Annotated in this window: 49 protein-coding genes and 1 riboswitch; of the genes, 37 read left to right on the top strand and 12 right to left on the bottom strand. The window is 61.0% G+C overall.

The genetic code is table 11. The annotated features are described in order from the left end of the window. Positions 1-40: 40 nt before the first annotated feature. The 9 genes from tssI (at position 41) to U862_RS0109465 (ending at position 10,850) form a co-directional block, all read left to right on the top strand. Positions 41-2,062 (top strand): type VI secretion system tip protein TssI/VgrG, encoded by a 2,022-nt coding sequence (gene tssI, locus U862_RS0109505; protein ID WP_025110187.1) that lies wholly within the window; start codon positions 41-43, stop codon positions 2,060-2,062. Then, positions 2,059-2,892, top strand: a complete 834-nt coding sequence (locus tag U862_RS0109500; protein ID WP_025110186.1) for a DUF4123 domain-containing protein — start codon at positions 2,059-2,061, stop codon at positions 2,890-2,892. Before tssI ends, U862_RS0109500 begins: the two co-directional genes overlap by 4 nt. Beyond that, complete coding sequence (locus U862_RS31125) at positions 2,889-3,143, top strand: toxin VasX (RefSeq protein WP_256214649.1); 255 nt, start codon at positions 2,889-2,891, stop codon at positions 3,141-3,143. Before U862_RS0109500 ends, U862_RS31125 begins: the two co-directional genes overlap by 4 nt. Positions 3,144-3,224: 81 nt before the next feature. Next, a complete protein-coding gene (locus tag U862_RS31120; RefSeq protein WP_256214648.1) occupies positions 3,225-6,161 on the top strand; it encodes a hypothetical protein in 2,937 nt (978 codons plus the stop codon). Then, complete coding sequence (locus tag U862_RS0109485; protein WP_025110185.1) at positions 6,158-7,069, top strand: DUF6708 domain-containing protein; 912 nt, start codon at positions 6,158-6,160, stop codon at positions 7,067-7,069. Before U862_RS31120 ends, U862_RS0109485 begins: the two co-directional genes overlap by 4 nt. After that, a complete protein-coding gene (locus U862_RS0109480) occupies positions 7,066-8,004 on the top strand; it encodes a hypothetical protein (RefSeq protein WP_025110184.1) in 939 nt (312 codons plus the stop codon). The genes U862_RS0109485 and U862_RS0109480 overlap by 4 nt, the downstream gene beginning before the upstream one ends. Beyond that, on the top strand, positions 8,001-8,930 hold the full coding sequence (locus tag U862_RS0109475; RefSeq protein ID WP_025110183.1) for a hypothetical protein: 930 nt from the start codon (positions 8,001-8,003) through the stop codon (positions 8,928-8,930). The genes U862_RS0109480 and U862_RS0109475 overlap by 4 nt, the downstream gene beginning before the upstream one ends. Then, positions 8,927-9,898 (top strand): DUF6708 domain-containing protein, encoded by a 972-nt coding sequence (locus U862_RS0109470; RefSeq protein WP_025110182.1) that lies wholly within the window; start codon positions 8,927-8,929, stop codon positions 9,896-9,898. Before U862_RS0109475 ends, U862_RS0109470 begins: the two co-directional genes overlap by 4 nt. A 7-nt stretch (positions 9,899-9,905) precedes the next feature. Then, positions 9,906-10,850: a hypothetical protein gene (locus tag U862_RS0109465; RefSeq protein ID WP_157836069.1), complete on the top strand. Its 945-nt coding sequence runs from the start codon at positions 9,906-9,908 to the stop codon at positions 10,848-10,850. 46 nt (positions 10,851-10,896) lie between these two features. Here the strand turns inward: U862_RS0109465 and U862_RS0109460 are convergent, their stop codons facing one another. Beyond that, a complete protein-coding gene (locus U862_RS0109460) occupies positions 10,897-12,330 on the bottom strand; it encodes a TolC family outer membrane protein (RefSeq protein ID WP_025110180.1) in 1,434 nt (477 codons plus the stop codon). 206 nt (positions 12,331-12,536) lie between these two features. Then, a riboswitch (TPP riboswitch) is annotated at positions 12,537-12,642 on the top strand. A 146-nt stretch (positions 12,643-12,788) separates the two neighbouring features. Between U862_RS0109460 and thiC the strand changes: the two genes are divergently transcribed. Further along, the gene (thiC, locus tag U862_RS0109455) at positions 12,789-14,678 is read left to right on the top strand and encodes a phosphomethylpyrimidine synthase ThiC (RefSeq protein ID WP_025110179.1); all 1,890 of its coding nucleotides are present in this window, start codon (positions 12,789-12,791) and stop codon (positions 14,676-14,678) included. A 115-nt stretch (positions 14,679-14,793) separates the two neighbouring features. Next, positions 14,794-16,086: a putative hydroxymethylpyrimidine transporter CytX gene (cytX, locus tag U862_RS0109450; protein WP_025110178.1), complete on the top strand. Its 1,293-nt coding sequence runs from the start codon at positions 14,794-14,796 to the stop codon at positions 16,084-16,086. Here cytX and U862_RS0109445 read toward each other — a convergent pair. Next, positions 16,055-16,801, bottom strand: coding sequence for an RsiV family protein (locus U862_RS0109445; RefSeq protein ID WP_025110177.1), 747 nt, complete (start codon positions 16,799-16,801; stop codon positions 16,055-16,057). The genes cytX and U862_RS0109445 overlap by 32 nt on opposite strands. Before the next feature lie 227 nt (positions 16,802-17,028). Between U862_RS0109445 and U862_RS0109440 the strand changes: the two genes are divergently transcribed. The 9 genes from U862_RS0109440 to U862_RS0109400 all read left to right on the top strand — a co-directional run bounded on the left by U862_RS0109440 (position 17,029) and on the right by U862_RS0109400 (position 26,390). Further along, positions 17,029-17,646: an NUDIX domain-containing protein gene (locus U862_RS0109440; protein WP_025110176.1), complete on the top strand. Its 618-nt coding sequence runs from the start codon at positions 17,029-17,031 to the stop codon at positions 17,644-17,646. Next, positions 17,637-18,089, top strand: coding sequence for a DUF1249 domain-containing protein (locus tag U862_RS0109435; RefSeq protein ID WP_007967395.1), 453 nt, complete (start codon positions 17,637-17,639; stop codon positions 18,087-18,089). Before U862_RS0109440 ends, U862_RS0109435 begins: the two co-directional genes overlap by 10 nt. Before the next feature lie 98 nt (positions 18,090-18,187). Beyond that, complete coding sequence (gene cpdA / locus U862_RS0109430; protein ID WP_025110175.1) at positions 18,188-19,003, top strand: 3',5'-cyclic-AMP phosphodiesterase; 816 nt, start codon at positions 18,188-18,190, stop codon at positions 19,001-19,003. Between the two features lie 158 nt (positions 19,004-19,161). Next, positions 19,162-19,770, top strand: coding sequence for a YqiA/YcfP family alpha/beta fold hydrolase (locus tag U862_RS0109425; protein ID WP_025110174.1), 609 nt, complete (start codon positions 19,162-19,164; stop codon positions 19,768-19,770). A 42-nt stretch (positions 19,771-19,812) separates the two neighbouring features. Next, positions 19,813-21,720 carry a DNA topoisomerase IV subunit B gene (gene parE / locus U862_RS0109420; RefSeq protein WP_025110173.1) on the top strand — a complete coding sequence of 636 codons (1,908 nt, stop codon included), beginning with the start codon at positions 19,813-19,815 and terminating at the stop codon, positions 21,718-21,720. Next, the gene (locus U862_RS0109415; RefSeq protein ID WP_025110172.1) at positions 21,720-22,709 is read left to right on the top strand and encodes an esterase-like activity of phytase family protein; all 990 of its coding nucleotides are present in this window, start codon (positions 21,720-21,722) and stop codon (positions 22,707-22,709) included. The genes parE and U862_RS0109415 overlap by 1 nt, the downstream gene beginning before the upstream one ends. Beyond that, positions 22,706-23,230 carry a TIGR02281 family clan AA aspartic protease gene (locus U862_RS0109410; RefSeq protein ID WP_025110171.1) on the top strand — a complete coding sequence of 175 codons (525 nt, stop codon included), beginning with the start codon at positions 22,706-22,708 and terminating at the stop codon, positions 23,228-23,230. The genes U862_RS0109415 and U862_RS0109410 overlap by 4 nt, the downstream gene beginning before the upstream one ends. Before the next feature lie 7 nt (positions 23,231-23,237). Further along, the gene (parC, locus tag U862_RS0109405) at positions 23,238-25,502 is read left to right on the top strand and encodes a DNA topoisomerase IV subunit A (protein ID WP_025110170.1); all 2,265 of its coding nucleotides are present in this window, start codon (positions 23,238-23,240) and stop codon (positions 25,500-25,502) included. 177 nt (positions 25,503-25,679) lie between these two features. Then, entirely contained in the window at positions 25,680-26,390 is a 711-nt protein-coding gene (locus U862_RS0109400; protein ID WP_025110169.1) for a membrane integrity-associated transporter subunit PqiC, read from the top strand. A gap of 322 nt (positions 26,391-26,712) precedes the next feature. On the opposite strand, the gene U862_RS0109395 is transcribed toward U862_RS0109400, so the two are convergent. Then, entirely contained in the window at positions 26,713-28,227 is a 1,515-nt protein-coding gene (locus U862_RS0109395; protein ID WP_025110168.1) for an AhpA/YtjB family protein, read from the bottom strand. Positions 28,228-28,361: 134 nt separating this feature from the next. Here U862_RS0109395 and serB point away from each other — a divergent pair, with 134 nt between their 5' ends. Beyond that, positions 28,362-29,576 (top strand): phosphoserine phosphatase SerB, encoded by a 1,215-nt coding sequence (gene serB, locus U862_RS0109390; protein WP_025110167.1) that lies wholly within the window; start codon positions 28,362-28,364, stop codon positions 29,574-29,576. Positions 29,577-29,679: 103 nt separating this feature from the next. Here serB and U862_RS0109385 read toward each other — a convergent pair whose 3' ends face one another. The 4 genes from U862_RS0109385 to U862_RS0109370 all read right to left on the bottom strand — a co-directional run bounded on the left by U862_RS0109385 (position 29,680) and on the right by U862_RS0109370 (position 34,778). Then, entirely contained in the window at positions 29,680-31,434 is a 1,755-nt protein-coding gene (locus U862_RS0109385) for a hypothetical protein (RefSeq protein WP_025110166.1), read from the bottom strand. Positions 31,435-31,502: 68 nt separating this feature from the next. After that, entirely contained in the window at positions 31,503-32,363 is an 861-nt protein-coding gene (gene asd, locus U862_RS0109380; RefSeq protein ID WP_025110165.1) for an archaetidylserine decarboxylase, read from the bottom strand. A gap of 18 nt (positions 32,364-32,381) precedes the next feature. Further along, positions 32,382-33,197, bottom strand: coding sequence for a thiosulfate sulfurtransferase (gene rhdA / locus U862_RS0109375; protein WP_025110164.1), 816 nt, complete (start codon positions 33,195-33,197; stop codon positions 32,382-32,384). A 42-nt stretch (positions 33,198-33,239) separates the two neighbouring features. Beyond that, positions 33,240-34,778 (bottom strand): HDOD domain-containing protein, encoded by a 1,539-nt coding sequence (locus U862_RS0109370; RefSeq protein ID WP_025110163.1) that lies wholly within the window; start codon positions 34,776-34,778, stop codon positions 33,240-33,242. Positions 34,779-34,943: 165 nt separating this feature from the next. Between U862_RS0109370 and motA the strand changes: the two genes are divergently transcribed. Then, positions 34,944-35,795, top strand: coding sequence for a flagellar motor stator protein MotA (gene motA / locus U862_RS0109365; RefSeq protein ID WP_007952169.1), 852 nt, complete (start codon positions 34,944-34,946; stop codon positions 35,793-35,795). Positions 35,796-35,798: 3 nt separating this feature from the next. Continuing rightward, positions 35,799-36,875, top strand: a complete 1,077-nt coding sequence (motB, locus tag U862_RS0109360; protein ID WP_025110162.1) for a flagellar motor protein MotB — start codon at positions 35,799-35,801, stop codon at positions 36,873-36,875. A 52-nt stretch (positions 36,876-36,927) separates the two neighbouring features. Here motB and U862_RS0109355 read toward each other — a convergent pair whose 3' ends face one another. The 4 genes from U862_RS0109355 to rsgA all read right to left on the bottom strand — a co-directional run bounded on the left by U862_RS0109355 (position 36,928) and on the right by rsgA (position 40,026). Continuing rightward, positions 36,928-37,413 (bottom strand): toll/interleukin-1 receptor domain-containing protein, encoded by a 486-nt coding sequence (locus U862_RS0109355; protein ID WP_025110161.1) that lies wholly within the window; start codon positions 37,411-37,413, stop codon positions 36,928-36,930. Further along, the gene (locus tag U862_RS0109350; protein WP_025110160.1) at positions 37,413-38,372 is read right to left on the bottom strand and encodes a caspase family protein; all 960 of its coding nucleotides are present in this window, start codon (positions 38,370-38,372) and stop codon (positions 37,413-37,415) included. The genes U862_RS0109355 and U862_RS0109350 overlap by 1 nt, the downstream gene beginning before the upstream one ends. Before the next feature lie 2 nt (positions 38,373-38,374). Then, the gene (locus tag U862_RS0109345) at positions 38,375-38,782 is read right to left on the bottom strand and encodes a TIR domain-containing protein (protein ID WP_025110159.1); all 408 of its coding nucleotides are present in this window, start codon (positions 38,780-38,782) and stop codon (positions 38,375-38,377) included. Between the two features lie 212 nt (positions 38,783-38,994). Beyond that, positions 38,995-40,026, bottom strand: a complete 1,032-nt coding sequence (rsgA, locus tag U862_RS0109340; protein ID WP_025110158.1) for a small ribosomal subunit biogenesis GTPase RsgA — start codon at positions 40,024-40,026, stop codon at positions 38,995-38,997. 107 nt (positions 40,027-40,133) lie between these two features. Between rsgA and orn the strand changes: the two genes are divergently transcribed. Together orn and U862_RS0109330 are read left to right on the top strand one after the other, a co-directional pair. Beyond that, a complete protein-coding gene (gene orn, locus U862_RS0109335) occupies positions 40,134-40,676 on the top strand; it encodes an oligoribonuclease (RefSeq protein WP_025110157.1) in 543 nt (180 codons plus the stop codon). A gap of 205 nt (positions 40,677-40,881) precedes the next feature. Continuing rightward, entirely contained in the window at positions 40,882-41,493 is a 612-nt protein-coding gene (locus tag U862_RS0109330; protein WP_003221099.1) for a trimeric intracellular cation channel family protein, read from the top strand. Here the strand turns inward: U862_RS0109330 and queG are convergent. Further along, on the bottom strand, positions 41,475-42,554 hold the full coding sequence (queG, locus tag U862_RS0109325) for a tRNA epoxyqueuosine(34) reductase QueG (protein WP_025110156.1): 1,080 nt from the start codon (positions 42,552-42,554) through the stop codon (positions 41,475-41,477). The two genes, U862_RS0109330 and queG, sit on opposite strands and share 19 nt — an antisense overlap. A gap of 63 nt (positions 42,555-42,617) precedes the next feature. Here queG and U862_RS0109320 point away from each other — a divergent pair, with 63 nt between their 5' ends. The 12 genes from U862_RS0109320 to U862_RS0109265 all read left to right on the top strand — a co-directional run bounded on the left by U862_RS0109320 (position 42,618) and on the right by U862_RS0109265 (position 57,616). Beyond that, positions 42,618-44,117, top strand: a complete 1,500-nt coding sequence (locus tag U862_RS0109320; protein ID WP_025110155.1) for an NAD(P)H-hydrate dehydratase — start codon at positions 42,618-42,620, stop codon at positions 44,115-44,117. Further along, positions 44,105-44,575 (top strand): tRNA (adenosine(37)-N6)-threonylcarbamoyltransferase complex ATPase subunit type 1 TsaE, encoded by a 471-nt coding sequence (gene tsaE / locus U862_RS0109315; RefSeq protein WP_025110154.1) that lies wholly within the window; start codon positions 44,105-44,107, stop codon positions 44,573-44,575. Before U862_RS0109320 ends, tsaE begins: the two co-directional genes overlap by 13 nt. Before the next feature lie 51 nt (positions 44,576-44,626). Further along, the gene (locus tag U862_RS0109310; protein ID WP_371262569.1) at positions 44,627-46,006 is read left to right on the top strand and encodes an N-acetylmuramoyl-L-alanine amidase; all 1,380 of its coding nucleotides are present in this window, start codon (positions 44,627-44,629) and stop codon (positions 46,004-46,006) included. A gap of 5 nt (positions 46,007-46,011) precedes the next feature. Continuing rightward, positions 46,012-47,913 carry a DNA mismatch repair endonuclease MutL gene (mutL, locus tag U862_RS0109305; protein WP_177327327.1) on the top strand — a complete coding sequence of 634 codons (1,902 nt, stop codon included), beginning with the start codon at positions 46,012-46,014 and terminating at the stop codon, positions 47,911-47,913. After that, positions 47,913-48,884 (top strand): tRNA (adenosine(37)-N6)-dimethylallyltransferase MiaA, encoded by a 972-nt coding sequence (miaA, locus tag U862_RS0109300; protein ID WP_025110151.1) that lies wholly within the window; start codon positions 47,913-47,915, stop codon positions 48,882-48,884. Before mutL ends, miaA begins: the two co-directional genes overlap by 1 nt. Before the next feature lie 94 nt (positions 48,885-48,978). Further along, the gene (gene hfq / locus U862_RS0109295; protein WP_003221112.1) at positions 48,979-49,239 is read left to right on the top strand and encodes an RNA chaperone Hfq; all 261 of its coding nucleotides are present in this window, start codon (positions 48,979-48,981) and stop codon (positions 49,237-49,239) included. Positions 49,240-49,251: 12 nt separating this feature from the next. After that, entirely contained in the window at positions 49,252-50,553 is a 1,302-nt protein-coding gene (hflX, locus tag U862_RS0109290; protein ID WP_025110150.1) for a ribosome rescue GTPase HflX, read from the top strand. Positions 50,554-50,649: 96 nt separating this feature from the next. Beyond that, positions 50,650-51,828 (top strand): FtsH protease activity modulator HflK, encoded by a 1,179-nt coding sequence (hflK, locus tag U862_RS0109285; RefSeq protein WP_025110149.1) that lies wholly within the window; start codon positions 50,650-50,652, stop codon positions 51,826-51,828. Next, a complete protein-coding gene (gene hflC, locus U862_RS0109280) occupies positions 51,828-52,697 on the top strand; it encodes a protease modulator HflC (RefSeq protein WP_025110148.1) in 870 nt (289 codons plus the stop codon). Before hflK ends, hflC begins: the two co-directional genes overlap by 1 nt. A gap of 313 nt (positions 52,698-53,010) precedes the next feature. Next, positions 53,011-54,198: an ATP phosphoribosyltransferase regulatory subunit gene (locus U862_RS0109275; protein ID WP_025110147.1), complete on the top strand. Its 1,188-nt coding sequence runs from the start codon at positions 53,011-53,013 to the stop codon at positions 54,196-54,198. A gap of 54 nt (positions 54,199-54,252) precedes the next feature. Next, the gene (locus tag U862_RS0109270) at positions 54,253-55,542 is read left to right on the top strand and encodes an adenylosuccinate synthase (protein WP_025110146.1); all 1,290 of its coding nucleotides are present in this window, start codon (positions 54,253-54,255) and stop codon (positions 55,540-55,542) included. Positions 55,543-55,681: 139 nt separating this feature from the next. Beyond that, positions 55,682-57,616, top strand: a complete 1,935-nt coding sequence (locus tag U862_RS0109265) for a methyl-accepting chemotaxis protein (RefSeq protein ID WP_025110145.1) — start codon at positions 55,682-55,684, stop codon at positions 57,614-57,616. Positions 57,617-57,671: the final 55 nt, after the last annotated feature.

Raw genomic sequence — 57,671 nt, 5'->3', positions numbered from 1 at the left:
GGACATCGCGCTCTTTTCCTATTTGCTTAAGGATAAGCGTATGTTCCGGCCGGCCAATGCCGCGCATTTTGCGTTGCAGATTCCTGCAATCCGTCACGACTTTCAGGTGCTGGCCTTCAGTGGCACCGAAGCGATCAGTAACCTCTACGGCATCCGGGTCGAACTGGTCAGCGAGCACCCTGATTTCGATCTGGAGAGTGTGCTCGGCCAACCCGCGTTTCTGCAATTCGGCCATCGCGGCGAAGGCATTCACGGGCATATCGAAGACGTCTTGGTCGGTGAGGCCGGCAAGCGCCTGACCCGCTATCACCTGACGCTGGTGCCAGCGCTGTATTACTTGCAGTTCAGCCGCGATCAACGAATTTTTCAGCGTCTGACCGTGCCGCAGATCATCGCGCAGGTGCTCAAGGGCCATGGCCTTCAGGCCGATGCGTTCAGCTTTCATGTCAGCACCAGCGCTGTTCGCGAATACTGTACGCAGTACGCCGAAAGTGACTACGAGTTCATCCAGAGGCTATGCGCCGAGGACGGCATCGCCTGGCATCATCAGCACTCGGCGGACGATCATTTGCTGGTGTTCACCGACGATCAGGTGTTCCTGCCCACCCTCGGCGCCACGCCCTATCAACAGGACTCGGGTATGGTCGCTGAGCACCCGGTGGTCAGCCGCTTCAGCGTGCGCAAAAGCACGCGCACCAGCACCGTTACCCGCCGCGACTATGACCTCGAACGTCCGAGTCTACTGCTGGAAAGTAGATTCACCGCCGACTTCACCCCGGTGCTGGAGGACTACCGATACCCGCTGTTGATCGAAAACGAAAAGCGCGGCAAGCAACTGGCCCGGCAGGCACTTGAGCGCTGTCGCAGCGACTATGAACTGGGCGAGGGGCAGAGCGATCAGTCGAGCCTGCGCTGCGGCCACCTGTTCGAACTGACCGAGCACCCGCGCAAAAGCGGCAATGACCTGTGGCTGTTGCTCAGCGTTTCTCACACTGGCCGACAGCCCCAGGTGCTTGAGGAATCGATTACCAGCGACGCGAAAGACACCGACGGTTTCACTCAGGGCTATCGCAACAGCTTCAGCGCGATTCCCGCCGAGGTGGTGTTTCGCCCGCCATTGCCAGCGCCTCGCCGGCCGCTGGTCAGCCAGACCGCACGCGTCACCGGGCCTGCCAACGAAGAAATCTACTGCGACGAATATGGCCGCGTGAAATGCGAGCTGAACTGGGACCGTGCCGAACTCGACAGCGAACGCAGCAGTTGCTGGATTCGTGTTGCATCGAGTTGGGCCGGTGAAAATTTCGGTTCGGTGACCATCCCGCGCATCGGCATGGAAGTCGTGGTGACCTTTCTCGAGGGCGACCCGGACCAGCCGCTGATCACCGGTTGCGTGGCCAACAAGGTCAAGTCTCCGCCTTACGCCTTGCCCGAGCACAAGACTCGAACCGTGCTGCGCAGCCACAGTTCGCCGCACACCGGCGGCTACAACGAACTGATGATCGAAGACCGCGCCGGCCAGGAAAAAATCTACCTGCGCGCCGAACGTGATTTCGAACAACTGATCTTCAACGACAGCCGCAGCCTGGTCCGTCGCGACCGTTTCGAGCAGGTCGACAACCACAGCACCAGCCTGATCAAGGCTGATGAACGGCACACCACTGACGGTACGCGCCACACGGTGATCGGCACCGATGACGTGCTGAGCGTCAGCGGCAACAGCAGCACGACTGCCCACGGCACGATGGTGATTCAGGCCGGCCCGCATGCCCGCGTTACCGCCAGCCAGGTGGTGATCGATGCCGGCACGAGCCTGTCGCTGACGGCGGGTGGGCATCACCTCGTGATCAATGCGGCCGGGATCTTCAGCAGTGTGGCCATCGTCGAGGGCGGTGCGCCGGTGGCGGGGGTGGCGGCGCAGACGGCGTTGTCGGCGGTGCCCGAAGATCCGCAGGCGCTGCTCGCGCTGTCGGTCACCGCGCAAATGGCTGCGCTGACTCAGGCGGCAGCGCAAGCCTCCTCAGTCTGTGCCGTGTGCGAAAAACTGTCACAGGTGAGCGCATGAGCCGGGCGTATCTGTTGCTGGATCGAGTCCAGATCGAAAACCTTCCGGATCGCCTGTTCGAGCTGACGGGCGGCACGCCTGTTCACTCGCTTTATCAACGTACCGCCTACAGCGCTTTGGACAAGGCCGGCCCCGTGCTGATCGGTGTGACCCCCGATAGCCCGTTGGCATCGGTTTTTTGCCAGGAGTGGAGCGCAACGGCGGGCATCTGGCTGGAGTCTGAGGCCGACGAAGATCAAGTGCTGGCGCATGTGCGCAGCCTGATCCACGCGCGTGTCGACGGGGCTGCGACGGTTTTCTTCCGGTTCTACGACCCGCGAATTGCCGCGTTGTGGCTGAAGGATTTGCCCGCGCCTGAGCTTGATCGATTGATGGGGCCGGTACGGCTGATTCGTCTGCCGGATTTACAGATTCATCAGCAAACCGAGCACCCCGCGATCCCCTATGCGCATAAGCCCTGGCTGCTGCTGACAGCGGAACAACTCGATCAGCTGAACGCGGTCAAGCGCCAGTCTTTCTCCCGACAGTTGATCGCACACGGTCAACGCCATTTCGCCACATACCTCAACTCAATGGATTCGACTGCTTTGCAGCAATGGGCCGTGGACTGTCAGGCCAGTGCAGCCCGCAGTGGCTTCAGTGCCGTCGATGAAGTCCTGCTCTGGGCGCGCTTTTTCACGGTGCTGGGCACTGACTTTCCCGATGGGGCGGAGCACGGCGCCTACCGGCAATTGCTGGCCGAACCCCGGGTGTTGCCGCACCAGCGTCTGGACAACCTCAACTGTGCATTGACGCACCAATTGCTGACCGACAAGGACTTCGCCCGATGAGCGCCGAAAAACTGGCCATGGTCGACGAGGCCGCTCAGGCCGAACGCGAGGCCAAAGCCCAGCCACACGTAGATATCAACTGCACGGTGCATCCGTGTCCTGCCAGTCAGCCCGAACTGTTTGTGGTGCCGGTGCGCTATGCGCTGGCGCACGAAAAGGCTGAACACGCTTGTTGCGTTCCCGGTATTACGCCGCAGAGCCGCCCGATAGCAGCACGTCGTTTGCGGGCGGGGTTTGTGTACCTCTGGTAGCATCAGGGGCCGCTCAAGCGTTTTGCCGTTTCGCCGCAGGGGCTGCTGCAAGAGCAGGCGCTGGACGCGGCGGCCGCTCCGGTGCCCGACGCCACACTCACAGGCCTGTCACTGCAAAAAGTCCACGACGCCTGGATGCTTTACAGCGAGTTCCCGTTGAACGCCGAGCATTGCCGAGTCCTGAGCGAGAGCAGCGGCAAACGCAGCCAGCACATGCGCCAGATCGCCTTGCGCACGGTGGCCGACGAATTGCAGGCCCCGCACTGTCCGCCGCTGGAGAAGGCCGATGAGGTCATCGCCGAACTTCTCCCGGAGACCTATGCCCGGTCAATGAAAGTCGACCAGCAAAAAAACGCCGAGGACACCGAAGCCCTTGGCGCGACGCTGTTAGAGGTCCCGACGCCGACCAACATCAAGGCCTACACAGACGCCATGCATCGCAACCGCGAGCGCCACAAGGTTCTTGCGCAATATCCCGACGCCAGCGACGAGCCTCCGGGCGAGTGGAGCGCCGAGCCGTGGGACGGGCAGGGCACGCGCGATTGGCTGGAAAGCGCCAAAGCACAAACCGAGGGCCTGTTCGCCGTTTTCGCCTGCCTGGACGATGATCTGGGCGTGTTACGCGACATCAACCACGAACAGGAATGGCTGGAAGCCGGCCACGAAAAATGGTTGGGCGAAAACAATCTGCGCCTGAGCATCGGCGGTTTCGTGCGCAGTCTGATCAGCGAAGATGGCGCCGAACTGGCCGGCAATCTCAGCTACCGCTACAAGGATCGCGACATCAGCCTGACGCCCGAACAGGGCCAGATCATGCTCGACACCCAGGATCGGCTGAACGAGGAACTCAGGGTTGAAACCCGGGATCGCCAATACGGCGGTCGGCCGACCGAGGCCGAAGCTGCAGTCCGTGACGCGCGAATCGCGGCCATTGTCGGCCCGGTGCGGGCGTTTATTCCGGCCGATCTGTACTACGAAGCGGAGGAAGTGGTCCGGCAATACCGCGCGGAAAAACACGCCAACCTCAACAATCACGCATTCAGCGCCAAGGTCGGCAAGTACATCGACCTCGACGCCATGAACACATGGTTCACCGACACCGCCGCCGGCCACTTCCAACAACTCGAACAACGCCACACGGCGTTGTTCGCCGACCGTGGCGTGTACCTGAAACGCTCGGCCAGCGGCACCTGGTTTGTCGATTACGACGACCTCGAAACCCGCCAATGGCTGACCGAACTCGCCACCGGCTGCCTCACCGCCCAATGCATTCGCGCCCATGGCGCCGAGCAATACGCCGACTACGTGCGCACCGCCGACGGTAGCGCACTCCGGCAACTGTTCAGCGCCTGGGCGCCGTCGATTGAGGCGGCAGTCAACAACGCCTCGCGCCTTGGTGAGTTGATGGCCGCCCTGTCCGCCGACAACCTCAGCGCCACCCATCAGGCCTTGGCGCCGCTGAGCGTGGTGGTGCTGGACGACATCGCAACCATGGCCCGCGAGGCCGACAGCCAATGGAATGTATTGGTCAATCGGCTGGGCGCAGCGTTGCTGTTGCTCAAGGGAGACAAGGGTTTCAGTGCGTCGTGGATGAGTATTTTTATCGCTGCGAGGTTGGGCGGGGAGAGCCGCTTGCAGTTCGCAATCGAAGCCGGGCGACCCGTGTGGAAATTGCTGGGGCAACGGGCCGAGGCGTTGAGTGAATGGGTGAACAAGACGGGGAAAGCCATTGGGGGCGGGCGGGTGGAGCGGATTGTCAATTCGCCAGTGGTGGTCAACAGCGGGGGAGTGGTGCCGTTGGCGGCGTTGTTGGTCAACGTGGTGAATGTGCAGAACTATTTGAGCGAGGCCGGGGTGCTGGAGGGGATGGATGCCCGGCGGGTGAATGACACGGTGTCGGCGAGTTTGTATGGGGCGGCGGCGTTGGTGGCGGTTGTTGATAGTCAGGTGCGGATGGGGTTGGGGATTAAAGAGTTTGGTAGGGGCCGGTCAATCGCTCCGACTTTAACCTTGTTTGGTGGGGTGATTGGTGGGTTGTCGGCCTATGCAGCCTTGCAAGAGTTCAAATCCTTGAAACAACAGCTAGAGGATGCCCAAAAACGAGTCGATCCATGGCTGCAACTGCGTCAGTTCGCGGTTGGAGGGCAAGTTGCGACCTTCGGCGCCCAAGCGATATTAGGGTTTGGCTACACCGCCCGTGCCTTAGCAGGGTCAATCACAGCGGATGTCGCAATCTTGCGTTACACGCTGTACATGGGGCCGTTGAACTGGATCATTTTGGGGTTCGGCGCACTGTACCTGACAGCCTGGCTCTTCGAAAAAACACCGCTGCAAAACTTCCTGAACAACTGCTGCTGGTCTAAAGCGCGGGCTAACGATTTGGAGCCTATCGCGCCGAAAGCCCAACAGGACGAACTCGACCGGTTGTACCTCATCCTGTACACGCCACGAGTCACCATGGAAAGCAGTTCGGAGCAGGCGCGTGATGATGGCCGTTCCGGCCTGACTTTCGTCAGTGCCATCAATTCGTTGACCATCGACTTGCCGGGTGCGGAACCCGGCAGTGCATACCTGGAGCTGAGTATGATCGGTGACCCGGTAGATACCCTAGGCTTCCGGCATCTGATCAAGAACAGCCCGACCAATAGCTACAAGGCACCGAGGCCTTGGCGCGATATGACCCCGTACTGGTTGGCCAGCAGTCGTTGTGAGTGGATACCGTTCAAGGAAGGTCAGGGTTTACGTCTGAGTGGACCGTTCAACGAACTGCTGAATGTTTTGGGCACGCCTCCGAGCACGATTTCACTAAGGTTGCGTTATCACACGCCATTGACCGGGATACTCGGCGCTAGAAATTTTATCGGCGGGGAGCGAGGTTTGGCTTTTACGTTGAACAATACCTCGGGCGTCATAGTGCTTAGAAACGACCCAACACCCGAACTTGATCGTGTACCGAATTACCCGCTCGGCGAGGATCACCCCGGCGCCATTTACCTGCAACCAAAGGACAAGCGATGAGTACGCCACCGGCAGGCACAACGGAAAAAAGGATGTTTTCGCGCAATGACTATCTGGCGCCATTGCCAATTCCTACGGGTGAAAAGCCTTGCGATGTGCTCAACACCATCTGGCGCAAGAACGAGGTGGTTCTCGATATCGGTAACTACAGCATCGGCTCGGCTGTGATGGTGATGTGGCCCGGAGTGATGCTGTTTTTGGGGCTGGCATACGTCTTCGATGACGCTGATGCGTTGATATTGGGAGCTTGCATCATGGCTCTCCCTATTTTTTGGTTGATTCAGGGCCTCTTCCGCGAGGTCCCCTTACCCATACGCTTCAATCGCCAACGCCGCGAAGTCTGCGTTCCCCGCGACAACGGCGAATATTGGATCGTCCCTTGGGAGACCGTGACAGCCGCCGCCACTCAACAGTCATCAGTCAGTCAGGCCGGCAAAGCCACAATGGGCCTTCTGGTCATTGGTTTCGAAAACCCCGACCCGCACGCCACGGAAGACAACAAGCATTTTTCGCTGGGCTTCAACTGTGGCGGCGGCACTACAGCGATGGCGTTATGGGAATGCACGCGCAGTTACATGGAAATTGGACCTGAGGCTGTCCCCGAAAGTCGGGTGGGTATCGCACCTTACGAAGAAACCCAAATCGGATCGCTAATCGTCGACCTGCGCAAAGGGGAAATATTAAGCGTCCTGTGGGGAGTTTTCTGCATAACGTTTCTTGGCACTTATCTGGCGGAAAAGTTGCAGGACTGGAAGCTTTCCCATCCACCGGAATTGCCCTATCCCGATATCACCGAATGGTCGAAACCAATCCCTCCCGAAGAGTGGGCCAAACGCTCCCCGGAGTTGGAGGAAGCTATAGCCCAACGCGAAGCCGAATTGGCCGGACGAGTTGAGGCGCAGTCATGAGTACGCCACCGGCAGGCACAACGGAAAAAAGGATGTTTTCGCGCAATGACTATCTGGCGCCATTACCTATTCCCACCGGTAGAAAACCTTCTGATGTGCTCAACATCATCTGGCGCAAGAACGAGGTTTTTCTCGATATTGGTAACTACAGCATCGGCTCGGCGGTGATGGTGATGTGGCCATCGCTGATGGTGGTTCTAGCGATGTCATTCTTCACTCGAAATCTCGAACCTGAATTCAGCCGTGAGATTCTGATCCTTGGGGCAATTATTTTAGGCGTTCCTACGCTGATTATGATCCAAGGCCTCGTCCGCGAAGTCCCCTTCCCCATACGGTTCAACCGCCAACGCCGCGAAGTCTGCGTCCCTCGTGACAACGGCGAGTACTGGATTGTCCCTTGGGAAACGGTGACAGCCGCCGCCACTCAGCAGTCATCAGTCAGTCAGGCCGGCAAAGCCACAATGGGTCTACTGGTCATCGGTTTCGAAAACCCCGACCCGCACGCCACGGAAGACAACAAGCATTTTTCGCTGGGCTTCAACTGTGGCGGCGGCACTACAGCGATGGCTCTGTGGGAATGCATGCGCAGTTATATGGAAATCGGTCCAGAGGCGGCACCGGATGCCGCAGCGCTTAATTCAGGGGCCAACCTGCGTTACTACATCGATTACATGAAGGATAAAGCCAAAGAACGTGGCTGGTTTTTGACCCTGTTGTGGGAAGGTGTCTTTGGCGTATTCATCTTCAATGCTCCTCTCGCCACCTACCTGCAGAGGAAGAAGCTTTACCCGCCACCCGATCTGCTCTACCCCGACATCATCGAATGGTCGAAACCAATCCCGCCTGAACAATGGGCCAAACGCTCTCCAGAACTAGAAGCAGCCATCGTCAAACGCGAAACCGAATTGGCCGGACGAGTTGAGGCGCAGTCATGAGTACGCCACCGGCAGGCACAACGGAAAAAAGGATGTTTTCGCGTAATGACTATCTCGCACCATTACCTATCCCCACCGGCAGAAAACCTTCTGATGTGCTCAACATCATCTGGCGCAAGAACGAGGTTTTTCTTGATATCGGTAACTACAGCATCGGTTCGACGGTCATGGTGATGTGGCCGTCGCTGATGGTATTTGTATTTATGGGCTTCATCACTCCAGCCCCCGGGCTGATCTGGATTGCGGCGTTATTGATCATAGGCATTCCTTCAATATTTGTGATTCAAGGCCTCTTCCGCGAAGTCCCTTTACCCATACGCTTCAATCGCCAACGCCGCGAAGTCTGCGTCCCCCGCAATAACGACGAGTACTGGATCGTCCCTTGGGAAACCGTGACAGCCGCCGCCACTCAGCAGTCATCAGTCAGTCAGGCTGGCAAAGCCACAATGGGCCTACTGGTCATCGGTTTCGAAAACCCCGACCCGCACGCTTCGGACAACAACAAGCACTTTTCGCTGGGCTTCAACTGTGGCGGTGGCACCACGGCGATGGCTCTGTGGGAATGCATGCGCAGTTATATGGAGATCGGGCCAGAGGCTGTTGAGGATCAAACCGCGCGTTTCGACAGGTCAAAAGGAATCTGGGCGACTTATCTGGACGATCTGATCAAAGCCGCGAAGTTGAGAGGCTGGTTCGTAACCGTTCTCTGGGAGGGGTTCTGCGGAATATTCATATTCAACACGCTGCTGATCGATGTGCTGGAGCGTTGGAAGTTGAACCCTCCGCCCGACTTGCCCTATCCCGACATCATCGAATGGTCAAAACCGCTCCCGCCTGAACAATGGGCCAAACGCTCTCCAGAACTAGAAGCAGCCATCGTCAAACGCGAAACCGAATTGGCCGGACGAGTTGAGGCGCAGTCATGAGTACGCCACCGGCAGGAACAACGGAAAAAAGGATGTTTTCGCGAAATGACTATCTGGCTCCATTACCTGTTCCTACGAGTGAAAAGCCGTGTGATGTACTCAGCATCATCTGGCGCAAGAACGAGGTTTTTCTCGATATCGGTAACTACAGCATTGGATCTGCGGTGATGGTGCTTTGGCCAGGAGTGATGTTGTTTTTAGCTATGGCTTATGGGTTTAGGAACATTGCGCCAGACCTAAGTGCTTTTGCACTCATCGGTGGAGGAATAATCACGGGTGTTCCAGCACTGTTTCTGATCCAAGGCCTCTTCCGCGAAGTCCCCTTACCCATACGCTTCAATCGCCAACGCCGCGAAGTCTGCGTCCCCCGTGACAACGGCGAGTACTGGATTGTCCCTTGGGAAACCGTGACAGCCGCCGCCACCCAGCAGTCATCAGTCAGTCAGGCCGGCAAAGCCACAATGGGTCTACTGGTCGTCGGTTTCGAAAACCCCGACCCGCACGCCTCGGAAGACAACAAGCATTTTTCGCTGGGCTTCAACTGCGGTGGCGGCACGACGGCGATGGCGTTATGGGAGTGCATGCGCAGTTACATGGAAGTCGGGCCGCAAGTTCTGCCAGAGACGAACGACTTCGAGGGCGGTCGAGAAAAGCTGCGAGGCCGAAGCGTCTTCTGGGGGATTTGTTGTGAATATGTGGATGGCATCAGACACCACTTGGTTGCGCAAGAGGTCGGCAAGGCAGCGTGGTTGGTCATTGGTGCTGTGCTTTTCGGCGCGCCACTGGCAATGATGTTGCAAACGTGGAAGTTGTCGCCTCCCCCCGACTTGCCCCATCCCGACATCCTCGAATGGTCAAAACCAATCCCGCCGGAACACTGGGCCAAACGGTCGCCAGAACTGGAACTCGCCATCGCCCGGCGTGAGGCCGAACTTGCCGGGCAATCCTTGATCATGAATCGGTCCTGAGCCCGTTATGTCTCAACTTCCCGCTCTGCCCGTCCCAGGTCACGGCGATATGCCGGACTACGAGGTGTGTCTGCCGATGCATCTGCGTGCCGACGCAAATCGGTTGATCCGCTATCTGCACCGGTTGCCGAGTCGGCGCTTGAGGTTTTGCCCATGGTGCAGCAACACCAATCTGACCTGCCGGGCTGGTTTGGCCCGCCGGCTGCCGCATTACTACTGCGCTTCATGTCGCAGGAGCTGCAACAGTCTGAGCGATACGCCGTTCGCAAAACTGCACCGTATGGAGCTGTGGTCTACGTTTGCCCTGTACCTGCTGGCCGGTTGGTCCAGTGTCCAGATAGCGTCTCGTCTGGGAGTGAACCACAAGGTCTATTTCAGTTGGGGCAAGGCGATCCGCAAGGTGATGGCTGAAGAGTGTCCTGAGCTGCATCAGTGGTGGGCGGCAAGGCATTACCGGGAAAACCTGCAAGCGCCGGAGCATATTGCTGTGCAGCAGCAAGCGGTCATGGTCTGGATCGAAACGATGCTCAATGCTCCACACGCGATATGCCCCACGTGTAGAGGCAATCGAACCTATCGAATCAAAGGGATTCGCCCCAAGTTCAAATGTGACCCCTGTGTGACCTGCTTTTCCATTCTGTCCGGGACGCCATTGGAAGGGATGATCCGGCCTGACCTCTGGCTCGACTTCGTGAAAGGCGTGATGGATGGACAAAGCATCCCGGATCTCAAACGCAGTTCCGGGCTGGGCATGGGGGCCAGTACACGCTGGCGGGGGCAGTTTTTGTTATTGATCGAAGCTTTGGGGCACGCTGAGTTACTGGGATGGATCACCTGGATGCGTAGTCGGCGAAATAATGAAGCAGTCAGTTTCGTGCGCCGCGGTGGTTATCTGGACAAGGCGCAGCGCTCCATCTATCCGCAAGGGAAGCGCAAGGGCGGATTTGTTTGACAAAGAACAGTCAAATAAAAACCCGCAGCTCTGCGGGTTTATTGAGTCAGGGCCGCGCCTTGAGCTGCGCTTCCGCTGCCTGGGCCAGGTCCGGCGGCAGGAAGTCCTTGTCCGGGTTGTAGTCGGCTTTCAGATAACGCGTCAGGTCCTGCAAGTCGCCCGGGTTCAACGTTCCCGCTGCCTGCTTCAGACGCAGGTTGTCGAGGATGTAGTCGTAGCGGGTGTTGTTGTAGTTGCGCACGGAGGTGTACAGCTGGCGCTGGGCGTCGAGCACATCGACGATGTTGCGCGTACCGACCTGATAGCCGATTTCCGTGGCTTCCACCGCGCTTTGGTTGGAGATGATCGACTGGCGGCGCGCCTGCACCTGCTCGACATCGGTGTTGACCGCGCGGTGCAGATTGCGGGTGTTTTCCACCACTTGCCGGCGCAGGGATTCGCGCTGTTGCTCGCTCTGATCCAGTTGCGCATACGACTGACGCACTTGCGAACTGGTCAGTCCGCCGCTGTAGATCGGAATACTCAGTTGCAGGGCCAGCGTGCGTTGTTCGACGTTGCCACCGTACGGGGTACCGAATGCATTCGGGTTGGCGAAGCCGAGGGCATCGTTGTCACCCTTTTCGTATTTGGCCACGGCGTCGAGGGTCGGCAAGTGGCCGGCCTTGCGCTGCTTGAGGGTCTGTTCGGCGGAGCTGACCGCATAGTTGCTCGCCAGCAGATTGAGGTTCTGTTTCGCGGCGGTATCGACCCAGGCCTTGGCATCATTCGGCGTTGGCGGCAGGATCGGCAGAGTGTGCACGATGCCCTGAATGGAGTTGTACTGACGGTTGGTCAGGGTGATCAGCGCTTCGAAGGCATCGTCGACCTGACGCTGGGCAACGATCCGGTTGGCGCGTGCGGTGTCATAACTGGCTTGCGATTGCAGCACGTCGGTCTTGTCCGACAGGCCCACATCGAAGCGTTCGTTGGATTGGTCGAGCTGACGTTTGAATGCAGCCTCTTCGGCCTTGGTCGACGCGAGGTTGTCCTGGCTGCGCAGCACGTTGAAGTAGTCTTGCGCCGATTGCAGGATCAGGTTCTGTTCGGTGGCCGACAGTTGCAGCGCGGCTTGTTCGTTGACGTCCTTGGCGGCCTGGTACTGGAACCAGCGATCAGCACGGAACAATGGCTGGGCCAGGGTCGCCTGATAGGAATGCGCGCTGCGATTGGCAATGGCTGAAGGCTGGTCGATCGAGGTGCGCACATCCGCGACTTCAGCGCCGCCGGAGAGGTTGGGCAGCAGCCCGGCACGGGCCTGTGGCACGACCTCTTTCTGTGCACCGTACTGGGCGCGGGCGGCGGCCAGATCGGCGTTGTTGTCGACGGCTTCCTGATAGACGCTGACCAGATCGGTCTTGGTCGACAAGGGCGCTTCTGCTGCCCAGGCCATTGCGGTGGACGCACAAGACACGGCAACAGCCAGTGAAAGTTTGCGCAGCATGAGGCGATCCCTAGCATTAATATTATGAAAATAATCTGCGCGCCAAGGCTACGGCGCGTCCCGTTTAGCGTCAAGGCGTTACAGGGCAAAGCGAGTGTAGTTGCGCATTCGCACCGCAACAATCCACCCGACCTGTGTATTTGCGCCATTCATCATGGTGTTTGCTGCGGTGTTGGCGTTCTTTGCCGGTTGTGTCTAGACTGGCCGGGTTCTTGTCGGGGTGCCTTGCTATGAGGCTGAGATCGAATAATTTCGGATCCCGTTGAACCTGATCAGGTTAGCGCCTGCGTAGGGAACAAGATTTCTCGTCACCCGGCGAGTCCTCTTGTGCTTCGTCCGGGATATTGTTCGACAATCGAACGCTCGACGACGATGCACAGCACCAGTCCTGGTGCGTCCGTGCCTTTCAGGTTCTGCTCCGACAATCCACTGCCTGGATGCTGTCTGGAGAGCCCGTGATGACGACAAAATCAAAAAACGCGATCAACCTGAGTGACTCGGCCAAGGTCGACGAGCAATCGGTCAAGCCGTTCACCCGTTCGCAAAAAGTCTACGTTCAGGGCTCGCGCCCGGACATCCGCGTGCCGATGCGCGAAATCACCCTGGATGTGACCCCGACCGACTTCGGCGGCGAAATCAACGCGCCGGTCACCGTCTACGATACCTCCGGCCCGTACACCGATCCGAACGTGGTCATCGATGTGCGCAAAGGGCTGGGCGATGTGCGTTCGGCGTGGATCGACGACCGTGGCGACACCGAGCGTCTGCCAGGCCTGAGTTCGAACTTCGGCCAGGAACGCCTGGCCGATCCGGAACTGACCAAGCTGCGTTTCGCCCACGTCAACAACCCGCGCCGCGCCAAGGCCGGGGCCAACGTCAGCCAGATGCACTACGCGCGCCAAGGCATCATTACTGCCGAGATGGAATACGTCGCCATCCGCGAAAACATGAAGCTGCAAGAGGCCCGCGCTGCCGGCCTGTTGAACCAGCAACACGCCGGCCACAGTTTTGGCGCAAGCATCCCGAAAGAAATCACCGCTGAATTCGTCCGCGAAGAAATCGCCCGCGGCCGCGCGATCATCCCGGCCAACATCAACCACGTCGAACTGGAACCGATGATCATCGGCCGTAACTTCCTGGTGAAGATCAACGGCAACATCGGCAACAGCGCCCTGGGTTCTTCGATCGAAGAAGAAGTGGCAAAACTGACCTGGGGCATTCGCTGGGGTTCGGACACCGTGATGGACTTGTCCACCGGCAAACACATTCACGAAACCCGCGAGTGGATCATCCGCAACTCGCCGGTGCCGATCGGTACTGTGCCGATCTATCAGGCGCTGGAGAAGGTCAACGGCGTGGCTGAAGACCTGACCTGGGAGCTGTTCCGCGACACGCTGATCGAGCAGGCCGAGCAGGGCGTCGACTACTTCACCATCCACGCCGGCGTCCTGCTGCGTTACGTGCCACTGACCGCCAAACGCGTGACCGGCATCGTCTCCCGTGGCGGCTCGATCATGGCCAAGTGGTGCCTGGCGCACCACAAAGAGAACTTCCTCTACACCCACTTCGATGAAATCTGCGAAATCATGAAGGCCTACGACGTCAGCTTCTCGCTGGGCGATGGCCTGCGTCCGGGCTCGATTGCCGACGCCAACGACGAAGCGCAGTTCGGCGAACTGGAAACCCTCGGCGAGCTGACCAAGATCGCCTGGAAGCACGACGTGCAGTGCATGATCGAAGGCCCGGGCCACGTGCCGATGCAGTTGATCAAAGAGAACATGGACAAGCAACTGGAGTGCTGCGACGAGGCGCCGTTCTACACCCTCGGCCCGCTGACCACCGACATTGCGCCGGGCTATGACCACATCACCTCGGGTATCGGTGCGGCGATGATCGGTTGGTTCGGTTGCGCGATGCTTTGCTACGTGACGCCGAAGGAACACTTGGGCCTGCCGAACAAGGATGACGTGAAGACCGGGATCATCACTTACAAGATCGCTGCGCACGCTGCTGACCTTGCCAAGGGCCATCCGGGTGCGCAGATTCGCGACAACGCCTTGAGCAAGGCGCGGTTCGAATTCCGTTGGGAAGACCAGTTCAACCTTGGTCTGGACCCGGACACTGCGCGTTCGTATCACGATGAAACCCTGCCGAAGGACTCGGCCAAGGTCGCGCACTTCTGTTCGATGTGCGGGCCGAAATTCTGCTCGATGAAGATCACTCAGGAAGTCCGCGAATACGCGGCCAACCAGCGGATCGACGCGGTCGACGTGGACGTCGCCCAGGGCCTGGCGGAACAGGCCGAGCGGTTCAAGAAGGAAGGCAGTCAGCTGTACAAGAAGGTTTGATCTGACCTGAAGTCTGCGGTGTCTGTGCTGGCCTCTTCGTCGGATCGCCGCCCGAAGGCGGCAGAACAGGCGCCAAAGATCTCAATGACAAAAATATTCCTCCGAGATAACACCCTTGAGCATTCAACCCGGCACCTATTCCCCCGACCTCGCCGTACCCGCCGACAAGCGTGTGTTCGGCGGTCGCGATCTGTTTTCCCTGTGGTTTTCCCTTGGCATCGGCCTGATGGTTCTGCAGACCGGTGCGTTGCTCGCCCCCGGTCTTGGTCTGTCCGGTTCGTTGCTGGCGATTTTTCTCGGCACGCTGGTGGGCGTTCTGCTGTTGGCCGCCGTTGGCGTGATTGGCAGCGATACCGGCCTGTCATCGATGGCGGCCCTTAAGTTGAGCCTGGGCAGCAAAGGCGCGAGCCTGCCGGCGCTGCTCAACCTGCTGCAACTGATCGGTTGGGGCTCATTCGAAATCATCGTCATGCGCGATGCGGCCAGCCTGCTCGGCACCCGCGCGTTCAGCGAAGGTTCGCTGTGGGCCAGTCCGATGCTGTGGACCTTGTGCTTCGGTGCATTGGCGACCTTGCTCGCGGTCAGCGGGCCGCTGACGTTCGTGCGCAAGATCCTGCGCAAATGGGGCATCTGGCTGATTCTGGCCGCGTGCATCTGGCTGACCTGGAACCTGTTCGCCAAGGCCGATCTGGCGGCACTGTGGGCGCGCACGGGGGACGGTTCGATGCCGTTCGCCGTGGGTTTTGACATTGCCATCGCGATGCCGCTGTCGTGGTTGCCGCTGATTGCCGACTACTCGCGATTCGGCAAGCGCGCGAAAAATGTCTTCGGTGGCACCGCCATCGGTTTCTTCATCGGCAACTTCTGGCTGATGAGCCTCGGCGTGGCCTACACCCTGGCGTTCGCGCCGAGCGGTGAAGTCAACGCGCTGCTGTTGGCCCTGGCCGGTGCCGGCCTGGGGATTCCGTTGTTGCTGATTCTCTTGGACGAATCGGAAAACGCCTTCGCCGACATTCACTCGGCGGCGGTATCCAGCGGGATTCTGTTGCGCTTGAAAGTCGAACATCTGGCGTTGGCGATCGGTGTGCTCTGCACCCTGATCGCGCTGTTGGCGCCACTGGCGCAGTACCAGAATTTCCTGCTGTTGATCGGCTCGGTGTTCGCGCCGCTGTTCGGCGTGGTGCTGGTGGATCACTTCATCCTGCGCAAGCGCAGCGCGCAGGTAGCGTCAGCCGCCTTGCGCTGGCCGGCGCTGTTGGCGTGGCTGGGCGGGATCAGCACCTACCACTTGCTGGCCAATCTGTATCCGGATGTCGGCGCAACCCTGCCGGCACTGGTGCTGGCAGGGCTGTTGCAATTGGTGCTGGGGCGGGCGTTCAGTTACGGCCCGGAAACAGCTCGGGTTTGACGATGCCGTTCAGGCGCGGGTAAGGAATCTTCAGTTCGACGTGGCCCAGCGCGTAAGGCGCGATGGTGCTCACGTCGTACTTGAGGATCACGCCACCGTAGGTCAGCGCCACGTTCGGGGTTTTCACGAACGGCCAGTTCTTCACGAACTCGGCTTCCTGATCAAGCTTGGTGCTGATCAGCCAACTGTTGTGTGCCACTTGCGCGGCTTTCCAGAACGCCTCTTCCTGACCCGGCAGCAACATGTCCGACAGGTTCAGCACTTTATGCTGCTGGCGCGAGTAGTTGATGAAACCGCGCCCCGGGGTGCCATGCGCGCCGCCGGTGTCGAAGTAGCTCGACAGCTCGATAATCACCAAGCCGTCATGCTGCTCGCGTACCTTGGCCTGCAGATAGCTGCTGTTGCGCGGGCCGGCCGTTTGCAGGAACTGCTCACGATAGGCCGCCAGCGTCGGTGCCACCGGCGCGTTCGCCTCGGTGCGGGTCATTTGCAGCAGGCGCTTTTCGATGATGCCGTCCAGCGCAGGTTCGCCCGCGAAGTGCACGGTGTCGATATTCACCAGCGGACAGTCAGGGTTGGAGCAGCCGGGTTTCAGGGTTTCCGACGCGTCGCGGGTGGTTTCCAGCGGCGTGCGGTAGTTGGGCTGGAACAGGTTGGCGCAGGCGCCCAGGGTCAGGGCGATGGCGGCCACGGAGGCAATTTTGAAAAGCGACATGGGCGTCCTTTCTGAAACAGGGGAAGGCAAAAAGTATCCGCTTCGACTCTCGCCGAAGCCGTCAGTTCGCCACTAAGCTAATTAGAGTGGGTTTCGCCTCCACCGTCCATCCCGCTGACGGTAAAGGGGCTGCATCAATCACCACCGGCGCGTTAGGATGGCGCGAAGTTGAGGTTGCAAGCCACAAAAAGGAACCTCGTATCGGATTTGCAGTAAAGAGGATGCTCATGACTGATTTTGCCAGCGCCACTCCGGCCACCGTCGATGTCGTAAAGCGCGAGCGCTGCTACGAGGGCTTTTACAAACTCGACCGCCTGCACTTGCGCCATGAACTGTTCGCCGGCGGCATGAGTCGCGAGATCAACCGTGAAGTGTTCGTGCGTCATGATGCGGTGTGCATGCTGCCTTACGATCCGCAGCGTGACGAAGTGGTGCTGATCGAGCAGTTTCGCGTCGGCGCCATGGGCAAGACCGACAACCCCTGGCTGGTAGAGCTGGTCGCCGGTCTGATCGACAAGGAAGAAGTGCCGGAAGAGGTTGCTCACCGCGAAGCGCAGGAGGAAGCTGGACTGGACATCAAGGCCCTGTGGCCGATGACCCGATATTTCCCGTCGCCGGGCGGCAGCAACGAGTTCGTGCATTTGTTTCTGGGGCGTTGCAGCACCGAAGGCGTAGGCGGCCTGCATGGGCTGGAGGAAGAAGCAGAAGATATCCGCGTCACGGTCTGGGCCTTCGAAGATGCCTTGCAGGCCGTCCGTGACGGACGCATTGCCAACGCGGCGAGCATCATCGCCTTGCAATGGCTGGCGCTCAACCGCGCCGAAGTGAGGGGGTTATGGTCGTAAACAAGCTGCGCGATCGTTATCGAGTTGACCTTGCGGGGCTGCAAGCCGCCTGCGAGGCCAACTACGCGCGCCTGATGCGACTGGTCCCGGACATGCGCAACGACCCCGAGGCGCGGCGCATTGCCGTGACCCAGGGCGAACAGATGCTCGGCGTGTTGGCCCTTGAAGTGCTGCAGACCTGCCCATACACCACCACCTTGCAGGTGCGTCAGGAGCACAGCCTGCCATGGCTGCCGGTGCCGCAACTGGAAGTTCAGGTCTATCACGACGCGCGCATGGCCGAGGTGATCAGCGCCGAGCATGCACGACGCTTTCGCGGCATCTATCCTTACCCGAACGCCGCGATGCATCAGCCGGATGAAAAGGCCCAGCTCAATCTGTTCCTGGGGGAATGGCTGAGCCATTGTCTGGCCTTGGGGCACGAGTACGAAGTCGTACGCTAGTTGTGAACTGGGTCCGGTTCGCCGGTTTCCTCTTTGCGCATCCCCCAGCATAATTGCGGCACTCAACCGATTCCGTGCCTTTGCCCTGGGAGAACGCCTTGCCGAGCGTATCCACATTGACCACCGCCGATCCGGCGTTGCTGGTGCAGTTGTCCGACAGCCATCTGTTCGCTGAAGCGGACGGAACGCTGCTGGGCATGAACACCCGCGAGAGCCTGCAAAAGGTCATTGAGCTGGTGCTGGGGCAGCAGCCGCAGATCGATCTGGTGCTGGCCACCGGCGATATTTCCCAGGACGGCACGCTGGAGTCGTATCAGCAGTTTCGTCAGATGAGCGCGCAGATCGAAGCGCCAGCACGCTGGATTCCCGGCAATCACGACGAACCGCAGATCATGGCGCAAGCGGCCGTGCAGAGCGCGTTGCTGGAGTCAGTGGTCGATATCGGTAACTGGCGCGTGACGCTGCTGGATTCGGCAGTGCCGGGTTCAGTGCCGGGTTATCTTCAGGACGATCAGTTGCAGTTGCTGGCCCGCTCGTTGAGCGAAGCGCCGGAGCGCCATCATCTGGTGTGTTTCCACCATCATCCGGTGTCCATCGATTGCCCCTGGATGGAACCCATCGGCTTGCGCAACCCTGAAGCTTTCTTCGACGTGCTGGACCGTTTTCCGCAAGCCCGCGCGGTGTTGTGGGGGCATGTGCATCAGGAGATTGACCGCGAACGCAATGGCGTGCGCCTGCTGGCCTCGCCTTCGACGTGCATTCAGTTCGAACCTGGCAGTGAAGATTTCAAGGTCGGCGAGCAGTCACCGGGTTATCGCTGGTTGCGGCTGTTGCCGGATGGGCGGCTCGACACTGGGGTGGAGCGTGTCACTGGATTCCACTTCATTGTCGATTACGGCTCGAACGGTTACTGAGCTCCATAGGGCCTCTTCGCGAGCAAGCCCGCTCCCACAGGGGCAATGGTTTCCAATGTGGGAGCGGGCTTGCTCGCGAAGACGTCCGCACAAACACCCACGATCTCCCTGACTCCCTGTAAACTCCGCTTTCCTAAACCGACACCCAGGGAGCTCAAATGTCCGGTTCGATCCTCTATATCCACGGTTTCAACAGCGCCCCGGCCTCAAAAAAGGCCTGTCAGCTGGTCGAGGTGATGGAGCGACTGGGTTTGAGTGACCAATTGTGTGTGCCGGCGCTGCATCACCACCCACGTGAAGCCATCGGTCAGCTGGAACAGGCGATTGCCGAGCTGGGCCGGCCGTTGCTGGTGGGAAGCTCACTCGGCGGCTACTATGCGACTCACCTGGCCGAGCGCCATGGCTTGAAAGCCCTGCTGGTCAACCCGGCGGTCAGCCCGCACCGGATGTTCGACGGATACCTGGGCACGCAGAAAAACCTGTATACCGATGAGACCTGGGAACTGACCCACGACCACGTGACGGCCCTGGCCGAGCTGGAAGTGCCGGCCCCCGTGGATGCGCAGCGCTATCAGGTGTGGTTGCAGACCGGCGATGAAACACTGGATTATCGCCACGCCCAGCAGTATTACCGGGCCTGTGCCTTGCGCATTCAAGCTGGCGGCGACCATGGTTTCCAGGGTTTTGCCGGGCAATTGCCGGCGTTGCTGAGTTTTGCCGGCATTGGCGCCGATTTGTATCAGGCAATCGATTTCACTGCATTGTGATGTCTTGCCCCTTTTTCATTGAATCACTGACGACGAGACCCTATGGCCACTCCCAGCGCTAGCTCTTATAACGCCGACGCCATCGAAGTCCTCTCGGGCCTCGACCCGGTGCGCAAACGCCCCGGCATGTACACCGACACCAGCCGGCCGAACCACCTCGCCCAGGAAGTCATCGACAACAGCGTCGACGAAGCCCTGGCCGGTCACGCAAAATCGGTGCAGGTCATCTTGCACGCCGACCACTCGCTGGAAGTCAGCGACGATGGTCGCGGCATGCCGGTCGACATTCACCCGGAAGAGGGCGTGTCGGGCGTTGAACTGATCCTTACCAAGCTCCATGCGGGCGGCAAGTTTTCCAACAAGAACTACCAGTTCTCCGGCGGTCTGCACGGGGTGGGTATTTCCGTCGTCAACGCCTTGTCGACCGAAGTCCGGGTGCGTGTAAAACGTGACGGCAACGAATACCAGATGACTTTCAACGATGGCTTCAAGGCCACCGAGCTGGAAATCGTCGGCACCGTCGGCAAGCGCAATACCGGCACCAGCGTGTATTTCGCGCCGGATCCGAAATACTTCGATTCACCAAAATTCTCCATCAGCCGTCTCAAGCACGTGCTCAAGGCCAAGGCTGTGCTGTGCCCGGGGCTGCTGGTCAGCTTCGAAGACAAAGGCACCGGCGAGAAAGTCGAGTGGCATTACGAAGACGGCCTGCGCTCCTATCTGGTGGACGCGGTCAGCGAATTCGAACGCCTGCCGGACGAACCGTTCTGCGGCAGCCTGGCCGGCAATAAAGAAGCGGTCGACTGGGCACTGCTGTGGCTGCCGGAAGGTGGTGATGCGGTGCAGGAAAGCTACGTCAACCTGATCCCGACGCAGCAGGGCGGTACCCATGTCAACGGTCTGCGTCAGGGCCTGCTCGATGCGATGCGCGAGTTCTGCGAGTTCCGCAGCCTGCTGCCGCGCGGCGTGAAGCTGGCGCCGGAAGACGTCTGGGAGCGCATCGCTTTCGTGCTGTCGATGAAGATGCAGGAGCCGCAATTCTCCGGCCAGACCAAAGAGCGACTGTCGTCCCGTGAAGCGGCGGCGTTCGTTTCCGGTGTGGTCAAGGACGCTTTCAGCCTGTGGCTCAACGCCAACCCGGAAACTGGCCTGGCGCTGGCCGAACTGGCGATCAACAACGCCGGCCGTCGTCTCAAGGCCAGCAAAAAGGTCGAGCGCAAGCGTGTCACCCAAGGCCCGGCGTTGCCAGGCAAACTGGCTGATTGCGCCGGGCAGGACCCGATGCGTTCCGAGCTGTTCCTGGTCGAAGGTGATTCCGCCGGCGGTTCCGCCAAGCAAGCGCGGGACAAGGAGTTCCAGGCGATCCTGCCGTTGCGCGGCAAGATCCTCAACACCTGGGAAGTCGACGGCAGCGAAGTTCTGGCCAGCCAGGAAGTGCACAACATTGCCGTGGCCATCGGTGTCGATCCGGGCGCGGCGGACATGAGCCAGCTGCGCTACGGCAAGATCTGCATCCTCGCCGACGCCGACTCTGACGGTCTGCACATTGCCACGCTGCTGTGCGCCTTGTTCGTCCAGCATTTCCGCCCACTGGTGGATGCCGGTCACGTCTACGTGGCGATGCCGCCGCTGTATCGCATCGACCTTGGCAAAGAGATTTACTACGCCCTCGACGAAGCCGAGCGCGACGGGATTCTCGACCGTCTGGTGGCCGAGAAGAAACGCGGCAAACCACAGGTCACCCGATTCAAAGGCCTGGGTGAAATGAACCCGCCGCAGCTGCGTGAAACCACGATGGACCCGAATACCCGGCGTCTGGTGCAACTGACGCTGGGCGAGGACTTCGCCGAAACCTCGGAAATGATGGACATGCTGCTGGCGAAGAAGCGCGCCGGCGACCGCAAGACCTGGCTCGAATCCAAAGGCAACCTCGCCGAGGTGCTGGTTTGATGCGGTTCGGTCGAGTATTGGCGAGTGCGTTGCTACTGAGTGCGATGACGGTGTCGGCGCAGCCTGCACCCGAGTTGAAGTTGCTGTCCGAACACCCGGTTGACGGCATGCGTGGCGGCAACCTGTCGGGGCTGGCGGTGTGCGGTAAAGATCTGTGGACGGTCTCTGACCGCGACGATGATCAGATCTATCGTCTGGACACCCGCGATCAGGTCTGGCAGGCCGAAACGGTGCGTCTCGACGTGCCGTCATTGCCAGACAGCGGATTGCCTTGGGGCTTGCGAGTGCGGACGTGGGCCGCGCAGTTCGTGCGTGGCGGTGATCTGGATTTCGAAGGCATCACATGCGACAACGCGGGCAATCGCTACATCGTCAGTGAAGCGCATGCAGCCGTGTTGCAGGTATCGCCGCAAGGCACGGCGTCATGGCTGAAAATCTCGCCAATGCTGGTCCGTGAAGCGCGAGCCAGTGGCATGTTGCTGCACTTCAACGCCTTGTTCGAAGGCCTGACGGTCAACCCTGCCGGCGATGAAATATGGCTGGCCGCCGAGCGCGAGCGCCGTGGTCTGTTGAAGATCAAGCGTCAGCAAACGGTCTGGGATTGCGACGGCGGCTGCGTGCTGTTCAGCGAAGACGGGGTCGAGATGCAGCCGCCGCAGTTTCCCAACGCCCGGTTGGTGACACGCGACTTCGCCGACCTGTCGTTGTTCAACGGCAAGCTGTTCACGCTGGAGCGTAATGCGTACCAGATCTGCCGCCGCGATGCGGTGACGGCCAAGGTCGAGCGTTGCTGGTCGTTCGCCGAGGAGGCCTTGCAGCCCCAGCGACGCTACTCACAGGCCTTCGGTCTGGCAGAAGCGCTGGTGGTGGACGCCGACGGCGCCTGGATCGGCCTCGACAACAATGACGGTGCCCGTGCCGACGGCGAAAAACGTCCGATCGTCTGGCGTTTCGCCGCGCCTGAAGGTGGATGGAGCGCCAAACCTTGAGCCAGCCCCTGCCGGGCAAACGCGCCGGCCGGGTGCTGATGATTCTGGCCTGGTGCGCGGCGCTGTTTCTGGCCACGCGGTTTTTCGGCCAGTGGGAAGCGCGCCAGCAGAATCCGAACGTGGTGGTCACGTCCGAGCAGCATGACGGCGTGATCGAAGTGAAGCTGGCCGGCAATGCCCAAGGGCATTTTGTCGCCAGTGGACAGATCAACGGTGAGCCGGTGGAGTTCATGCTCGACACCGGTGCCACCGATGTGGCGATCCCGGCGGATCTGGCCAAACGGTTGAAGCTGGAAGAAGGCTTCGGCGTGACCCTGAGCACGGCCAACGGCCTGAGCCAGGGCTACCGGACAAAGATCGACCGCCTGCAGCTGGGTGACATTGTGCTGCGCGACGTCCGCGCACTGGTGGCGCCGGGGCTGCATGGCGATCAGGTGCTGCTCGGCATGAGCGCCCTGAACAAACTTGAATTTACCCAGCGCGGTGGCACCATGCTGCTGCGCCAGACAACGAACCGATGAGGCCCGCATGAGCGACTCCCTTGATCTCAGCCTGGACGGTGTAGAACGCCGCTCGCTGGCTGACTTCACCGAAAATGCCTACCTCAACTACTCCATGTACGTGATCATGGACCGTGCTCTGCCGCATATCGGCGACGGCCTGAAACCGGTACAGCGGCGTATCGTCTACGCCATGAGCGAGCTGGGGCTGGACGCCGACTCCAAGCACAAGAAATCGGCGCGTACCGTCGGCGACGTGCTCGGCAAGTTCCACCCGCACGGCGACTCGGCGTGCTACGAAGCGATGGTGCTGATGGCCCAGCCATTCAGCTATCGCTACACGCTGGTCGACGGCCAGGGCAACTGGGGTGCGCCGGACGATCCGAAGTCCTTCGCCGCCATGCGTTACACCGAAGCGCGGCTGTCGCGTTATTCCGAAGTGCTGCTCAGCGAACTGGGCCAGGGCACCGCTGACTGGGGGCCGAACTTCGACGGCACCCTGCAGGAACCGCTGGTGTTGCCGGCACGTTTGCCGAACATCCTGCTCAACGGCACCACCGGTATCGCCGTGGGCATGGCCACCGACGTGCCACCGCACAACCTGCGCGAAGTCGCCACCGCCTGCGTGCGCCTGCTCGATGAGCCGAAAGCCACGGTCGAGCAGCTCTGCGAGCATATTCAAGGCCCGGACTACCCGACCGAAGCGGAAATCATTACCCCGCGCGCCGACCTGCTGAAAATGTACGAAACCGGCAAGGGCTCGGTGCGCATGCGCGCCGTGTACCACGTCGAGGACGGCGACATTATCGTCACCGCGCTGCCGCATCAGGTTTCCGGGGCCAAGGTGCTGGAGCAGATCGCTGCACTGATGCAGGCCAAACCGTCGAAAGCACCGCAGATCGCTGACCTGCGCGATGAGTCCGACCACGAAAACCCGTGCCGCATCGTGATCATCCCGGTCAACAGCCGCGTCGATCACGAAGCGTTGATGCAGCACCTGTTCGCCAGCACCGAGCTGGAGTCGACCTACCGGGTCAACGTCAACATCATCGGTCTGGACGGCAAGCCGCAGCTGAAAAACCTGCGTGCCTTGCTGGTCGAATGGCTGGAGTTCCGCGTGCTGACCGTGCGTCGCCGCCTGCAATTCCGCCTCGACAAGGTCGAGCGTCGCCTGCACCTGTTGGACGGTTTGCTGATTGCCTACCTCAACCTGGATGAAGTGATCCACATCATCCGTACCGAGGAGCACCCGAAAGCCAAGCTGATCGAGCGCTTTGCCCTCAGCGAAATCCAGGCCGACTACATCCTCGACACCCGCCTGCGTCAATTGGCGCGCCTGGAAGAGATGAAGCTGCGTGACGAGCAGGACGAACTGCTCAAGGAACAAGCCAAGCTGCAAGCGCTGCTGGGCAGCGAAGCCAAGCTGAAGAAGCTGGTGCGCACCGAGCTGTTGAAAGACGCCGAAACCTACGGTGATGACCGTCGCTCGCCAATCGTCGAGCGTGCTGAAGCGAAAGCGTTGACCGAACACGATCTGCTGCCGAACGAGAAAGTCACCGTCGTGCTGTCGGAAAAAGGCTGGATCCGTTCGGCCAAAGGCCATGACATTGATGCCACCGGCCTGTCGTACAAGGCGGGTGACGGCTTCAAGACCTCGGCGGCGGGGCGTTCCAACCAGTCTGCCGTGGTGATTGACTCCACTGGCCGCAGCTATTCGGTTGCCGCTCATACCTTGCCGTCGGCGCGCGGCCAGGGCGAACCGTTGACCGGGCGTCTGACCCCGCCACCGGGCGCGACTTTCGAATGCGTGCTGATGCCGGAAGACGATGCGCTGTACGTGATCGCCTCCGACGCCGGTTACGGTTTCGTGGTCAAAGGCGAAGATCTGCAAGCCAAGAACAAGGCCGGTAAAGCTCTGTTGAGTCTGCCGAACAACGCCAAGGTGATCGCGCCGCGTCCGGTGGCCGATCGTGAGCAGAACTGGCTGGCCTCGGTCACGACCGAAGGTCGCCTGCTGATATTCAAGATCAGCGATCTGCCACAATTGGGTAAGGGCAAGGGCAACAAGATCATCGGGATTTCCGGTGAACGCGTGGCCAGTCGCGAAGAATATGTCACGGACATCGCCGTCATTCCGGAAGGCGCCACCTTGGTGCTGCAGGCCGGAAAACGGACCCTTTCGCTGAAGGCCGACGACCTCGAACACTACAAAGGTGAACGTGGCCGGCGTGGCAATAAACTGCCAAGGGGCTTCCAGAGGGTGGATGCGCTGCTCGTCGAAAACCTCAATTAGGCGCCCTAGAGCGTTCGATCTACGATTTAACGCGTAGATCGACGCTTTGGCGCTGGAGTCGGAACGCATATTCACGGATGATATGGCCTTTCCAAGCGCCGGCGTGGCCGAGCGTTCTTCATATTTATTGAGTATTTTCACTGTGGTCAGCCTTGTGGCGGCCACCTGGACGGGATGATGACCTCTCTGCGCCCCCTTATTTTCCTGCTCGCCGGCGTTCTTGGCCTGGCGGGTTGCAGCGTTCACCAGCCGGTGTCGCTGTATCAGCTGGACAGCGGAAGTCCGGCTCAGCCTGCGCAAAGCACAGGCATGGCGGTTTTGTTGGGCCCGGTAGTCATCGCTGATTACCTGCAACGTGAAACCCTGCTGCAACGTCAACCGGACGGCAGCCTGCAAGCCTCGACCGACGGTCGCTGGGCGGGCAGCCTTTCGTCGGATATCGATCAATTGCTAATGCGTCAGGTTGCCGGTCATCTCGACAGCCAGCGTGTGGTGCTGGCACCGGCCACCCTGGGTTTTACCCCGGATGTGCAGGTGTTGCTGACCATCACGCGTCTGGACTCCGGTGAGAAGCAACCGGCGATTCTCGATGCGCAATGGCGCCTGATCGACCGCCGTGGTCAGGTACGCGATAACCGTATCGTCCATCTGCAAGAGCTGCACGCGGGCACGACGGCTTCGCAGGTTCAGGCACAAGGCATTTTGCTGCAGCGTCTGGCCGAGCAGTTGTCGGTGGCGCTTAAACCATTGTCCAACCAGCCTCCGGTGGCTGAAGCTCCACGTAAAGCGGCCCCAAAACCGGCAGCGCCGGCAGCGGAATCCGAGAAGCAGCCGAAGATTCCGATGGCCTCGCCGATTCGTACTGATATGGAAGTGTTCCGCTTCTAACGCAGGAACGAGACAGAGCAGAGCCCGCCTTGTGCGGGCTTTGTTGTGTCTGGGGGCTGGGGATCTACGGTATGGCAGCTGGCCCCTTCGCGAGCAAGCCCGCTCCCACGGTGAAGTGACGAGCAACGCACAATCGATGCAGCAGTTGAAGATCCGCATTGTGTGGGCTGGCCTCTTCGCGAGCAGGCTCGCTCCCACAGGGAATGTGGGCGCTGCTGATCAAGTGTGGGAGCGAGCCTGCTCGCGAAGGGGACGGCACAGGCAACAAAAAAGCCCGCAGACAATCACGTGTCTGCGGGCTTCGATGTTTCAGGCCTGAGGCTTACGCCCGGCGTTCATGCATCCGCGCCAGTTGCCGTTCGAGCATCGAGGGATAAGGCTCCATCAAACGCTCCACGCAGCAAGCCCCTTCAGGACTGGCGATCGGGCGGATTCGCGCACGCTGGCGAATCAGCGCATCGTCACCAATCTTGCGCTCGACCAGCAGCAGGTTGCGGCTGTGCTGCGACAGGGCCAGGGCATCCTGAGCCGAGTCGGTCAGCAGCAGGTCGATCTGGCTCAGACCGAACAGCTCATCGCCCAAGGTCAGGCCCAGCTGCAATTGCAGGGTGATGCCGCTGTCGGCGACTTCGATCTGCAATTGATGGCCCAGCGCCCGCAGCAACTCGCCGCAGCAGATCGCGTTGGTCAGGTAGTCGTCGCCGCTGTCTTCGGTGTGGAACAGCATCAGTGTGCTGCCGTCGTTCAGGGTTTCGATTTCGCCCTGATACAGCGAAGCCGCCTGATCGAGGCAATCGCGATAGCGCTCCAGCAATTCTTCCAGGCGTGCACGCGGCAGGCGACGCAGTTGTTCCTGCGACCCCAGTTGCACGGCAAGCACCGCACTGTGTTGCGGCACGCTCGGCGTGGCCTTGCGCGCGACCGGTTGTGGCGCTTCATCCAGCGATTCGTCGCGCAGATCGGCAAACGCGTCGTCGTCTTCATCGTCTTCAACAGTGCTGACAACGTGGCGTGGTGCAGGCTTTTGCGCAGCCAACGGACGGGTTTCGTCAAAGCTCGGGTCACGCAGGTTGCGCACTTCGAACTCCGGCTCATCCTCTTCTTCGAACTCGGGTTCCGGCTCGGGCTCGGGTTTCGGCGCTGGTTCCGGAGCGAAGTTGGCGTGCAGCTGACGCGCCAGGTCGCCGATCTCGTCCTGACGGTCGGTGCCCGGGGTGTATTCATCGATGTTGCGCAGCCACACGCGCAATTGCAGCAGCGGCGTGGACAGATAGCGGCCCATGCGCAGGCTCAAGGCCAGCGACAGCGCCAACAGGATTGCACTGAGAATGCCCATGCTCTGCAGGCTGATGGTCATCGGCTGCTGGAACTGATCCATGTCCAGGCTGATGCGCAGTTGCCCGGCGGTCACGTCCTGGAAGGTGATCTTGCTCTCGTACATGCCTTCGGCTTCGCCCAGCAGGCTGTGCTTGGGGCGCTGACCGGATTCGGCGAGGATGCGGTTGTCCACGCTATAGATAGCCGCGTGGGCCACCAGTTTGTTCTTGGTCAGGTTGTTGAGCAGCACGTTGAGGCTGAGGATGTCGTTGGACACCAACAGTTCAGTGGCGGAGGTGGCGGTCTGCGTGGTCAGGCTTTCGCCCAGCGCATCGGCCTGCTCGTGCATGGCCTGCTTGAACTGCAAGCCCATCACCCCGGCATAGATCACCAGGGCCAGAGCGACCAGGATCACGTTATGGCTGGCAATGCGCAATGCAATCGGCACACGGCGATGACGCAGTGCACGGAAGATCAGCAGGAAGAAGTTATCGGTTTTAACTGGCGTGGGCCGGTTCACTGAGCTCGGCTCTTTTGTCCGTGAAGTTGACGCGCAGTATAGCGACAGGCCCTAGGCCGGCAAAGCGCTCGCGGTGCCCGATGGTCACTGAAAGTGGGTAGAATGCGATTTTTTTCCAGCTGCGGGGGTGCGCGTTGCGCGAAATCGTCCTGATTAACATCACGGGAGTCGACCGTCCGGGTCTGACTGCGGCCATTACCGGCGTTCTGGCCCAGGGTGGTGTGAACATCCTCGACATCGGTCAGGCGGTGATCCACGACACCCTGTCGTTCGGCATCCTGGTCGAGATCCCCGACTCCGAGCAGGCCAAGGCTGTGCTCAAGGACATCCTGTTCAAGGGTTACGAGCTCGATCAGCAGGTGCGCTTCACCCCGGTGTCTGAAGAGGATTACCAGCAGTGGGTGGGCAATCAGGGCAAGAAACGCCACATCGTCACCCTGTTGACCCGCAAGGTGACCGCCGGCCAATTGCAGGCGGTCAGCTCGATCACTGCCAAATATGGCCTGAACATCGATCATATCGACCGTCTGTCGGGTCGCATGCCGCTGGACACGCCGGAGGACAAGGGCAAGGGCTGCATCGAGTTCTCCGTGCGGGGCGAAGCGGCTGACCCGCAGGCCCTGCGCGCTGAATTCCTCAGCGTCGCCCAAGAGCTGAACGTCGATATCGCCTTTCAGGAAGATTCGCTGTTCCGCCGCAACCGGCGTCTGGCGGTGTTCGACATGGACTCGACGCTGATCGAAGCCGAAGTCATCGATGAACTGGCCAAGGCAGCCGGCGTGGGCGAGCAAGTCTCGGCCATCACCGAGCGCGCCATGGCCGGCGAGCTGGATTTTCGCGCCAGCTTCAAGGAACGTCTGGCGCTGCTCAAGGGCCTGGACGTCAGCGTGCTGGACTCGATCGGCGCGTCGCTGCGGTTGACCGAAGGCGCCGAAACCCTGTTCGCCGAACTCAAGCGTCTGGGTTACAAGACGGCGATCCTGTCTGGCGGCTTCACCTACTTCGCCAAGCAACTGCAGGCCAGGCTCGGCATCGACTACGTATTCGCCAACGAACTGGAAGTGGTCGACGGCAAGTGCACCGGCGTGGCGATCGAGCCGATCGTCGATGCGCAGCGCAAGGCTGATCTGCTGAAGGAGCTGGCGCACAAGGAAGGCTTGCGTCTGGAGCAGACCATTGCGGTGGGCGATGGCGCGAATGACCTGCCGATGCTGGCGATTGCCGGTCTGGGTGTGGCGTTCCGGGCCAAGCCGTTGGTCAAGCAGTCGGCCAAGCAGGCGATCTCCACGCTTGGGCTGGATGGTGTGTTGTACCTGCTGGGCTTTCGCGACCGTGACGGGGAACTCTGAAGTCTCTGCTGTCTGAACGGGCCTCTTCGCGAGCAAGCCCGCTCCCACATTGGAATTCGGTCTCCTGTGGGAGCGGGCTTGCTCGCGAAGGGCTCAACTCGATCTAAAGCGACTTCCACAACGAATCGAAATCCTCCTCGCTCCCGCCATTGCGCGCGGCCTCCAGCGAGCGATAGGCAAACTGATTGAAACTGTGCGTACTCGCCACCCGTCGATCCAGTCCGGCGCGGTGTTCTTCGCCGTGGGTGTTGATCAGCACTTTATTGCCTTCCTGAAACGGCAAGCGTGGGGCCAGCAAGGTTGCGGGCAAGTCGATGGCGCTGATCTCGGGCAGCAACAGGCCGCGTAAATAGTGACTGTGATCGTCCTGCGAGCGCACCAGTTGCAATCCGCAGGGTTCGGCGTGCGGTGCCACCAGTTCAATGCCCATTTGCGGCCCGCTGCCGCGTACCTGACGAATCCAGCGGACTACCGCAATGCTCCAGCCCTGATTCGAACTGTCCTGAATCCCGACCATCTCCCCGGCCTGCAACTCGGCGGGCACTTCACTCGGCCACCCCAGGCAATAACCGCCGGGGCTGTGGTTGATCACGGGTAACGTGTAGGTCGGGTAGTGCGGTGTGTGGTCGGTCTGGCTTTCGTCCTCACCGAGATGGTCGTACTGGATTTCTTCATAGGGCAGAAACTCATCCGCCTTGCTCTGCGGGGCGGCGTCGAAGGCCTGGCTCCAGCTGTCTTTTTCACCTTGGGCCACGGCGCTGCTGAAGTTTGCCGCGCGGGCACCGGGGTGTTTGAGCAGTTCGCTGAAGGTGCGCTCGCCGCCCAGATAGAAGTGCAGGGCGCTCATGCCCACGCACACGGTCAGGTTGCCCTGGCCGACAGTGCGCTGAAAACTGCGCTCGGCGGCCTGGCCCCAACTGGCGTGCAGATGCTGCAGGGTGTCGAGGCTCAGTCCCGACGGGATGGGCAGTGGCGTCGACGTTTCCTGATGCAGCAAATGCGCTTCGATGACATTCACCAGCGGCTGCGGATTGAAACCGAGCAGGGCGCCCTGCTGTTCTTTGCGGAACATGCTGCGGTAGCGCGGGCCGGCGTCCAGTTCGGCGCTGATGGCGAACAGGCCATCGTCCGGGCTGCCGGGGTGCAGCTTGAGCAGGGCGCTCCACGGTTCCAGCACTTCGCCCAACCGGGCGATCTGGTTCTGCCGCAGTTGATTGCAGCGGGCGCTGCCCAGCAGCAGGGCGGCAATGTAGGTCTGCTCCAGACTCAGTTCGGTGCTCAGGCTCGCCAGGTCGTCATGCACCCGGCGTTGTTGCAGCTGCAATCCGCAGGCGCAGCGATACAACTGATGCAGCTCGAACCACAGCTGCTCCGGCGCCGGGCTATACAGCTGCGCGGCCCGCAGCAGTTGCCTCTTGAGTGCATGGGCGGCCCGTTGCAGGGCCTGACTGACCAGCGTCGCGCGATCCTTGTGGTACTTGGGGGCAATGCGCAGAACGATCTGTTTGTAGCCGATGGCCAACTGACTTTGCAGCGCCTGGCACAGGTTGCTGATCTTGCGCGAACGATCATCGAGCATGATCGCCTGATGCAGGAAGTGCCGCTCCAGATGCTGGCAGACGAAATACACCTCGGGACGCAGCAACTCCAGCAACTGCAGGCGATTGTCGCTGGGGGTGAGCAGTTGGTTGAGTTCGCCCAGGCCTTGGTACAACTGGCGGGCGGTTTCACCGATGTTGGCCTTGGGCAGGCCGGCGATCCAGCGTTTGAGGTCGCGCGGGGTGGCTTCGCAGAACGACAGGCGTGACTGCGTTGGAGTCGGGGCGTTTAGCAGCGGAGGGGAGATGGTCTGGCTCATGCCAAAAACCATAGCAGCAATTACAGCAATCGGTGGGAGCGGCCGAAGCCGCTCTCACCGAAGACGAATCAGGCTTGTGGCAGTGCCAGGCCTTGGCCCATCTGCACTGGCGAACCAGCGGCGAGTTCTTCAGCCCATTTCACCTGATCTGGCCCGAACAGCACGATCGCGGTCGAACCCAGCTTGAAGCGGCCCAGTTCAGCGCCTTTTTCCAGATGGATCGGCGCACGGGCGGCTTCGTCGTAGCGGAAGGTTTTCAGTTCACGCTTTGGCGGCGTGACCAGGCCGGCCCACACGGTTTCGATCGAAGCAACGATCATTGCGCCCACCAGTACAACCGCCATCGGGCCGCGCTCGGTGTCGAAAATGCACGCCACACGCTCGTTGCGGGCGAACAGTTCCGGAACGTTTTCGGCGGTGGTCTGGTTGACCGAGAAGATCCGGCCCGGGATGTAGACCATCTCGCGCAGGGTGCCGGCCAGCGGCATGTGCACGCGGTGGTAGTCCTTCGGCGACAGGTAGATGGTGGCGAAATCGCCGCCCATGAACGGTGCTGCATTGGCCGCGTCACCGCCCAGCAGTTCCAACACGCTGAAGCTGTGGCCCTTGGCCTGGAACACACGACCGTGTTCGATCGGGCCGAGCTGGCTGACTGCACCGTCGGCCGGGCTGAGGATCGCACCCGGCGTTTCGTCCAGTGGACGCGCGCCGTCTTTCAGGGCACGGGTGAAGAAGGCGTTGAAGTGCTCGTAAGCGGTCAGGTCTTCGACCAGCGCTTGCGACATGTCCACCTGGTAACGCTTGGCGAACCACTGGGTGAAGGCATTTTTGAACCAGCGCACGCGGCACTCGGCAATGCAGCCGGCCAGGCGCGACAGCAGATGATGAGGCAGCAGGTACTGGCTGAGGATAAACAGACGCTCTTTCATTAGTTGTCCTTAAAAACCTTAAATCTCGACAGGCGTATCAGGGTGGTTGCCCCACTCGCCCCAGGAACCGGCGTAGCCCTTGACCCGCGGATAACCGAGGGACTTGGCCACCAGATAAGTGAAGCCCGACCGGTGATGGGTCTGGCAGTGGGTAATGATTTCTTTGTCCTTGGTGATCCCGAGGTCTTCGAGGATTTGCGGCATGTCTGCGCGAATGCGCAACTGACGGGCCTTGTCCATGCCGGCGGTCCACTCGAAATTGACCGCGCCGGGGATGTGCCCACCCTTGGCGGCCAACACCTTCTCGCCGGAGTACTCCAATGGCCCGCGGGCATCCCAGATCGCCAGATCGGCGGCGCCGAGACGGCTTTGCAAGTATTCGCGAGTGGCGGTTGGCTCTTCGTGAATGCTCAGCGCTATCGGGCCGCCCGCCGCAGGCGGCACCTGGATCGACATCGGCATGCCAGCCTCCAGCCACGCCGGCAGACCACCATCGACGTAGTGGTACTTGTCGTGACCGATCACGTCGAGCAGCCAGATGAAGCGCCCGGCCCAGCCGCCGCCCTCGTCGTCATAAACCACGTAGACCGCGTCCTGACGATGGCCCAGTTCACCGAACAAGGCTTCCAGATCGGCCTTGGCCGGCAGCAGTCCCGGCGCCGGCGGCTGGCCGAGCTGGGTGCGTTTCGGGTCAACAAAGCGTGCGCCGGGAAGGTGACCTTCGGCATAACGGGCAGGGCTGGTCAGATCCACCAGAATCAGTTCAGGGGAATCGAGACGCGGGAGCAGGTCGCTCGGCTCGATGACGAGCGGCAAGCCAGAGAAGTCAGACATGTGAGGTCTCCAGAGCACAAAGGGGGGGATTGTAGCGCAGCCTCATCGGCCACGGCTGCTAAAGCTGTGCAGGGCTTTTTCGATGCACTGCGCGGTTTTGCCGAAAGCCTGCACCGTGATGTCGGCGAATGGCCCGCCGCCCTGATCGGCCACGACGATCATGATTACCCGCCCATTATTGACCAGCGAGCGCAGGAACAGGTGTTCGCCACGAAACAGCGAACGCAGGCCCGGCGGCAGCAGGGCGGAGAATTGTGCGTTGTTTTCGGGGTTGATCCGCACTTGTGCCTGCTGCGCGAGCAATCGTTGCAGGACTTTGCTCTGACTGACGACAAAATTCAGCGCGGCGGCTTCTTTCGGCAGGCCGAAGGTCTGGTGCACACGCAGATTGGACTGTGTGCGATCGGCCATCAGAATCATCACCCGGCGCATACCGCTGGCAACCAGGGCATCGCGCGCCGCGACGGTCAGGCTCATGGCATTGGTGAAGCGGCTCGGCTCGGCCAGCAGTTCGGCGCATTGCCGGCGCCAATTCGCCAGATCCTCGGTACTCGGTGCGGCCGCCGGCAGCATTCCGGCCGGCAAACGATGGGTGCCCCACGGCCATAATAATGAAACGGCCGGGTGCCACAGATCGGGCATTGCATGCTGACGCGCACTGTTGGCAGCTTGCTGGTGCAATTGTTGTTGCACCTCGTCCATCGAAATCTGCAGATAAAGGCTGGTCAGATATTGCCAGCGTTCGCTGTGCGGACTGTCCCAGGCCTGTTGCGCCGACAGCGCCAGGCCGTTGGCCAGCATCACGGTGTTGGCTGGCTGATTGAGCCAGCGACGCAGGGTCGGATCGTCATCGAGGCGGTTCTGTTGGCGCAGCGGGTGTTCGCTGTCGCGGGCGATGCGCAGCACTTTGACCAGTTCGCGTTGTTCGCTGAGCAGCAGCTTATAGCCTTGCTGCACCCAGATCGGCAGGTGCCAGACTTGCACCAGCGCCTCGGCGATTTTCAGCAGGCGCACGCCAAACAGTTGCTTCTCGACCACCGGGGCCGACTCGCCCTTGTGGATGACCCGCAGCTCCCACTCTTCGAGCAACTGTGGAAACGTCAGCGCCAGCGGCCATAACGGCGAGAGAAACAACAGGCTGCCCCAATGGATGTCCTGCCACAGCCGCGCCAGGCGACTGGCGAAAAAACCGTTGGCCTGTTGCGTGGCGTGCTGGCTGATCATTTGCAGTTGGCGCAAGGCCTGGGGAATCTGCATCTGCGGTTCGACGGGCAGGCGCGCGAGCAATTCCTCGGTACGCGCCAGGCCCAGGCGGTTGATCGCCACCTCGAGATTTTCCGCCGGTGCGGCCATGGTGCCGTGGGTGTGACGATTGGCCTCACGAATGATGCTCAAGGCCAGTGCCGGACTGTCCTGCATCAGGTCGGCGATGTCGCGCAGCGAGCTGCGGTTATCGCGAATCGCCCGGCAAACCTTGTCGTGAGCTTCTTGCGGAACCGGCAGGCGCACGCTATCGAGCAGCTTTACCCAGCCTTCGAGTGTGGTCGGTTTTGCGTGTGGGACGTTCGTTTCATTAGCCATGTCTGGACGAGATCTTCACTGACTGTAGACGCGCCCGGCATGGGCTAAATTGGCTTTTCGCCTGAACTGGCTATAGTCTGGCGCAGTTTTGCCGATAAGTAGAAGAAGAGATTTTTTAACTTCCGAATATGACCTTGAACCCGACTCAGTAAGTACTTTCTACCTATGGCTAAAATTATCGGCATCATCGTCGTATTCGCGAGCGTGCTCGGCGGATACGTGCTCTCCCACGGCAAAATTGCCGCCCTGATCCAGCCCTTCGAGGTGATGATCATCGGTGGTGCGGCCCTCGGTGCATTCCTGCAGGCCAACCCCGGTTACATGACGATGCACGTGCTCAAGAAATCCCTGAGCATGTTCAGTTCGCGTTTCAGCCACACCTTCTATCTCGAAGTGCTGGGCCTGATCTACGAGATCCTCAACAAGAGCCGCCGCGAAGGCATGATGGCCATAGAAGGCGACATCGAAGACGCCGCCGCGAGCCCGATCTTCGCCAAGTACCCGGCCGTGCTCAAAGACGAGCGCATGACCGCGTTCATCTGCGATTACCTGCGCATCATGTCCTCCGGCAACATGGCTCCGCATGAGCTGGAAGGCCTGTTCGACATGGAACTCTACAGCCTCAAGGAAGACCTCGAACATCCATCCCACGCGGTGAACGGCATTGCCGACGCCATGCCGGGTTTCGGTATCGTCGCGGCGGTACTGGGTATCGTGGTGACCATGGCGTCGTTGGGTGAGGGCGATCAGAAATCCATCGGTCTGCACGTCGGTGCGGCACTGGTCGGTACCTTCTTCGGTATTCTCGCAGCGTATGGTTTCTTCGGCCCGTTGGCACATTCCCTGGCCCACGATGCCAAGGAAGAACTGAACGTCTACGAGGCGATCAAGGCTTCCCTGGTGGCGTCCGCTTCCGGCATGCCGCCATCGCTGGCAGTCGAGTTCGGGCGCAAGGTGCTGTACCCGGCCCACCGTCCAAGCTTTGCCGAGCTGGAACAAGCCGTTCGCGGTCGCTAAGCTATGGAAAATAATCAGCCGATTATCATCAAGCGCGTCAAGCGCATAGCCGGCGGGCATCACGGCGGAGCGTGGAAAATCGCCTTCGCCGACTTCGCCACGGCGATGATGGCGTTCTTCCTGGTGTTGTGGCTGCTGTCCACCGCAACGCCGGAACAGAAGATCGCCATCGCCGGTTACTTCAAGGATCCGGTCGGCTTCTCTGAAAGCGGCACGCCGTACATCATCGACCTGGGCGGTACACCGACCCTGGCGCCGGAAAATACCCTCAACCCTGAGGTGAAGTCGCAGCCGCAACCGGACAAGGTCACGGTCGACACTGAGCAGGTCGAAGGCATGGCCGAACAGGTCGAGAAGGAACGCCTGGAACTGTTGCTGCAGGAACTGCAGAACAAGGTCAACGAGAACCCGCAACTGCAGAAGTTCAAGGATCAGATCCTGTTCGAGATCACCCCGAACGGCTTGCGCATCCAGATCATGGACGCCGAGAACCGGCCGATGTTCGACTCGGGCTCTGCACGTCTGAAGCCGTACTTCGAAGACATCCTGCTGGCCATGGCCGACACCATCAAAGCGGTGCCGAACAAGATCAGCATCAGCGGCCACACCGACGCCAAGCCGTACACCGGCACCGGCGATTTCGGTAACTGGGAGCTCTCGGCCAACCGCGCCAACGCCGCACGGCGTGCACTGGTGGCGGGCAGCTATCCGGACGGGCAAGTGGCGCGGGTGGTCGGTTATGCCTCGTCGGCGCTGTTCGACAAGGAAAACCCGTTCAACCCGGTCAACCGTCGGATCGACATCGTGGTGCTGACCAAGAAGGCGCAAGCGGCCATCGAAGGCTCACAAGGTGCCGACCCGGCCAAGCCTGCTACCGAAGGCGAAAACGGCGCTGCTCCGGCGACGCCCGTTGATCCGAATGCGCTGCCGGCGGACCAGCAACCGGTGCCGGCACATGAGTTGCGCGAACGGCTCAACCTGTTCGACGACGCCGCGCCGAAACCGGCCGAGCCGGGGGCTGCGGCGCCAGCGCCTGCTGCTCCGCCAGCCGCTGCACCGGCCCCTGCGCCGAAACAGTGACCGACAAAAAAGCCGACAGTGATGTCGGCTTTTTTGTGCCTGTCGATTGGCGTTAGAACCCGCGCCGAATCCGGTTTTTCAGTTGTTCATGGAAAATCTCGGCGTTGCGTTTATAGGTGCCGCTGAACGATTCGTTGCTCGAATCCAGCGTCATCGAACGCTTGCTCGACACTTCCTCACGATAGGCATCAATGAAGAAATCCAGATCACTGGTCGTGCTCAACTTTGGCCATTTATCCAGATACAACGGCAACTCCGTCGGCCCGGTCTTGAACGAGCAGATCCTGCGATTGCTGATCGTCGCTTCGCCAATTTCAAACGGCACCCACCACGACAACGCAGTCTTTTCCGACACCACCGCCAGCAAGTGAGTGCATTCAGTGATGTTGCGTGTAATCACGCCGGTGATGTCGTCGGTGGTCTGCGATTCCGGGTCGAGTACGTCGAGGTAAGTTTTGATGTTGGCCTGGATCAGACGGCTGTTGATGGCGATGGCGTGGGCGCGATCCATGTGGCGGTAGCTGATGAATACGGGCATCAGAAATGTCCTTTGAGGGCGAGTTCGCGGTAGTAGGCGCCGAGGGCGGTGAGGCGGCAGCCGGTGGAGTTCATGGCGGCGTAGTACATGTGTTCGGCATCCACGGGCTCGATCAGGCTGTGGCGGTTGCACATTTGCAGTTGCTTGAAGATGTCGCCGTGCTCGGGGTCGAACAGCGCTTCGGTGGGCTCGTAGCTGGGGTCGAGTCTGAAGACGAAACTTGGCTCGGGGAACCAGTCCTTGAGTTTGCGCAGAGTTTCCTCGGCAATCAGCGGGGCGACCTCACGTAACGGCACGAACTGCGAGACATTGGTCTTGAATACCGGACGCTGCTCCCAGGCCCCCAGCGCATTGTCGACAAACGAGTAAACGCTCCCGGGGGTGACCTTGCCGAGTACGTTGGCAGCGCCACCGTGCAGCGCTTGCAGAAGCAGGTCGGTGAATACGCCATGACCGCGACTTTCCAGGGCGTACTGTTCTTTTTTGCAGGCGGTGAGAATGGTCACGCCTTCGCCGATCACACTGCTGCCGCCGCGCAGATTGCGCATGGCCCCTGCTGCGCCGGCCTGGCAGCAATCGAGAATGATGATTTTGTTCTTGATGTGCGGGGCCTTGTCCGCCCATTCCAGGACGTCGCTGATGCGGATACCGTCCCCCCCAGGTTGATAGTCCTGGGGAATCAGTAGCCCTTCGTCAATGCTGGTGTCGAACTGCCCATGACCGGCGAAGTACAGCAGTGCCACGTCACAGTCGCCTGAGAACAAGCTCTGAATCTGCTGTTTCATGTGGTTGAGCGTGAGTTTTTCTTCGGCTGAGGTCAGCACTTTGCTGCTGAAGTTCGGTCGCCCGTTAGCGTGACGCTCCAGCACCGAAGCCATGGCCATTGCGTCGTTGTTACAGCCGCTCAAGGGTGAGACGTAGTCGTAATGGTTAATCCCGATAAACAGTCCCTTGCGCATGGTTACACCGCCGTGTGCTGACGGATTGCACCGATGATGCTGTTGGTGTTCCACGCGCATTCGGCGTGCGCCGCTTCACGCACCACGGCGGAAATACGCTCGGCGCCGAACGGCTTGATCGCGATGATCACCTTGCCCATACGTTTGGCGATCTCGATTTCCTTGTTGATCCACTTGCTGTAGGTCGAATACATCCCGGCCATGATCAGCACCGCCGAGCAAGGGCGAATCTTGTTTTCGATGGCTTCTTCGAGCTGCTTGTCGGTCTGCGCGCCCAGGATCGGATTGTGCGGCGGCACGGAAAAATTCTTGAAACTGAAATCCGGTTTGGCGCCGAGCAGGCGTACCAGATTGTCGTGAGCGTGGGCGTAGTTCCACGAATGGCTGATGAACAGGTGATAGGCTTGCATGGGCTTCCTCGGAAGTCGCGAAAGTGCGAAGGAGGACCCCAATCTAGGCATCTGGCGCGAGCCTACAAGGGCTGGGCGGTGAAAGAGAAATGTCCTGCAAGCAGGCGTGGGTGGGTCTGTCAGAAAGGTCTGACGTTTAATTGAATCGGGGAGGTGTCAGGCACGATCCGACATCCGGCAGCCCTCGGGCGAGGTGCTGCCGGTGCAGATGTTTAGTAGCCGTTTTCCGGCAGGCTGGCGATGATCGAGCGATAGCTGTTCATTCGCTGCTGCTGCACGCGGCCATCTTCCAAGGCCTTGAGCAGTGCACAGCCCGGCTCGCGATCATGCTTGCAGTCGCGGAAGCGGCAGGTGCCGAGCAGATCATCGAACTCGATGAAGCCGGCTTCGACGTCGGCGCGGCTGACGTGGCCGAGACCGAACTCACGGATACCCGGGGAGTCGATCAGCTCACCGCCACCGGGGAAGTGGAACAGGCGCGCGGTGGTCGTGGTGTGCGTGCCCTGGCCGGACAGCTCGGACAACGGCCCGACGCGGGTTTCGACTTCCGGCAGCAGGCTGTTGACCAGCGACGACTTGCCGACACCGGACTGGCCGACGAACACGCTGATGCGCCCGTCGAGCTGCTTCTGCAACTGCTCCATGCCGTTGCCGTGATGCGCCGAGACTTCCAGCACCGGATAACCCAGCGTGCGATACACCGCCAGCAGCGCATTGAGCGCCGGGGCGTTCTGCTCGTCGATCAGGTCGAACTTGTTGAGCAGCAGCAGCGGACGGATGCCGGCGTGTTCAGCGGCGACCAGATAACGGTCGATCAGGTTGGCGTGAGGCTCAGGCAGTGGCGCGAAGACGATGACGATCATGTCGACGTTGGCCGCGACGGGTTTGAGCTGACCACGGCTGTCCGGGCGGCACAGTTCGGTGGTGCGCGGCAGTTGCGCGACGATCACCCCGATGCCCTGGTTGCCGGCGCGCCAGACGACGGTGTCGCCGGTCACCAGTGCTGGCAGGTTGGCGCGCAAGTGGCAGCGGAACACCTGGCCGGCCTGATCGCCGTCAACAGCTTCGACCTCGACCTGCACACCGAAGTGGGCGATCACCAGACCTGTTTGTTCCGGGCCCAGGTCGCCACCCTCGAGCGCTTCGACCGCCGAGGACTCGCGTTTGGCGGCGCGGGCAGCGCGTTCGCCCTGAATCTTTTCGATGCGCCAGTTTTGACGACGATTGAGTTGGCGTTTGGCCATGGGTGTTCCGTCTGAAGAATGCAGCGATTAGGTAAAACGGCCGCGAGTTTAGCACGCCCGGGCACCGGCCTAGGCTAAACTGCGCAGCATTGCCTAGGAGCCCGAATATGCAAAACCCGCAGAACCTGATCTGGATCGACCTGGAAATGACCGGTCTGGATCCGGAAAACGACGTCATCATCGAAATGGCCACCATCGTCACCGACAGTGACCTGAACACCCTGGCCGAAGGCCCGGTGATCGCCATTCACCACAGTGACGAAGTGCTCGCCCGCATGGACGAGTGGAACACCCGCACCCACGGCAACTCGGGCCTGACCCAGCGCGTGCGCGACAGCCGCATCAGCATGGCCGAAGCCGAGGCCGAGACCATCGCGTTCCTTGAGAAGTGGGTACCGAAGGGCAAGTCGCCGATCTGCGGCAACAGCATCTGCCAGGACCGCCGCTTCCTTTATACGCACATGAAAGGGCTGGAAAGCTACTTCCACTACCGCAACCTCGACGTGTCCACGCTCAAGGAACTGGCCGCGCGCTGGGCGCCGGACGTACGCGACAGCTTCAAGAAGGGCAGCACGCATTTGGCACTGGACGACATCCGCGAATCCATCGCCGAGCTGCAGCACTACCGCAAGCACTTCATCAAGTTCTGATTGAGCGGTGTCTGCACTGACCTCTTCGCGAGCAAGCCCGCTCCCACAATCTGGAATGCGTTCCCCCTGTGGGAGCGGGCTTGCTCGCGAAGAGGGCGTCAGGGTCACCGGAAGATTCAAGTCAGACATGCATCCCCGAGCGCGCCCCCTTCTGGTGCGGCGCTGAAATGGCTAGACTGCGCGCCTTCCTGCCAGGACCGCTGCCATGTTGCTGATGCTCTATCTGATCGCCATTACCGCTGAAGCCATGACCGGCGCGCTGTCTGCCGGACGGCGCGGCATGGACTGGTTCGGTGTGGTGCTGATCGCCTGCGTCACCGCGCTGGGTGGAGGCTCGGTGCGCGACGTGTTGCTCGGGCATTACCCGCTGACCTGGGTCAAACACCCGGAATACCTGGTGCTGACCTCGGCGGCAGCGATGCTCACCGTGTTCACCGCCCGCTGGATGCGCCACCTGCGCTCGCTGTTTCTGGTGCTCGATGCGGTCGGGCTGGTGGCGTTCACGTTGATCGGCTGCATGACGGCACTGGAAATGGGTCACGGCATGCTGGTGGCTTCGGTCAGCGGCGTGATCACCGGGGTGTTCGGCGGCATCCTGCGCGACATCTTCTGCAACGACATCCCGCTGATCTTCCGCCGTGAGCTGTACGCCAGCGTGTCATTCGCGGCTGCGTGGTGCTACATGCTCTGTCTGTATCTGAATGTGCCGAGCGAGCAGGCAATCCTGATCACCTTGTTCGGCGGCTTTCTGCTGCGGCTGCTGGCGATCCGGTTCCACTGGGAAATGCCCAAGTTCGTCTACAACGACGCACCTTGACGCTCGGCGTGCTGTTTCAGCGCCCACTCGACGTGTTCACGCACCAGCTCTGAAGGGTAGTCGCGGCGCGCCTTCAGCGCTTCCAGCACCGTAATGCTCGACGGCGCATTACCGAGGCCTACGGCCAGATTGCGCAACCAGCGCTCGTAACCGGCGCGGCGCAGCGGCGAGCCTTCGGTGCTGCTGAGGAATTTGTCCTCGTCCCACAGGAACAGTTCGGCCAGTTCGGCGTTGTCGAGGTTGTGCCGTGGCTTGAAGTCGCTTTCTCCAGACGGTCGGGCGAAGCGGTTCCACGGGCAGACGATCTGGCAGTCGTCGCAGCCGAACACCCGGTTGCCGATCAGTGGACGCAGATCTTCGGGGATGGCGTTTTTCAGTTCGATGGTCAGGTAAGAGATGCAGCGGCGCGCGTCCAGCACATACGGGCCGACGAAAGCGTTGGTCGGGCAGATGTCCAGACACGCAGTGCAGCGCCCGCAATGTTCGGTGTTGTGCGGTTCGTCCACCGGCAGCGGCAGATCGACGAACAGTTCGCTCAGGAAGAAATAGCTGCCGGCCTTGCGGTTCAGCACCAGGGTGTTTTTGCCGATCCAGCCCAGTCCGGCCTGCTCGGCGATGGCCTTTTCCAGCACCGGAGCGCTGTCGACGAAGGCGCGGAAACCGAACGGGCCGATCTCGGCCTGAATCTTGTCGGCCAATTGTTGTACGCGTTTACGGATCAATTTGTGGTAATCGCGGCCCAAGGCATAACGCGAGACGTAGGCTTTTTCCGGTTGCGCGAGCATTTGCGCCATTTGCGTGTCACCGGGCAGGTAATCCATGCGCAGCGAAACCACGCGCAACGTGCCTGGCACAAGCTCTTCGGGGTGCGAGCGTTTGCTGCCATGGGCGCCCATGTAGTCCATTTCGCCGTGGTAGCCGGCGGCGAGCCAGCGCTCAAGGTGCTGCTCATGCTCGGCCAGGTCCAGACCGCTGATGCCGACTTGCTGGAAGCCCAGCTCGCGGCCCCAATCCTTGATCGATTGGGCGAGGGTGGGCAGATCTGTGGTGATGGCGGACATGAGGCGAGAGAAACCGGAGCTGAGGTGCGTATAATTCTGCCAGACATCGGAGCCCGAAGACGCATGCCGCACACGAAAGATGAATTACCCGACGCGCTGTACGCTGCCGCCCAGGTGCGGGCACTCGACGCCCGGCTGATCGCCGCCGGCACGCCGGGCTTCGAATTGATGCAGCGCGCCGCGTATGCGTGCTGGCGCGCGCTGGTGCGGCGCTGGCCTGCAGCGACTGAACTGACCGTGCTGGCCGGGCGTGGCAACAACGCCGGCGACGGCTATTTGCTGGCCGTGCTGGCGCAGCGTGCCGGTTGGGTGGTGCGGGTGCTGACGGTCGGTGAACCGCAGCGTTTGCAGGGCGACGCAGCACTGGCGCATGCCGAGGCACTGGCCGAAGGTGTCGCGGTGCAGGGCTGGAACGCTCAGGTCGAATTGCGCGGTGTGGTCCTCGATGCGCTGCTCGGTACTGGTTTGAGTGGCGAGGTGCGTGAGCCCTACGCCGAGGCGATTGCCGCAATCAACGCCAGCGGCCTGCCGGTGGTGGCGGTCGATATGCCGTCCGGATTGTCGGCCGACACCGGGCGAGTGCTGGGCCTCGCCGTGCGCGCGGATCTCACGGTCACTTTCATCGGCTTGAAGCTGGGGCTGTTCACCGGTGACGCGGCAGATTGTGTCGGCGAACTGGTGTTCAACGATCTGCAAGCGGCACCTGAAACCTGCGCTGACATTCCTGTCACTGCGCGCCGGCTCAACGCCGCCAATCTGCCGCGTCTGGCTGCGCGTGCCCCGACGTCCCATAAAGGCCGCTTTGGTCATGTGCTGTTGATCGGCGGCGATCATGGCTTTGGCGGGGCGATCCTGCTGAGTACCGAAACTGCCCTGCGCAGCGGCGCGGGCATGGTCTCGCTGGCGACGCGCCCGGAGCATGTCCCGGCAGCGCTGAGCCGCGTGCCGGAGGCCATGGCGCTGGGCGCTTCATCGGCCAATCAATTGATGGGCTTGCTGGAGAAAGTCTCAGTGCTGGTCGTCGGGCCGGGATTGGGGCAGGCGAGTTGGGGGCGGGCGCTGTTGTCGGCTGCGGCGAACGCGGCGCTGCCACAGGTGTGGGACGCCGATGCATTGAATCTGCTGGCCAGCGGTTTTGTTCGTCTGCCCAAGGATTGCGTGATCACCCCGCATCCGGGTGAGGCAGCGCGCCTGTTGGGCATCAGTACCGCCGACGTGCAGGCCGATCGTCCGGCCGCGGCGCATGCGCTGAGCAAGAAATATTCGGCCGTGGTCGTGCTCAAAGGCGCAGGCAGCTTGATCGCCCATCCCGATGGGCGTCTGGCGCTGTGTCATCAGGGTCATCCGGCCATGGCCACTGCCGGTCTTGGCGATGTACTCGCTGGTCTGACCGGCGCGCTGCTGGCGCAAGGCATGGACGGCTTTGAGGCGGCGTGCCTGGCGGTCTGGCTGCACGCCAATGCCGGCGCGCAACAAGGTAAATTCGGCCGTGGGCTGGCGGCCAGTGATCTGATTCCAGCCATTCGTCAGTTGTTGGAGGAGCATGCACCGTGTCTGAAGTAACCCTGTACCTGGCCGATGAACAGGCCATGAGCGACTTTGGCGCACGGATCGCCCGCGTTACCCAAGGCCATGGCCTGATTTTTCTCGAAGGCAACCTGGGCATGGGCAAGACCACACTGTCGCGGGGCATTATTCGTGGCCTGGGGCACGTCGGCGCGGTAAAAAGTCCGACCTTCACCCTGGTCGAGCCCTACGAGATTGGTGATGTGCGCGCCTTTCACTTCGACCTGTATCGCCTGGTCGATCCGGAGGAGCTGGAGTTTCTTGGCATCCGCGACTATTTCGAAGACGATGCCCTGTGCCTGATCGAGTGGCCCGATAAAGGTGCAGGCTTTTTGCCAAAGCCTGACCTGACCATTACCATTAGCCCGCAAGACAGCGGGCGTTCGCTGAAAATTTTATCCCAGGGCTCGCGTGGCGAGACCTGGTGTGCCGCTTTGGCATTGGAATCCAATTAAATGATGGGGTTAGGTATGCGCTTTCGCGCGTTGGTGGCTGCCGCAGGACTGATGTTGATGGCAGTGGCCGTCAACGCTGTGGCCGACACAAAGGTCAACAGCGTGCGCCTGTGGCGGGCGCCGGACAACACGCGACTGGTCTTTGACCTGAGCGGCCCGGTGCAGCACAGCGTCTTCACCCTGACCGCACCGGATCGGCTGGTGATCGACATCAATGGCGCCACCCTCGGTGCACCGTTGAAAGTCTCGACCGCCAACACGCCGATCACCGCAATGCGTTCGGCCCAGCGCACGCCGACCGACCTGCGGGTGGTCATCGATCTGAAAAAGGCCGTCACTCCGAAAAGCTTCTCGCTGGCGCCGAACGCGCAATACGGCAACCGTCTGGTGGTCGACCTGTTCGACAACCCGGCCGATGCCGCGCCGCCGCCTGCGCCGACGCCACAAGTGGCGACGGTACCCGCCGTGCCGGTCACGCCTTCGGAGCCTGCCATCAAGTTGCCGCCGGCCCCGGCCGGAAAACGCGACATCATCGTGGTGATCGACGCCGGCCACGGCGGCGAAGACCCGGGTGCGTCCGGCTCGCGCGGCCAGCGTGAGAAAGACGTGGTGTTGCAGATTGCCCGCGAACTGCAGCGTCAGGTCAACGGCATGAAAGGCTTTCGCGCCGAGCTGACCCGTACCGGCGACTACTTCATCCCGTTGCGCGGGCGTACTGAAATTGCGCGCAAGAAGGGCGCAGACCTGTTCGTCTCGATCCACGCCGACGCCGCGCCGTCTGCGGCAGCTTTCGGCGCCTCGGTGTTTGCCCTGTCTGATCGCGGCGCAACGTCGGAAACCGCCCGTTGGCTGGCCGACAGCGAAAACCGTTCCGACCTGATCGGCGGTGCCGGCAACGTCAGCCTCGACGACAAGGACCGCATGCTCGCCGGTGTGCTGCTCGACCTGTCGATGACCGCGTCGCTGACGTCTAGCCTCAACGTCGGCCAGAAAGTCCTGACCAACATCGGTCGTGTGACGCCACTGCACAAGCAGCGCGTGGAACAGGCCGGGTTCATGGTGCTGAAATCGCCTGACATCCCGTCGATCCTCGTCGAAACCGGATTTATCTCCAACGCCAACGAAGCGAACAAGCTCTCGGCGTCGAGCCACCAGCAGGCGCTGGCCCGTTCGATCAGCAGCGGCGTGCGCCAGTTCTTCCAGCAAAACCCGCCGCCAGGCACTTACATTGCCTGGCTGCGTGACTCCGGCAAGATCGCCCAGGGCCCGCGTGATCACCGCGTGAGTCCGGGCGAGACGCTGGCGATGATTGCGGTGCGTTACCAGGTCTCGCCAGCGACCCTGCGCAGTGCCAACAACCTCAGCAGCGATGAGCTGAAAGTCGGTCAGCACCTGACCATTCCTGGCACCGAACTGGCGTCCAAAGAATGAATCAGCTGTTGAACGCCGCACGCATCGAACTGCTCAGCCCCCGGCTGGCGAACCAGATCGCCGCCGGTGAGGTGGTTGAACGTCCGGCTTCGGTGATCAAGGAGCTGCTGGAAAACAGCCTCGACTCCGGCGCCAGGCGCATCGATGTCGATGTCGAGCAGGGCGGCGTCAAGCTGTTGCGAGTGCGTGATGACGGCAGCGGCATTTCTGCCGACGACCTGCCGCTGGCCTTGGCCCGTCACGCCACCAGCAAGATTCGTAATCTCGAAGATCTCGAACAGGTGATGAGCCTGGGCTTCCGTGGTGAAGCACTCGCGTCGATCAGCTCCGTGGCGCGCCTGACCCTGACCTCGCGCACCCGCGATGCCGATCAGGCCTGGCAGGTGGAGACCGAGGGCCGCGACATGGCGCCCCGGGTGCAACCGGCGGCGCATCCGGTCGGAACGTCGGTGGAAGTGCGCGACCTGTTCTTCAACACGCCGGCGCGGCGCAAGTTTCTCAAGACCGAAAAAACCGAATTCGATCATCTGCAAGAAGTGATCAAGCGTTTGGCGCTGGCGCGTTTCGACGTGGCGTTCCATCTGCGCCACAACGGCAAGACCATCCTCAGCCTGCACGAAGCCCATGATGACGCGGCGCGCGCCCGGCGTGTGGCGGCGATTTGCGGCTCGGGCTTTCTTGAGCAGGCGCTGCCGATCGAGATCGAGCGCAATGGCCTGCACCTCTGGGGCTGGGTCGGATTGCCGACGTTCAACCGCAGTCAGGCGGATTTGCAGTATTTCTTTGTGAATGGCCGCGCGGTGCGCGACAAACTGGTGGCCCACGCAGTGCGCCAGGCTTACCGCGACGTGTTGTTCAATGGTCGTCATCCGACCTTCGCGCTGTTTTTCGAGGTCGATCCGGCAGCGGTCGACGTCAACGTGCACCCGACCAAGCACGAAGTGCGCTTCCGTGACGGACGCATGGTGCATGACTTCCTTTATGGCACGTTGCACCGCGCGCTGGGTGATGTGCGTCCGGAAGATCAGCTTGCCGGTTCTGTCACCACTGCCGTCGTCCGCCCAACCGGCATCGAGGCCGGTGAGTTCGGCCCGCAGGGCGAAATGCGTCTGGCGGCCAACGCGCTGCTGGAGCAGCCGCAGGCGCAACCGGCGTTCAATACCTCGTCCGGGGGCAGTGCTGGCGGCGCTTATCAGTATCAGTACACGCCGCGGCCGCAATCTGCGGTGCCGCCAGCCGCCGAGGCGCAGGCTGCCTACCGCGAGTTTTTCGCGCCGCTGCCTGAGGCCAATGCCAACGCGCTGCCGGCCGGTCAGGAAGACATTCCGCCGCTCGGTTACGCACTGGCGCAGCTCAAGGGCATCTATATTTTGTCCGAGAACGCTCAGGGGCTGGTGCTGGTGGACATGCACGCCGCTCACGAGCGGATCATGTATGAACGCCTGAAGATCGCCATGGCCAGCGAAGGCCTGAGCGGCCAGCCATTGCTGGTGCCGGAATCGCTGGCGGTCAGTCAGCGTGAAGCCGATTGCGCCGAAGAACACGCTGCGTGGTTCCAGCGACTGGGCTTCGAGCTGCAGCGTCTGGGGCCGGAAACCCTGGCGATCCGACAGATTCCGGCGCTGCTCAAACAGGCCGAGGCTAACCGGTTGGTAGGCGATGTGCTGTCGGACCTGATGGAATACGGCACCAGCGACCGGATTCAGGCCCACCTGAACGAACTGCTCGGCACCATGGCCTGCCACGGCGCGATCCGCGCCAACCGGCGCCTGGCCCTGCCGGAAATGAACGGCCTGCTGCGTGACATGGAAAACACCGAGCGCAGCGGTCAATGCAACCATGGCCGACCGACCTGGACCCAATTGGGCCTGGACGATCTGGACAAACTGTTCCTGCGCGGTCGTTGATGAGCCAGCTTCCTCCAGCGATTTTCCTGATGGGCCCGACCGCTGCGGGCAAGACCGACCTGGCCATCGAGCTGACCAAGGTGCTGCCGTGCGAGCTGATCAGCGTCGATTCGGCGTTGGTCTATCGTGGCATGGACATCGGCACCGCCAAGCCTTCGAAAGAACTGCTGGCCGAGTTCCCGCATCGCCTGATCGACATTCTCGACCCGGCAGAGGCCTATTCCGCCGCCGATTTCCGCCGCGATGCCCTGCAGGCCATGGCTGAAATCACCGCACGCGGGAAAATTCCGCTGCTGGTGGGCGGCACGATGCTCTATTACAAGGCGTTGGTCGATGGTCTGGCGGACATGCCGGCCGCGGACCCGGAGGTCCGCGCGCAGATCGAAGCAGAGGCTGCACGCCTTGGCTGGCAAGCCCTGCACGAGCAGTTGGCGGTGATCGACCCAGAGTCGGCGGCGCGCATTCACCCCAATGATCCACAGCGCCTGAGTCGTGCGCTGGAGGTTTATCGGGTCAGCGGCCAGAGCATGACCGCCCTGCGTCAGCAACAATCTGCGCAAAGTACTGAAGCAGCCGCTTCGGGACGGCAACAATTGCCCTATACTGTCGCGAACTTGGCCATTGCTCCGGCAAATCGTCAGGTACTGCACGAGCGCATTAAACAAAGATTCACAAATATGCTGGAACAGGGGTTCATCGACGAGGTCGTAGCCCTGCGTAAAAGAAGTGACCTGCATTCGGGGTTGCCGTCTATACGTGCGGTAGGCTACCGCCAAGTCTGGGACTATCTGGACGGCAAGCTGTCGTTAGCCGAAATGCAGGAACGCGGCATCATTGCCACGCGTCAATTGGCCAAACGCCAGTTCACCTGGCTGCGCAGCTGGGATGATCTGCACTGGCTGGACAGTCTTGATTGCGACAATCTGCCACGCGCCTTGAAATACCTTGGGACCATCTCCATATTGAGCTGAGTCCTTGCAATTGCCGTCTATCCTTGGGGGTGTGGCGGCCAAAGCCATCTGAATTACCTATTTTTATTATTGAATCCTTAAAGGAGTGCGGCACATGTCAAAAGGGCATTCGCTACAAGACCCTTACTTGAATACTTTACGTAAAGAGAAAGTTGGGGTTTCCATCTACCTGGTCAACGGTATCAAACTGCAGGGCACGATCGAGTCGTTCGACCAGTTCGTTATCCTGCTGAAAAACACCGTAAGCCAGATGGTTTACAAACACGCTATCTCGACAGTCGTGCCAGTACGTCCAATTCGTCTGCCTAGCGCAACCGAATCCGATGCAGGTGACGCTGAGCCAGGTAACGCCTGATAGGAGTCTCCTTTGTTCTTTGAGCGCCACGGTGGTGGTGAGCGAGTGATCCTCGTTCACTTGGATGGTCAGGACCCTGAGGCGCGCGAAGATCCGCAGGAGTTTCAGGAATTGGCTAATTCGGCGGGCGCCGAGACCGTTGCGTTTTTTAACGTACCGCGTCATCGGCCAACCGCCAAATTCCTGATCGGCAGCGGCAAGGTCGAGGAACTGCGCGACCTGGTCAAGGCTGAAGAAGCCGATCTGGTGATTTTCAATCACATTCTCACGCCCAGTCAGGAACGTAACCTCGAACGTGTTTTCGAGTGTCGCGTGATCGACCGTACCGGCCTGATTCTCGATATTTTCGCCCAGCGCGCCCGTACCCATGAAGGCAAGCTCCAGGTAGAACTGGCCCAGCTTGATCACATGAGCACCCGCCTGGTTCGCGGCTGGACTCACCTTGAGCGTCAGGGTGGCGGTATTGGCATGCGTGGCCCGGGTGAAACCCAACTCGAAACCGACCGCCGTCTGCTGCGGGTGCGCCTGCGCCAGATCAAGGGTCGACTGGAAAAAGTACGCAGCCAGCGCGAGCAATCGCGACGCGGCCGTTCGCGTGCGGATATTCCGACCGTGTCCCTGGTGGGCTATACCAACGCCGGCAAGTCCACGCTGTTCAATAACGTGACCAAGTCCGAGGTGTACGCGGCTGACCAGCTGTTCGCCACCCTCGACCCGACCTTGCGCCGTCTGGAACTGGACGACCTGGGGCCGATTGTTCTCGCGGACACCGTGGGTTTCATTCGCCACTTGCCGCACAAGCTGGTCGAGGCATTTCGGTCTACGCTCGAAGAGTCGAGTAACTCCGACCTGCTGTTGCACGTGATCGATGCGGCTGAACCGGATCGCATGTTGCAGATCGAGCAGGTGATGGTGGTGCTGGGGGAGATCGGGGCTCAGGACTTGCCGATCCTTGAGGTATACAACAAACTCGATTTGCTTGAAGGCGTTGAGCCACAGATCCAGCGCGATGCCGATGGCAAGCCGCAACGGGTGTGGCTGTCGGCGCGCGATGGCACGGGTCTGGAATTGCTGGAACAAGCCATTGCCGAGTTGCTGGGCAGTGATTTGTTCGTGGGGACATTGCGCTTGCCGCAACGGTTCGCTCGACTGCGTGCGCAGTTCTTCGAACTCGGTGCGGTGCAGAAAGAAGAGCACGACGAGGAAGGCATCTGCCTGCTGGCCGTTCGTTTGCCCCGGGTCGAGTTGAATCGACTGGTAAGCCGCGAAGGATTGCAGCCGATGGAATTCATCGAGCAACACACTTTGCAATAAAAGCCTGGCAAAGCGGTTGTGCCGCAACGGCAGGCATTCTGTAGCATTGGTCGGCGCGCCGTGGGTGCGTCTTTGCTTTATCAGATGGAGAGCGCTATGGCTTGGAATGAGCCGGGTGGCAACTCGAATAATCAGGATCCTTGGGGTGGCAAGCGCCGCAATAACGGCGACCGCAAGGGGCCACCGGATCTCGACGAGGCCTTCCGAAAGCTGCAGGAAAGCCTGAACGGGTTGTTCGGTGGTGGTAAGAAACGCGGTGGTGATGACGGCGGTGGTTCGGGCAGGAGTGGTGGCGGCTTCGGCGGTCTGCTCGGCATCGGCCTCGTGGTGCTGGCGGCTGTCTGGCTGTACAGCGCGGTCTATGTAGTCGACGAGCAGGAGCAAGCCGTGGTGCTGCGCTTCGGCAAGTACTACGAGACTGTCGGCCCGGGCCTGAACATCTATTTCCCGCCGATCGACAAGAAGTACATGGAAAACGTAACGCGTGAGCGTGCGTACACCAAGCAGGGCCAGATGCTGACCGAAGACGAAAACATCGTCGAAGTGCCGCTGACCGTGCAGTACAAGATCACCAACCTGCAGGACTTTGTGCTGAACGTCGATCAGCCGGAAATCAGCCTGCAGCATGCGACCGACAGCGCCCTGCGCCACGTGGTGGGTTCGACCGCCATGGACCAGGTGCTGACCGAAGGTCGTGAACTGATGGCCAGCGAAATCAAGGAGCGTCTGCAACGCTTCCTCGATACCTATCGCACCGGTATCACCGTTACTCAGGTCAACGTGCAGAACGCGGCAGCCCCGCGTGAAGTGCAGGAAGCCTTCGACGACGTGATCCGCGCCCGTGAAGACGAGCAGCGTTCGCGCAACCAGGCTGAAACCTATGCCAACGGCGTCGTGCCGGAAGCCCGTGGTCAGGCCCAGCGCATCCTCGAAGATGCCAATGGTTACCGTGACGAGACGATCTCGCGCGCCAAGGGTGAGGCTGACCGCTTCACCAAACTGGTGGCCGAGTATCGCAAGGCACCTGAAGTCACCCGCCAGCGTCTGTACCTGGACACCATGCAGGAAGTCTTCAGCAATACCAGCAAGGTACTCGTGACCGGCAACAAGAACGGCCAGAGCAACCTGCTTTACCTGCCGTTGGACAAGATGATTCAGAACAGCTCGGGTGGCAGCAATGCACCAGTGACCGGTTCGGCCGCTGCCAGCAACAACACGGACGTCGTGCCGCATGTCACTGACCTGCCGCAGACACGCACAAGGGAGACCCGCTGATGAGCAATAAATCGCTGATCGCCCTGATTGTTGGCGTCGTTGTGGTTCTGGTTGGCTGGAACTGCTTCTACATCGTGGCTCAGACCGAGCGCGCGGTGTTGCTGCAGTTCGGCCGTGTGGTTCAGGCTGATGTTCAGCCGGGTCTGCATGTGAAGGTGCCTTACGTTAACCAGGTGCGTAAATTTGACGCACGTCTGATGACGCTGGACGCACCGACACAGCGTTTCCTGACCCTGGAAAAGAAAGCCGTGATGGTCGATGCCTACGCCAAGTGGCGGGTGAAAGATGCCGAGCGCTTCTACACCGCGACTTCCGGCCTCAAGCAGATCGCCGACGAGCGTCTGTCCCGTCGTCTGGAATCGGGCCTGCGTGACCAGTTCGGCAAGCGCACCCTGCACGAAGTGGTGTCGGGTGAGCGTGATGCGCTGATGGCTGACATCACCGCGTCGCTGAACTCGATGGCGGAAAAAGAGCTGGGTATCGAAGTGGTCGATGTCCGGGTCAAGGCCATCGATCTGCCGAAGGAAGTGAACCGCAGCGTGTTCGAGCGTATGAGCACCGAGCGTGAGCGTGAAGCTCGCGAGCACCGCGCCAAGGGTAACGAGCTGGCCGAGGGCATTCGTGCCGACGCCGATCGTCAACGCCGCGTACTGCTGGCTGAAGCCTATCGTGAATCCGAAGAGGTTCGCGGTGATGGTGATGCCCAGGCTGCTGCGATCTACTCCAAGGCCTACGGTCAGGATCAGGAGTTCTACGGTTTTTACCGTAGCCTGCGTGCCTACCGTGAGAGCTTCGCGAACAAATCCGACGTCATGGTTCTCGACCCAAGCAGCGACTTCTTCCGCTATCTGGAAAAGTCCAAGCCTTGATGCGACGTTGACCTGAATCGCTCCGCCCGGCGGCTAAAACCTCGGGCGGGGTGATCCTTTGGGAAAACGTGTGTATGATGCGGCAGCCGGGAAATTCCCGGCTTTTTTGCGTCTGCACGTTTGATTGCTGTTTTTTGTTGCAGGCATCGGGTTGAATGGCCCGAGAGATTTTCGAGGAAAGTGATGGGCGAAGCCGGTAACAGGCCTTTCGCCGCGTCGTTCATGCGCGTGCGTTTTGAACGGGCCGGTCATTTTCTGCTTCACTCAAGGCTCGCCCGCAGGCTGGCCGCCCGGATCAAAGGGGAATGGCGTAATGGCAACGGTAGACCGCTGGCTGCTGCCAGATGGCATCGAAGAAGTACTGCCACCGGAAGCGGCGCGCATTGAAGTCGCGCGTCGTCAGGTGTTGGATCTGTTCCAGAGCTGGGGTTACGAGTTTGTCGTGACTCCCCATATCGAGTACCTGGAATCCCTGCTGACCGGTGCGGGCCAGGACCTGGATCTGCGTACCTTCAAGGTCATCGACCCGCAATCGGGCCGGCAGATGGGGTTCCGTGCCGACATCACGCCGCAAGTGGCGCGCATCGATGCGCACACCCTGCGTCGCGAAGGCCCGAGCCGTCTGTGCTACGCCGGCAGCGTGCTGCATGCCCAGCCGCGTGCACTGTCGTCCTCGCGCAGCCCGATCCAGTTGGGCGCCGAGTTGTACGGCGACGCCAGCCCGAGCAGTGACGTTGAAGTGATCAGTCTGATGCTGGCCATGCTGCAACTGGCCGATGTGCCGGATGTACACATGGACCTCGGTCATGTCGGCATCTACCGTGGACTGGCACGTGCGGCCGGTCTGTCGGGTGAAGTCGAGCAGCAGTTGTTCGATGCGTTGCAACGCAAGGCCATCGACGAGGTCATTACCTTGACCGAAGGCTTGCCGGCGGACTTGTCCGGCATGCTGCGGGCGCTGGTCGATCTGTGTGGCGGGCGTGAAGTGCTGGCTGCCGCCCGTGAGCGTCTGGCCAATGCGCCGGCGCCGGTGCTGGCCGCGCTGGAAGACTTGCTGGCGATCGCCGAGCGTCTGTCGGCGCGCTTCCCGGATCTGCCGCTGTACTTCGATCTGGGTGAGCTGCGCGGCTACCACTACCACACCGGTGTGGTGTTCGCGGTGTTTGTACCGGGCGTGGGTCAGTCCATCGCTCAGGGCGGTCGTTACGATGACATCGGCGCCGACTTCGGTCGTGCCCGTCCGGCGACCGGCTTCTCTACCGATTTGAAAACCCTGGTGACCCTGGGGCGTGCTGAAATCGAGCTACCGTCTGGCGGTATCTGGATGCCTGACAGTACGGATACGGCACTCTGGCAGCAGGTTTGCCAGTTGCGCAGTGAGGGTCAGCGTGTCGTTCAGGCGTTGCCTGGACAACCTTTGGCCGCCGCCCGTGATGCGGACTGCGACCGGCAATTGATTCAGCAGAACGGGCTTTGGCAAGTATCGCCACTGGCTTCTTGAGTTTTCCTGCCGGCCACTGCCGGCACCAAGTTTGCGCGAATGAGGACAAGTGTTATGGGTAAGAATGTCGTAGTCCTGGGCACCCAATGGGGTGATGAGGGCAAAGGCAAGATCGTTGATCTGCTGACCGAACATGCTGCCGCCGTAGTGCGCTACCAAGGTGGCCACAACGCTGGCCACACCCTGGTGATCGACGGCGAAAAAACCGTCTTGCACCTGATCCCGTCGGGCGTGCTGCGCGAAGGCGTGCAGTGCCTGATCGGCAACGGCGTGGTGGTTGCACCTGACGCCCTGCTGCGCGAGATCACCAAGCTGGAAGAGAAAGGCGTACCGGTGCGCGAGCGCCTGCGTATCAGCCCGTCCTGCCCGCTGATCCTGTCCTTCCACGTGGCGCTGGACCAGGCCCGTGAAAAGGCCCGTGGCGAGCTGAAGATCGGTACCACCGGTCGCGGCATCGGCCCGGCGTACGAAGACAAGGTTGCACGTCGTGGCCTGCGTGTGGGCGACCTGCTCAACATGCCGCGCTTTGAAGACAAGCTGCGTGAACTAGTGGATTACCACAACTTCATGCTGGTTGGTTACTACAAAGTGCCGGCCATCGAGTTCGAAAAAACCCTGGCCGAGTGCAAGGAATACGCTGAGCTGCTCAAGCCGCTGATGCTGGACGTGACGGCCGAGCTGCACGACCTGCGTCGCGCCGGCAAAGACATCATGTTCGAAGGTGCCCAGGGTTCGTTGCTCGACATCGACCACGGTACTTACCCGTACGTGACCAGCTCCAACACCACCGCTGGTGGCGTGGCGACCGGTTCGGGCGTTGGCCCGATGTTCCTGGACTACATCCTGGGCATCACCAAGGCTTACACCACTCGCGTAGGTTCGGGCCCGTTCCCGACTGAGCTGTTTGATGACGTGGGCGCGCACCTGGCCAAGCAAGGTCACGAGTTCGGCGCGACCACCGGCCGTGCCCGTCGTTGTGGCTGGTTCGACGCCGTTATCCTGCGTCGCGCTATCGATGTGAACAGCATCTCGGGCATCTGCCTGACCAAGCTGGACGTACTCGATGGTCTGGAAACCATCAACATCTGCACTGGCTACAAAGATGCGCAGGGCAACGCCGTTGCGCCGACCGACGCTGACAGCTACGTAGGCCTGCAGCCTGTATACGAAGAAGTGCCGGGCTGGACCGAATCGACCGTGGGTGCCAAAACCCTGGAAGAGTTGCCGGCTAACGCCCGTGCGTACATCAAGCGCGTTGAAGAGCTGATCGGTGCGCCGATCGACATTATTTCGACGGGCCCGGATCGCAACGAAACCATCGTTCTGCGCCATCCGTTTGCTTGATAAGTTGTTGATGTAAAAACCAAAGGCCCCTTAATCGGGGCCTTTGTCGTTTATGCCGGCTGCACGGCATGACCTTTGCTGTAAATCTGTCTACAAGAGTGCCATCAAATTAATGGCGTCAGAAGTAGAGGGATTCACAGTGTCGGCCGTTCTCTCACTGTTACAAAGCCGTTTGTTGCGGCCCGTGTTCGTTACCCTTGGTATCGCCCTTTTGGTGCAAGTGCTGGTGGCAGTCGCCCTGACGCGGAGCACGGTCACCGCGCTGGAAGCCGATCTTGGCGCTCGCCTGGGCGTCGACAGCCAGAAGCTGTCCGGTGAGCTGGAGCAGGCCGGGCGTGAGGTCACGTCGAGCCTCGATACCTTGTCCACCAACACTCGTCAGCGCCTGACTGCCGGCCTGTCCTCGCGTCTGAAGGACGAGCAGGCACAACTGCGCACGACGTTGGAAAAGGACCTGAAGGACTCGGCCAATGACATGGCTCAGTTGCTCGCCTCGGTTGCACCGCGTGCCATGTGGGACAGCGACGTGCCGACCCTTTCCGAATTCGCCCGTCGTGCCCTGCGCAATCCCAACGTGCTGTTCGTGGTCTATGACGACGCCACCGGGCAGCATCTGACGCGCTACCTCAACCGCGAAAATCCGATCAACAAGGCCCTGTTGGAAAAAGGTCAGGGCGAGCGTGCGCTGGACAAGGTGCTGGACGCGGCGAAGCACGATCCGTCGGTCTACTACCTCGAGGCCTCGATCAATCCCAATGGCGTGGAAATCGGCAAGGTACTGATGGGCGTTTCGACGGCCTCGGTGGAAACCGATCTGGCAGCACTCGACCAGCGCTTCTCGGCGCTGATCGCCAGCAGTGATCAATTGGTCGGCGACAGCCTGAAGGGGGCCGCCGCTGACAGCGCCGCAGCAATGCAGGCGCGTTTGCAGTCGGCGCAATCCACCGCTGCCGAGATGAAAGCCAACACCCGCAGCACCGTGCAGGACGCTGCCGCGACCTTGCGTTGGCGGATCGGCATGGGCCTGGCGCTGGTCGGCTGTGGGGTGCTGCTGTTGCTGGCGGTGGTGCTGGGGCATCGGGTGGTCAATCGCTTGAAGATGCTCAACGCTGCGATGGATGACCTCGCGGCAGGCGAGGGCGACCTGACCAAGCGTGTGCAGATCAACAGCAAGGACGAGATTGGCGACATGGCCTCGGCGGTCAATCGCTTTGTGGATAAGTTGCAGCCCATCGTGCGCGAAGCGGGCGACGTGGCTCAGCGCACGGGCGTGGAAATCGGTGCAATGACCCTGCGCAACGCCGGTGCCGATGCGGCCGCCGGGATGCAGCGTGACGAGGTTGCGGAAAGCCTGCGCGCGCTGTCGCAAATGGCCGACGAGGCACAATCGGAAAGCCATGCGATGCAGGCGGCATTAAAGCAGGTAGTGGATATTCGCCAGGCCACTGACGAAAACACCCGCACCTCGGCCAAGGTCGGCAGCCTGATCGAGGCGCTGGCCGGGCAGGTGGATACCGGGGCGAAAGTGATCGAGCGACTGGCGCAGCAGAGTGAACAGATTGAAGTGGTGCTGACGGTGATTCACGGGATCGCCGAACAGACCAACCTGCTGGCGCTCAATGCGGCTATTGAAGCGGCGCGGGCCGGTGAGACCGGGCGTGGATTCGCAGTGGTGGCGGATGAAGTGCGCGCCCTGGCGAGCAAGACGCAAAGCTCGACTGGCGACATTCAGGCGCACATCGTCGCCTTGCAGCAGGGCGCGCGTGAGGCGGTCGAGGCGATCGGTCAGGCCGGGCGCCAAGCCAGCGAAGGTTTGCTGGTGTTGCGCGACAGTGCGCGGTTGCAGCAGTCGGTACAGGCCTCGGTCGAGCAGGTGCACGCGGCGATCGGGCTGGCGACGCAGGCGGCAGCGCATCAGGCGCAGGGCGCACAAGCGGTTCGTGGGCGGGTCGAGACCATTCATGCCCAGGCCGAGAAAGCGGCGCAGGCGGTGGTGGAGACCACGGCCAGTGGCAAGGTGCTGGATGGGTTGGCGGCGCAGTTGAAGGCAAGCCTGGGGCAGTTCCGGGCTTGATGTTGTCTGGTCGGGCCTCTTCGCGAGCAAGCCCGCTCCCACAGTTTGATCGCAT

It is taken from the genome of Pseudomonas sp. H1h (assembly GCF_000633255.1).
Taxonomy (GTDB): Bacteria; Pseudomonadota; Gammaproteobacteria; order Pseudomonadales; family Pseudomonadaceae; genus Aquipseudomonas.
Note: the sequence above shows the minus strand (reverse complement) of the source record. Positions and strands in the feature narration are given on the sequence as shown.

Excerpts from the sequence above, each read along its gene's own strand:
- U862_RS0109370 (WP_025110163.1), bottom strand. The coding sequence starts at position 34,778 with ATGGCTAATGAAACGAACGTCCCACACGCAAAACCGACCACACTCGAA.
- queG (WP_025110156.1), bottom strand. The coding sequence starts at position 42,554 with ATGTCCGCCATCACCACAGATCTGCCCACCCTCGCCCAATCGATCAAG.
- motB (WP_025110162.1), top strand. The coding sequence starts at position 35,799 with ATGGAAAATAATCAGCCGATTATCATCAAGCGCGTCAAGCGCATAGCC.
- U862_RS0109385 (WP_025110166.1), bottom strand. The coding sequence starts at position 31,434 with ATGAGCCAGACCATCTCCCCTCCGCTGCTAAACGCCCCGACTCCAACG.
- U862_RS0109320 (WP_025110155.1), top strand. The coding sequence starts at position 42,618 with ATGCCGCACACGAAAGATGAATTACCCGACGCGCTGTACGCTGCCGCC.
- rhdA (WP_025110164.1), bottom strand. The coding sequence starts at position 33,197 with ATGTCTGACTTCTCTGGCTTGCCGCTCGTCATCGAGCCGAGCGACCTG.
- U862_RS0109345 (WP_025110159.1), bottom strand. The coding sequence starts at position 38,782 with ATGCAAGCCTATCACCTGTTCATCAGCCATTCGTGGAACTACGCCCAC.
- U862_RS0109465 (WP_157836069.1), top strand. The coding sequence starts at position 9,906 with ATGTCTCAACTTCCCGCTCTGCCCGTCCCAGGTCACGGCGATATGCCG.
- hfq (WP_003221112.1), top strand. The coding sequence starts at position 48,979 with ATGTCAAAAGGGCATTCGCTACAAGACCCTTACTTGAATACTTTACGT.
- U862_RS0109485 (WP_025110185.1), top strand. The coding sequence starts at position 6,158 with ATGAGTACGCCACCGGCAGGCACAACGGAAAAAAGGATGTTTTCGCGC.
- tssI (WP_025110187.1), top strand. The coding sequence starts at position 41 with ATGTTCCGGCCGGCCAATGCCGCGCATTTTGCGTTGCAGATTCCTGCA.
- thiC (WP_025110179.1), top strand. The coding sequence starts at position 12,789 with ATGACGACAAAATCAAAAAACGCGATCAACCTGAGTGACTCGGCCAAG.
- U862_RS0109425 (WP_025110174.1), top strand. The coding sequence starts at position 19,162 with ATGTCCGGTTCGATCCTCTATATCCACGGTTTCAACAGCGCCCCGGCC.
- U862_RS0109460 (WP_025110180.1), bottom strand. The coding sequence starts at position 12,330 with ATGCTGCGCAAACTTTCACTGGCTGTTGCCGTGTCTTGTGCGTCCACC.
- U862_RS0109445 (WP_025110177.1), bottom strand. The coding sequence starts at position 16,801 with ATGTCGCTTTTCAAAATTGCCTCCGTGGCCGCCATCGCCCTGACCCTG.
- U862_RS0109270 (WP_025110146.1), top strand. The coding sequence starts at position 54,253 with ATGGGTAAGAATGTCGTAGTCCTGGGCACCCAATGGGGTGATGAGGGC.
- U862_RS0109435 (WP_007967395.1), top strand. The coding sequence starts at position 17,637 with ATGGTCGTAAACAAGCTGCGCGATCGTTATCGAGTTGACCTTGCGGGG.
- motA (WP_007952169.1), top strand. The coding sequence starts at position 34,944 with ATGGCTAAAATTATCGGCATCATCGTCGTATTCGCGAGCGTGCTCGGC.
- U862_RS0109415 (WP_025110172.1), top strand. The coding sequence starts at position 21,720 with ATGCGGTTCGGTCGAGTATTGGCGAGTGCGTTGCTACTGAGTGCGATG.
- U862_RS31125 (WP_256214649.1), top strand. The coding sequence starts at position 2,889 with ATGAGCGCCGAAAAACTGGCCATGGTCGACGAGGCCGCTCAGGCCGAA.
- U862_RS0109475 (WP_025110183.1), top strand. The coding sequence starts at position 8,001 with ATGAGTACGCCACCGGCAGGCACAACGGAAAAAAGGATGTTTTCGCGT.
- U862_RS0109310 (WP_371262569.1), top strand. The coding sequence starts at position 44,627 with ATGTTGATGGCAGTGGCCGTCAACGCTGTGGCCGACACAAAGGTCAAC.
- U862_RS0109400 (WP_025110169.1), top strand. The coding sequence starts at position 25,680 with ATGACCTCTCTGCGCCCCCTTATTTTCCTGCTCGCCGGCGTTCTTGGC.
- parC (WP_025110170.1), top strand. The coding sequence starts at position 23,238 with ATGAGCGACTCCCTTGATCTCAGCCTGGACGGTGTAGAACGCCGCTCG.
- U862_RS0109350 (WP_025110160.1), bottom strand. The coding sequence starts at position 38,372 with ATGCGCAAGGGACTGTTTATCGGGATTAACCATTACGACTACGTCTCA.
- U862_RS0109275 (WP_025110147.1), top strand. The coding sequence starts at position 53,011 with ATGGCAACGGTAGACCGCTGGCTGCTGCCAGATGGCATCGAAGAAGTA.
- hflK (WP_025110149.1), top strand. The coding sequence starts at position 50,650 with ATGGCTTGGAATGAGCCGGGTGGCAACTCGAATAATCAGGATCCTTGG.
- miaA (WP_025110151.1), top strand. The coding sequence starts at position 47,913 with ATGAGCCAGCTTCCTCCAGCGATTTTCCTGATGGGCCCGACCGCTGCG.
- rsgA (WP_025110158.1), bottom strand. The coding sequence starts at position 40,026 with ATGGCCAAACGCCAACTCAATCGTCGTCAAAACTGGCGCATCGAAAAG.
- parE (WP_025110173.1), top strand. The coding sequence starts at position 19,813 with ATGGCCACTCCCAGCGCTAGCTCTTATAACGCCGACGCCATCGAAGTC.
- U862_RS0109440 (WP_025110176.1), top strand. The coding sequence starts at position 17,029 with ATGACTGATTTTGCCAGCGCCACTCCGGCCACCGTCGATGTCGTAAAG.
- asd (WP_025110165.1), bottom strand. The coding sequence starts at position 32,363 with ATGAAAGAGCGTCTGTTTATCCTCAGCCAGTACCTGCTGCCTCATCAT.
- U862_RS0109355 (WP_025110161.1), bottom strand. The coding sequence starts at position 37,413 with ATGCCCGTATTCATCAGCTACCGCCACATGGATCGCGCCCACGCCATC.
- U862_RS0109480 (WP_025110184.1), top strand. The coding sequence starts at position 7,066 with ATGAGTACGCCACCGGCAGGCACAACGGAAAAAAGGATGTTTTCGCGC.
- U862_RS0109470 (WP_025110182.1), top strand. The coding sequence starts at position 8,927 with ATGAGTACGCCACCGGCAGGAACAACGGAAAAAAGGATGTTTTCGCGA.
- U862_RS0109500 (WP_025110186.1), top strand. The coding sequence starts at position 2,059 with ATGAGCCGGGCGTATCTGTTGCTGGATCGAGTCCAGATCGAAAACCTT.
- orn (WP_025110157.1), top strand. The coding sequence starts at position 40,134 with ATGCAAAACCCGCAGAACCTGATCTGGATCGACCTGGAAATGACCGGT.
- U862_RS0109330 (WP_003221099.1), top strand. The coding sequence starts at position 40,882 with ATGTTGCTGATGCTCTATCTGATCGCCATTACCGCTGAAGCCATGACC.
- hflC (WP_025110148.1), top strand. The coding sequence starts at position 51,828 with ATGAGCAATAAATCGCTGATCGCCCTGATTGTTGGCGTCGTTGTGGTT.